The following is a 57,671-nucleotide window of genomic DNA, read 5'->3' as shown; positions in this document are numbered from 1 at the left end:
CAGCTATAGCACCAGCTGTGCTCATGCCAAATTTTGAATATTCTCTAATTGCTACTTTATAACACTCACTCTCTCTTCCTGTTGTACAGGCGTTATATACTTCATTTGTGGTATTCAACCCAGCAATCCCTATGGCTACCCAACCACCTTTTTTCATAAAACGGGCCATTTTAGCAGAACGTTCAATGAAAGTAGCATAGCCTCTAATTGGTCCAACACCAGCACTGCGCCAATCATGAACAATAGAGCGACTAGAAAGGTTCAGTGCATGTTTTAACTTCTGGTAAGGTAATAACTTTAATGTAAGACGAGAAAATTTATTAAGTAGCGATTCAAGTTGAGCAAAAAGCTGCCGTCGTTCGACTAAGAACTGCTCACCTATAAGGAGATTTCTGGTGACAAAATGATTACGATATGTTGTTTCAATTTGAATAAGTTTTCGGGTGATTTCATTATAGTAACGCTCACCAGCATCTCCAGCCACATTGAATGCTTTGTCCATGTAATTCGTCACCGCAGCAATAGTTGCGTAGTGTCGGTGAAAAAAACTGGCTTCATCCCCTGACATAGTCCCTAAACTATTATTAGCGATTCTTTTAGCATTCTGTAAGGTCGAAATTGCTTGGTGAGAATTATTCCCATTTGGATCAGCTATGATTAGCATCTGTCCTGGCTTTGCCCATGAAATTTCTGCGTTCATCCTTAGAAATAGCTGGGTTGCAGGAGCATTGTGATAGCCAAAAATTGAAACAGCTTGTTCTGTTAAACTTCCTGGACGTTGTACTACACAAAAACCGGGTTCAAGAGTAGATTGCATGTTCATTTGATACTCCTATATGCATTATTTTGATTGAAGGTAAGTATCTTCCCGATTTTCTTCTGAAAAATTCAGAGTTGCCTAATAGGGCCACTACTGCTTACAACTAAAAAACCTAAAAAAATCAATTGAGTATGCTTCAATATTCATCACATTCAATCACCAACGAGGGCAATAATCTCATCCATTCTTTTATTCATACTGTTCGCAAGACAGCCAGCATCATCCCCACAGAGGTTGCTCTGTTTAACCCACTGCATTTGCGTGGTTTTCAATTTTTGAATGATGTCAGGATCATTAATGTCCCTGGCTTCTGCACTTTCTATCTTCCAAAGTTGTGCAAGACTTTCATCGAACGATGCTAGCTTATAGTTTGAACAGATCGCTTTTTCACTTTGCTGTACAGCCCGACTACAGTTAAATGAGGGTTTAATCTCATTCTTGCTAACCGGAGCAAGCTCAAGAACAGTGAAGTCACCCCAATTTATATATATTTTCTTGTCGGTGACATACGCGAGCGTCGCATTTTCATTAGTACCACTACTCCCACCGTTGAAGCTTCCTGACTTGCAGACTAAAGTGATATTTTTTATCTCTGAGCTGCCATTTTCCAGCAGTCTATAGCTCTTACTTGTTACTGCACTTTCACTTCCTGTAGCAGAGCTAATCCAGTTATCCAACGATGATTTTTTTATCTGCACTGTGGGTTGAGTACAATTCGTAAGCCCGGGAAGGTCACTATCAATTTTTTCATTACTGAGCGAAAAGAAACGCCCTTTCAGCCTAGGATCGTTAGGCCCATAGTGAGCGGTTCTCTCTGAATCCTGGTTCACATGGACAGATGTTACTTGCCATAAAGCATGTAAATCCGGTTCTGACACAATCACTACGAGCACCTTTTCATACAACCCGAATTCTTATGGCCTCTATAAAGCAAAGCCAAACTTAACCTGCATCTTAACAACAGGAAAAGCCCCCAGTTGGGGGCTTTAAAATCAAGATGCTTCGGTGTTGGTCTTGATGTTCCAGCCAGCGCTGCTTTCTGCGCCTTTGGTACCAGAAGTGCTCTGCTCCCAGTACTGCTGTTTCACTTTTGCAGCCTGGAAGGCATAAGTGATACCAACGGTGTCATCTGCTGCTGCACCGCTGTAATGTACGTTGGAGATCAGTACATCGGTCAGGGTGATACGGGTGTACTCAACCTGAGTGCCACCTGCTTTACAGATAGAAACCTGGATCTCACTGATGTGGGCACCAGTAGCACACTTCTTCAGCATCGCTGTGGTTGCTTTGTCAATCTTGGCGTTAACGCTCAGATCGTCAAACTTCACTTTACCTGCACCGCCGCCGCCGCCGGTAGTGGTGTTATTCGGCTGAGTCGCGCCCCAGGAGAAAGAACTGATGTCGATCCAACCCGTGTGGTTCGAGTCAGTCGATTCACCGGTTACGCCGTCAACCTTCAGGTACATATCAATAGCCATAATTATCTACTCTTGTTTAATGAACATTATTGCTTGTGGCAAGCATCGATATGGCATACAGGAAAGCATGGGGCTCAATAAAACCATCCATATTTTACCTCTGCCTTGCTTCTGAAAAATCCGCTACATGGACCGTTCAGAGGTGATGATTGTTCCATCGAAATGCAACAATCAAATCTTGATTTTCTACTTTCTGCTGTGATTGAATTTACCCGCCCGATATATGCACCAGACATGGCTGTATTAATCACATCAACAAGGACTCTGTATATGGGAAATAATTATCTAAGACGCATCCTTAAATCTCTGCTCTACATCCTGTTAGTTATACTCATCCCTGCAGTCATTTTAATGCTGGTGCAGAAGGCGCTGTTTCTGGCGATGGTGGACTATGTCCTCTCTGTCATCCTGACATTAGTGGTAGGAAAATTCCTGTTCCTGTTTGCAGTGGCTGTCGTGCTGATGTTTATCGCAGGTTTGCTGTTTTAGCTTGGTTTCTGGCTTATTACCGCCAGTGAATTATTTTTATCTGTGCATCGACTTAACCGGGGCTCACTATACCAGAAAAAAACAAAAGCAAAAGTACAAATATCTTCTTTTGCAAAAGCCCTCGATGAAATATTAATTAACGATTCAGGTAAATATTTCCACTAATAGTGAACTTGTTTTGAGCCAGGTTATTTCCTGGCTCAATGCAGATTATGCTTCGTTGGATTTCAGTGACGGCAGTTTAGAAACCAGACGCAGTGAAACCGTCAGACCTTCCAGCTGATAGTGCGGGCGCAAGAAGAATTTCGCCGCATAATAGCCAGGATTATCTTCCAGCTCTTCCACTTTCACTTCAGCCGCCGCCAGCGGTTTACGTGACTTGGTTTCCTGCGAGGAGTTAACCGGGTCGCCATCGACGTAATTCATTACCCAGTCATTCAGCCAGCGTTCCATATCCGCACGTTCACGGAACGAACCAATTTTGTCACGCACGATGCATTTCAGATAATGTGCGAAACGGCAGCACGCGAACAAGTAAGGCAGACGAGCAGCAAGACGCGCATTGGCGGTCGCATCCGGGTCATGATATTCAGCCGGTTTCTGCAGTGACTGTGCACCAATAAAGGCAGCAAAGTCTGAGTTTTTACGGTGAATTAACGGCATGAAACCATTTTTCGCCAACTCAGCTTCACGACGATCGCTAATCGCAATCTCCGTCGGACACTTCATGTCTACGCCGCCGTCATCGCTCGGGAAGGTATGGCAAGGCAGATTCTCTACCGCACCACCCGATTCCACACCGCGAATCGACGTACACCAGCCAAACTCTTTAAACGAACGGTTAATGTTGGTCGCCATGGCATAGGCAGCATTCGCCCAGGTGTAATGGCTGTGCGTTGCACCGTCGGTCTCTTCTTCAAAATCGAAGCTGTCTACCGGATTAGTGCGTGCGCCGTAAGGCAGACGTGCGAGGAAACGCGGCATTACCAGGCCGAGATAACGTGCATCTTCCGATTCACGCAGGCTGCGCCACGCTGCATATTCCGCAGTCTGGAAGATTTTGGTCAGATCGCGTGGGTTCGCCAGCTCCTGCCAGCTCTCCATCTGCATCACCGAAGGGGCGGTGCCAGAAATGAACGGACAGTGTGATGCCGCACCAATGCGCGCCAGCTCAGTCAACATCTCAACGTCTTGCGGGCTGTGGTCGAAGAAGTAGTCGCCGACCAGGCAACCAAAGGGTTCGCCACCAAACTGGCCATACTCTTCTTCGTAGATTTTCTTAAACAGCGGGCTCTGGTCCCAGCCCACGCCCTTAAAGCGTTTCAGCGTGCGGCCCAGCTCCTGCTTGGAGATGCTCATAAAGCGAATTTTCAGCATCTCATCCGTTTCAGTGTTATTCACCAGATGTTGCAGGCCGCGCCATGCCCCTTCCAGTTTCTGAAACTCTTCATGGTGCAGGATTTGATTCACCTGCTTCGACAGCTTCTCGTCAATTTCGGCGATCAGAGACTGGATGGTGCGATAAGCATCATCCGAGACGGTAACCGTATTTTCCAGCGCCTGATGCGCCAGGGTTTTCACCGCGTGCTCTACCGCTGAACGCGCCTGATCGGTCGCCGGACGAAACTCTTTATTCAGTAATGCGCTGAACTCGTCCTGGCTAAACGCTGCTGCATTTTCATTTTGTAACTGGGATGACTGGCTCATGGCTTACTCCTCCCCTTTCTCTTCATGGTGAGTCGCATCCGCCTGCGGCAAGTGCGTCAATGACTTCAGCAGCGTAGGATCCTGCAAAATTTTGTTGATCAGCTCTTCTGCGCCGTTCTTACCGTCCATATAGGTCAGCAAGTTCGACAGCTGAGTGCGCGCTTCCAACAACTGGCGCAGCGGCTCCACTTTGCGGGCAATCGCATCTGGCGCAAAGTCATCCATGCTGTTAAAGGTCAAATCAACATTGAGGCGTCCTTCACCGGTCAGCGTGTTTTCTGTGTTAAACGCTACGCGCGGTTTCAGCGCTTTCATTCGCTCATCAAAGTTATCGATGTCGATTTCGAGGAACTTACGTTCATCAACCGCGGGCTGAGCATCAACGGGTTTGCCCACCAGATCCGCCATCACACCCATCACAAAGGGCAGTTGGATCTTGCGCTCGGCACCATAGATCTCTACGTCATATTCAATTTGCACACGAGGCGCGCGGTTACGGGAGATAAATTTCTGCCCGCTGCGAGAGGTATTACCTGCCATGTTGTTCTCCAGGAAGTAGCGCGGTAAGTCAAAGACGGAGGACAAAAACCCCTCCGCCCAATGCAGAATGGTCAGCCGTTACGGCGGCCAAATAAGGTTTCCAGCTGATGGACACCATCCGGGGCCAGATCACGAACCATTTCCATAAAGTCCAGCGTCATCATGCGCTGAACACGTTCCACCATCAGTGGAGCCGGATGACCCGGCTCATGTTGGATAAAATACTGTTTTACTTTTTCCAGCATCAGTTGCGCATCGTCACGGCTTGAGAGCGTTGCGCTACGCCAGTCTTGTACGGCAGCACGAGGAGCAGCCGCTGCGGGTGCCTGGGATACCGGCTCCGCTTCAGTGCCTTGTTCTGCCTGAGGGATCAAAGCAGAGAGATCAGTTGCCTGATTTTCCTGCTGAACGGTATTCAGGGTGCGAAACAGCTGCTTCATTTCCGGCATCGCGCCAGCACCCAGTTTTTCGGTTACCAGAGCATGAATACTCTCCAGCGCCGGAAGAATCTGCGCCAGGGCGGTAACGCCAGGCTGCTCGGCTCGGGTCAGCTCATCCAGCAAACGCGGTCGTCCACCGGGAAACTCATCCAGCTCGGTTTTACTGCCATCCAGTAACGCAGCCGCATCACGCAGGCTCAAAACATCCGCCGCACTACGCAGTAATGGCGCATTGCGAATCGCCAGGCTCAGTGCGGTGCTATCACCCAGTTGGGCAAAGGCATTAATGCGGAACCAGCTGTCATCCTCTCCATCCACCATCAGCAGTGGATGTACCTGATCCCAATACTGCTGCAACGTCTGGTTAATCAATTGCAGCCCCATGGCACAGCCCGGTAATCCTTTCAGCTGTGTCCATGCGCGGGTCAGTGCCAGCATCACACGCAGATCTTTACTTTGTGTCAGCAGCTTTTCCGCCAGCTTTGCCACGCGGTTCCAGTCCGCTGGCTCAGCCGGGATGATGGTGCTACCAAACTGCTGCTCGGCTTTGCCCTGCCCGGCTTGTTCCATCGCCTGGAAGTCATTGTCATATTCCAGATTAATGCCGCAGGGCATCTCTTCACTGACAGGAGCCAGTAAGGCTTCAATCGTCATAAGCGGGGTCTCTCAGATCATTCAAACATGGGTTTGTAGATGCCTTTACGCCCAGGTGCTGCGTCACTGGACGATTCAAACAGCAGCGAAAACAGCTGGCTGGTGAAATTACCGCTGTGCACATGGGTATGGAGTGGTGTGCCATCGGTCTGGCTGCTCCACCAGAAACTGCTGTAATGGCGCGGAGAAAAGTTCTGTGCCACCAGCGGCCAACTGAGTGGCATGGCATTTTCACTACTCAGAATGACCGATGACGGCTCCGGCAGGGGCGCTAATGCGAGCAGATCGCTATCGAGCTGTTCCGGACTGTGCCGGTGACGCACAGCCTCAACCAGCAACTGAGAAAGCTGACGATACCAGTGACCCGCAGAAAGTAACTGCTGCTGTGACCAGCTGTTCGGCGCAAAACTGCACAGCGCCGTTAAAGGCCAGAGGCGACCCACGCTATCCTGCGATGGCACCACGCAGCCCATCTGCACCAGTTGGCTGCCGATCATCGGTGGCACGATAAAATTCCAGGCCACCGCCTGCATAAACGGCAGCGAGGGTTGTTCAACCTGCCGCTGCTGCATACCAACCTGAAACCACTGGCTCCACTGATTCTTCAGCACTGAAGGAAAGCGGCGCTGCAAAAAGTCACCTGCCGAGGGCAATTTTCCATACCAGCTAATAAAAGGAGGCTGATTCATCGTCTTCTCCTCAAGGACAGCCAAAGGCCGGAAGCTGGAATGGATTACGGATGCTGTTTGGCGTGAACTCCAGCGTCAGATGATGTCCATCCACCGTGAAAGTCGCGAGCCGACTGAGGCTACTGCTGCCCGCAGCCAGCTGCGCCCGATCAAAGAAACGGTTCAACGCCCAGGCCCCGTTGGTGACCAACGTCGAGGTTGTGCCGTTAGCCAAGCCGAGGGACAAACGCACCTGACTGGTGCCGCCGCTGCCAGGCCAGCTCATCAGCTGCTGCGCCTGCGGGCCATGGCTATAACGCAACAGTTGACCATCCACATCCAATGTCATGGAAAGAATGTCATTGTCCATGCGCACGGTACGGACCGTGACACGAAATGCCGGCGTGGTTGCACCATTAGCAAAGAAAGCATCCCGGATATTTTGCGCCTGTTGGAAGGGACGCAATAACGCCTCACCGCCGGGTAACGTTTTGCCATCAATGCCCGGCGTAAAGCGCCAGCGGCTTTGTGTGGTATCGACTTTTCCAGCCAGATTATCGCGGAAGAAGCTGTCCATCAGGCCGCTGCCTGGCGCAAACATTCGCGCCAGATCGTCCGGAGTGACTTCATTACGCGCGCCTTTGACCAGCGGATAACGCCCGGCGATGGCCTGGCGACAAAAGCCACCCACTTCCACTTCAATCCGTTTACGCACGTTATCCATATCGCGCTGCTGCGTATCGGCGCTGGCACCCACGGCGAGACTAGAGAACATGCCTTGCAGTGAACCCGGCAAACGACCCGCTCCCGCTTGTAATCGGGTAATGGCATCCCCCCCCGGTGCAGGCAGGCCGCTGTTCGCCGCATCCTGAACGGCGGTCAAATAGCGGTAGAGATCGTCAATCTGTTTGAGAAAGTCATCAAAGGCGATGCTCTTCCCTTGTCCCACAGGATGCGCGAGATCCAGCAGCGCGGAGAAATGTTGATTCACCTGCTGTTCCGGAGAGGCTGCCGCAGTCGGCACTGCGGCGCTATTGTTGCTAAACAGTGAACGCAACGTCGAACTGGCGCTGCTATCCGGCTTACTGCCCGCGTCGGTTTTACTGGCGGGCTCTACCTTGGCTAACTGAAGATACGGGCTGAGATTCGTGACCAAAGTACGCAACGGGGAAGTATTTCCCGACAGCAAACGAGCGCTGTTCACCCGTTGGGCTAAATTGCCAATATTATTCAGTTGTAGATCGCTGAGCAGCGCATCCCACTGGCGAATATAGTCATCAATGTAGAGCTGACGTACCGCACTGCGCGTCTGGGTTTTATCGCCATCCTGAGTTGCGCTCCCTAGCACCCAGCGATCCTCACTGTGCAGACCGTCAGAGACGCTGTCGATCTGCGCTGTGAACTTTCCCCAGTAGCCCGCCGGAGTAAACAGGCCAGGTACGCCATCGTTAAGTGATTTACCGCTTTTACGGCTAAACACCAGGTCGCTTTGCGCGCCCCCTAACGCGGCCAGCGAGACAGGTTGCAGGCTGCTGTCATGCTCCATCAGCCGTTTCATGCGGCCATATACGCGCTCAGCGAGCGGCATCCGCGCGACCATCGCCTGCTCACGCCCGATCAAGGCATCATCTTTGGCATAAGGTGATGACTGAATCTGGGTTTCAAGCAGTTGCGTCAGGTGCCACTCAAGCTGACCCATCTGCTCACGGGTCACGTCCTGCGGTAAATTGCGTTGTAGGTTGAGCATCACCCAGGTTTGCAGGAACTTGCCGTCATAGTGTTTTGGCTGATACAGCATTTGATAGGCCTTCAGTGCCTCATAGCTGTAATCAGCGTCGCTGCCGTTGTCGTTACGCAACCAGTTAGTGATTTGTTGCGCCACCTGCGGCAGCAGTAATTGCTTCAACGCTTTCTGGTAAAGCTCACTGCTTGCATCAGCCACTTCGTTGCCGCGATACAGCCCCATACGGCGCGTCAATGGCGGATGATGAATATCAAACTCCGCGCTGTCTGGCAGATGCAGTAAACCGTTGAGATAAGGCAACAACGCAAACAGATCGCGCGCCTGGCCCATCTGCAATGCGCTACCTTGTTGGTTCACCTGTGGAACCCGGGCAGAGACTTCATTCAGATAGCTGCGATTAAGGCTGTAGCTGGTGTACCAGAGGACAGTGGCGATAATCAGCACCGCACTCATCACCAGATAACCGGACCAGTGTATTACCCGGTTACGCAGTTCCCACCAGCGATTACTCCCCGCCAGGCTGGACTCCTCAAACACCACTTTTTCCAGCAGATCACGCAGGAAGAAGCTTTGACCTTTAACCGGCGGTACCGCATCGCCCTCTTGAGTAACGCGTGATGGCAGATTCAATGCGCGATTCAGTTCACCCATGACTTTGTCAAACGGCAGCCCCTCCTGGGTACCGCTGGCAAAGTAGATGCCTCGGGTGGCCAGCGGGGTTTCGAAACCTGAATGGGCAAAGACCTGCAACAGGTAATCACGCAGCAACGGGCGCAGCGCCATGAACTCTTGCGGGAACAGATAACTCCCGGCGCGCGCTTTGTTATCACGCTCACCGATCATGACATCACTTAAGCCGGCATCCAGACGCTGTTGCAACAGCGCGTACTCCTGCTCAAAGGCCAGCGCCAAATCAAATTGGCCCTGCTTCACCTGCTCCCAGGGGAAGGTGAAGCCCCAGATCTGGTCTCGCAGTGACTTATCAAAACGGCTGAAGTAGTCGGTGAAGCCCTGTAGCAGGTCAGTTTTGGTCACCAGAACATACACCGGGAAGCGAATGCCCAGTTGCTCATACAGTTCGAGCAAGCGCTGACGCAGGGCTCTGGCCTGTTGCTGGCGCTGCTCAGGGCTCTGTGTCAGCAGATCTTGTACGCTGATGGTGATGATCGCCCCGTTAATCGGCTGGCGAGCACGGAATTTCTTCAGCAGTGAGATGAATTTCCCCCATTCACTGGCATCACGCTCTCGCTGGCTCTCCTGGGTGGTGTAGCGGCCCGCAGTATCCAGCAGCACCGCTTCATTGGTGAACCACCAGTCACAGTTTCGTGTACCGCCAATACCACGCAGCGCGTTCTTGCCAAAATGGCTGGCGAGGGGGAAATGCAGGCCCGAGTTCACCAGCGCAGTGGTTTTACCTGCACCCGGCGCACCGATGATCACATACCATGGCAACTGATAAAGGTACTGACGGCTGAAACGGCGCAGCCAGAACGGCTTCTTACGGCCAGAGGCGTTATCAAAGTGGGCTTGTTTCAGCAGTTGAGAGGCTTCGTTGAAACGCTCATTCAGCTGCTGCTCTTCATCCGTCAGGCGTTTGCTGCTGTCTATCGCCTCTTCTTTGTGCTGCGCCAGGGTGTCGACCATTTTGCGGTTGACCCACGCAGCATGCAGACGTGGGATTAACTGCCCCAATCCCCATACGACATACAGCAAAAGAATACTGACTTGGCGGTTGGTTTCCGGCTCCAGCGGTCTGGCATCGCTAATGGAGAACACCGGACCAATCACCCAGATAATAAAAGAAAGAGCGGTGATACCAATAAAACCCCACAGCACCCGGCTGGAGAGGATGGCAAATAGCACGTTAAGCATCCGTTAATTTCCTTGCGACAGTCCGTTGAGTTGCGCCTGCGTGTTCCCCGGAGCAACCAGCAGTGTAATTTCAACACGGCGGTTGCGAGCGCGGTTGGCCGCTGAGTTATTTGGCACCAGAGGATTCGCATCGCCGCGCCCTTCCGCTTTCACACGTTGTGGCTGCTGCAAATACTGCTGTAACAATTGCTGCACGGACTGCGCTCGCTCAAGAGAGAGCTCATAGTTTGAAGCAAAACGCGCACTGCGAATCGGCACATTGTCGCTGTACCCGGCCACCACGATCCGTCCGTTGACGCCGTTCATGGCGCTGGCGATTCTCTGGATAACGGGCTGATAGTTACCGCGTACCGTGGTGGCTCCAGAAGCGAACAGCCCATCCCCTTTCAAGGTGATAACACTGCGATCGGCTTCATCTTTAACGGCAACCAGCCCCTGCGCGATTTCAGGTTGCAGGAAGCGCTTCAAATCGAGGGCGGCAGGTGCCGGAGCGGCACGATTACTGATAGTGACCTGCGGCACACTGCTCTGATACACCGAAGCCAGCACCGGGGTGGTGGCATCACCGAGACGCCAGTTGAAGCCAATAAAGAGCAGGCAGCCAACCAATCCGCTCACCGCACCCCATGCCCAGAGCGGAATGCTGGGCCGCCAGAGTGTGCGTTGTGTTGCCTGATCGAAACAGTGTGGCGATAAAGGCGCAGCGTAAGAACCACGCACAGAAGCGATCATTTGCTGCAGGCGCTGGCGGATGGTTTCAAGCTGGGTGCGGCCATTGTCGACAACGCGATAACGTCCTTCAAAGCCCAACATCAGACAGAAGTAGATCAACTCCAGCAGGAACAGATGATCGCGCGGCTTTTGCGACAGTTTTGCCAACAGCTGGAAAAACTTCTCCCCTCCCCAGGTCTCATTATGGAAGGTCACCAGCAACCCGCTGGCAGGCCAGACATTATTGCCGCCCCACGGCGTTAATGCTGCCGCCTCATCCAGAGCCGTACACAAACAATAGCGCGCGCCGATAATGGTTTCATAGGCATGCCCGGCCTGTTGGCTGCGCACTTCAAAACGCTGGATCTCAGCGATCAGCTTCTGTCGCAGCGCATCCGGCGAAGCGTGCTCCACCGAGTGACGAATTTGCGGGATCGCATTCAGCAGCGGGTTAGCAGCAGCCAGCAGAGAGTTATCCTGCCATTGCGAAGAGGATACGGCGTCGCTGCCGTGATAAACGTGTTCCTGCATGATGAAAATGTCCGTTGAATCAGGCTGAAGTTGCGCGAATCGACCAGAGCTGAATTTCCAGATCGCCATTTTGCCCTGCGAGGTGCAGTGCAATTGCCCCGGTTTGTTCCAGGTCATCCCACAAGTCGCCGCCCTGTTCCAGCTGGAAATAGGTGTACCCGGCGTTCCATGGGATCTGCGGTGGTGAACTTGGCATTACATGCAGTGCGATCCCCGGCAGCTGTAACTGCACCAGATCGCGGATTTTGTGCACCGAAGCCACTTTGCTGCGCGCTGGAAACTGCGTTGCCAGGTTGGCATTGGGTTGGCTAGATTTAACCCCCAACACAAAATTGCCCTTGCGAATGGCTGGGCTGTCTGGAATGTAGCCGCTGTACAATCCATGCGAGCGATTATCCAGCTCAATCGCCAAGGCATCTTGCTCGATAACCTGAGAAAGCTGTTGTTGCAGTAACCACGCGACGCGGCCAAAACAACCTGCCAGATCGTCGTGATTGTACGGAGGCAGCAATCCGCTTTTTAACAGACGGCTTTCGCTCCAGGTCATCAATTCCCCGGCCAGCCCGCATAAATAGCCGTAAACCACCTCAGGATGCAGCTTTTTGCGCTCGGCCAGGTGCGTGAACTCCGCCCTGGCGCGATTCATAAAGGCCAGCAGCATGAAATCCAGCGTATCGTTGTTGGTCATACGGCCCGCTTCACGCAGCTTGAAGGCAATCGCTTCATTGCGCGCTGCCATCAGCTTCAGCAAGTTGTTGACGAAGTCATGGAGTTTTTCAACCGCACCTTGATGCAGGCAGGGCGGGATATATTCGCCGTGGAAGACAAGATGCTTCTCTTTTGTCAAATCGGTGACTTTGGCGAGCGGCAGGGAAACCCACTCCGCCGTCAACTCGCTTTCTAACATGATGCGCATACGCAACTGACCGAACTGGACTGTCGCATCGCCAAGGGACATCTCATTATGATCGGCCACTTCTTGCTCGAAGCTTACATAGCGTGCCAGCGACTCTTTTTGTTCGCTGAAGATCACCTCATCTCGCCCACCGCGCTGCGCGGGCAGTGCCAGAACCAGCTGTTGACCAAGATGCTGCGGTGCTATCACCACCGGTGCGGGTGCCGCCTGGCCTCGTTCTAGCGAGAACAACGTGCCGTCAGGAAAGACGCCGCAGACGGTGTCCAGTGCCAGGGTGCCGCGTTTTAACTGCTCTTCATCAAATTTCAGCGTGTAGAAACCATAGTTCCAGCTATGCTGCGCCTCGCCCCGGATACGCTGCTGGTTTAACTGGTAATTTTCGGCCTGTTGGAAATGGTGTGGACGAAGAAACATGCCTTCCGTCCATACAACCCTGGCTGTTTTCGACATTTCTGATATCCGTTTGTTGATTTAATTTTGCGGGCTGAGGGTACGTATGCCGCTGATGTCGGCGATGATCTCTGCGTTCAGCTCACCGCTGTTGCTCTGCCAGAATTTCCAGGCACTGCCCTGTGAAGGATCGGGCAACGGCAGCGACAGACGCCATTTTTTGCCATCAAGGGTTTGATATTCCGCCATGATGCCGATGTAGCGTGCGCCAGGCTGGGTCTGCCCGCGCAGGCGTTTATTGAGTTGACCGGGCATCAGGAAGAACTGATCGGCGTTAAGCAAGTCATTGCCCAGCACAGCGTCAGGTCTGTTTTGCAGCGAGTAAAAATCGGCCGACATGAAGTTCGCATCGGATTTCAGTAGCAAAACGCGCACCTTCAAAGGTGCGCTGTCGTTAATTTGGGGATGCGCCTGAAATTTCAGCTGATAGCGAGAAGCCGTCTCTGAGGAGGTAGCACCACACCCTGCCAGCAGGATGAGCGCGAGAGGAATGAGCATCCAGCTGATAAAGCGCGATAAAGGCGTTTTCGTCGTCATCGTTCATCCCTGCCGTACTTTAGTTAAGAATCCAGGTACCGTTGTTGCTGTTGCGGCACGCTTTGCTGTCACCGTCCACGGAAACACAGGTTTTCTTAGCAGGAGCACGACGTACACGACGTGAATCCGCTCGAACAGTCGCGTCATAACGATCTGCAGCAACCCCAGCTCGCAATGGCACATAGCCGACCAACTGATCGCTATCCCCTTCGGCAATCGCAAACCAGTTATTTTCAACGGTTCCTAACACGGTGTAGCTCTGGCCGTTTTCCAGGTGTTTAACCAGGTTGCCGTTAAAACCTGGCTTGCTCATTACTGAGGCGTCGTACAGCGCCCGATAGGGTTTGTTAACAGGTTCAAACTGGGCAGGCGGTGTGATGGCGTGGCGGTAGCTCAACGTGACGCCATCAACGGTGCTGCTCACAATGGAGTCATCGGTTAACGGCGGAGGGGGCGCTTTACATCCGGCAACCACCAGAACACAAAGCAGGGAAAACAACAGAGGGAGTTTTTGTTTAATCGTCATGATTTTTACTTTCCATTCAATGCTATGCAGATAACAGCATCATTCCCTGATCAGGAGTGAACTGTGTGGTTTTAATGACAACGGGTAGGAGATGGCAGCAGTTTTGGGTGGTTCGAAATACGCCAGATTTCTCTTAGTCTCAGCATCACTTTCGTGGCATTGCGGCCAGATATGCTGTTTTGGCGCACTGAATGTGCTGCAACGACCAGAGATGTATTCGTCACCCACCGTAAGCTATACATAAATTTACAGTCAGTAGAAAGTTAAGGCTAAGAAAAGCTTACATAACTTAAATCAAACTGATCAGTTAGCTGTTCGAGTAACATCTAAACTTAAATTTTGTATTCAGGTGATTTTAAAATCTACCGAATGATTGTTAAGTAAGCAGCCAATAGTTCTTTCGGAAGACTAAATAAGAGATGAGAAACAAACGATCTAAAACAACTATTTACGATCGTTTTGGCACGCTACCGCCCTTGGGAGATCGCTACAATCCCCAATAATCCCTTATCTGTAACCACCCTGCTCCATCAGCAGCATCATTCTACCCAATGCTGGTTCTTTTTCAATTTTGGCAAAATTAACAGACAAAACATTATCAAACATAAAGAATTATTTTTAAACACAATCACCCTGTTTTTTACATTCTTTTAAGATTACTCCGAAGGAAAAATAGAAAACACCAGCCATGGATTGATTTTAAGAGAATATAAAATCTACTTTTTATTCTTAAATGATCTTAAAAATCAGATTTTTACGTCATGGAGGCAGGGAAAGTGGGAATGTGTGTACATACCAGGATATGTCAGAGTGTGTCTTAGAAAGCGGGCTGTTTTGGAGTCAGGGAGTTTTCGCAACTCAGCTGTCTGCCTTTTCCTCCACCAGTACCAGTGGACACTTACGCACCTTGCAAGCCTCGTTATAGGCCAGGGAACATACCGTACAGTAGTCGGCATCGGGTGCGTGATACTCATACTCAAGGAAGTAGCGAAAAGTAGCGTCTCGCTCGCGGGTTTTACAAAAGCGATGCTCAGCCAGATGATCATCAAGCTGGCGCAGTGTTAACGCTGAGGGGTTGTGGAAACCAACGCGGATACGATATGTAGTCATAAGCTTATTATTTTCCTGGCAATCATAAACCGCCAGCGGGTTGTGCTTGTTGCTGAGATAGGTTGTACCTGTCGGCTGATGCTGCGGTGGTTTTTTAACCTGGTGTTATGGTGCCGAAGAGATTTCAGGTCACTGAGATGCCAGCGGTCTTTACCGGTCCCACCTTCCCCATGGCGAGATGCATGAATAGCAAGAACCTCGACGTATTGAAATGACAAAGTATGATGAATGGGAATCGGCTAATGAAGAAGAGGATAACCTTGAAATGGACACCGCATCACTCGTTTTATTTGTTGGCGCGGGATCAGCGTCAAAGTTAACTGGCCGATACCTTTGCGCTTCTTAATTAATAATAGAGGCTGTGATGAAAATTACGCTACAAGGAAAATATAACTGGGTAATACGGCCAAAAATATCTGGTTAATAAAACGATGGTGAGCACTTTGAGGCTAACGCTGCCGTTTATGTTCATAAATGACAGATTTAAAAAGCATGCGCCCCACCCGGCGCTTATCTCCGGCACTCGTAATGGCTTAGCTCTTGAAGGGGCGAGATAAATCATCTCAGATTTTTCCGAGTCAGTTTTAACATTAATTGCCATTGTTATCATTAGCAAGCTAACAGTTTAATATCTCTATGATTATTAAAGTGAAGTATTACGCACGTATGTGACCTGACAAATGATGGGTAGCTATGACAGCCCTTGTTAAAGTAAAGTTTTAGCCAATTGTGTCATTTGAGGCTGGTGACTATCAAAGATGCCTTGATATTGCTGTTGAATTAATTCAGCAGGTTTGGTGCATGATAATCGCAGCCAAACCATTTACCCTGAGCACTGATTTAAATGTCATATTCAGCAATAAGCGTTTCTATCTCTTTATTTCCTTGATACTTTGCTTTTAGCTGATTCTGTTGTTTTCTGGCTTCGCCACAATTTTTATCAACAGCACGTTCAATTTCCCGCAGGCGGTTTAGCGGCAATTCACTGTCCCACTCACCGGAAAAGTGCTGACAATCCTCAGCAGCTGCCTGAAAAGATTTTACATCAGAGGGCATTGTTTGCGCCTGAACAGCAAAAGTTGTAGTGCAAGGTTATAAATAGTGATAAAGCCTTTCCCATCCTACCTCCCATTTAAGGAATTGTTCGCTAATTGTGGGTCACGCAGGCTTCGATTTTTTCCATCGAAGCCCCCATACCATTCAGAACAGTAAAATTTTCTTGCCAGAGATAATAACCTTCAGGATTGCGAGATAACTCAAATATTATAATCCCTCCACAATCATCGATAAGATGACTGAGTTATGATTTTTTTACTGTCAGGTTCAGAACAAGTAACCGTGATAACACCATCATTCGCCCACATTTTTACAACATAGAGAGCGCTAGTATTTACCACTTCCTTTGCAGGATAGTAGTCCGCCACTTTATTTAATACGTTATTCGCATCACTTTTACATGTGGTGAAATCAACCTGCTCAACTCCTTTTGTCACTGGAGGCTCTTGTTCTGGAAGCTGATCGGCAGCATCCATATCGTTAAGTTGTTCTTTAGTGTAGGTAGTTGATGCACTAGCACCAAAAGAGATTAACGCTATCAGTAATATAATTATTTTCATTTCCTCACCCCCATTAAGATTTTAATTTAAAATCAATAAAAACACCTTTAAGAAGGGAGCAGAAAAACTCAGCCCCCTGATAAAAAATTATTGCGTATTGAAGTTCTTAGTTAACTTGAAAGTTATTGATTGGTTGTTCGCATCTGTGATTTCAAGAATCGCGCCCTTGTAGCGAATAGTTTTTGAATCAGATAGGTCATACTCAACCTCATTCGAGAATGCCGGTCTTGCTAAACCACCTGAATATTCTCTATATCCGATGTTAATTTTACTCCCAACCTTACCATTATAAAGCAATGTTTGCTGGAATGAGCTTTGCGCTGATGAGTTAAGCTTTACTTTACTGAAAATTTTTCCACTATCACACTTAGTTGCGTTAAAGATAGTAATAATGCAGATTTCACCACTATTTTTGACTTGGATATTTTTAACTGGATCGTTAATCATCGGCCTATTGGGAATGATTGTTCCAGTGCGACTATTTATTCCACTATAAAATTCAGAACCGTTTTCTTGCCCTACCTTAGCGTAATCTCCAGCAGGGATTATATAGTAGAAGGTATTGCCAATTTGGGTCGGTTGTTCAAAATGAATAGCATCACTACTAGAATCAATTCCCTGTTTAACCATCTCCTCACCGACATACGTCGTTGTCGATGTATTTAGTGGTGGGATGCTAAAGCTTTTAGCTTGTGGTGCATAATTATAAATTGGTGAGGTACATCCAGTAAGGGCAACCGCCCCAAGCACTGCAAACAAGACACTTCTCATTTTCATCTTCCTTATGATTGCAATCAGAAACATCTTAACATCAAAATTATGCATTTCCATGCATCACATTAATGTTTTCACACACCGTACGCCACGCCTTGCACGCATGATAGTCATCTGCCTCCGGAGCATACTCTTCGTGGCTGAGGACGATCTAATCCGGGAATTTCTGTGCCAGCATTAGTTCAAACTCGGTTATGGTGAACTGCTCAGCTTCAGCCGGGTTCATGCCCAGATGATTGCGCGCAGCGCTGATGTACTCAAACACATTGAACTCAGCCGCGCCCTGGCAGCTCTCATGTCGCTGTAGCTAGCGCACTTTCGCTTTCCAATGATGCCCTGCGTGATGAGTGACTGCGCCCGCGAGATAATTTCCGCCACTGGAATAGCGACCTCCCTATAAACAAAGACCCACTACCCGGAAAAATTTCGCCAGTTACCCGGCCACGTTATATTCTTCAGCAAATCGGCTGAATCTTCTACCATCTTAGCGACATCCATTCCAAACAGTGTAGTCTGCCATACCTTAAGACATCCGCTTACCGCCTTGATTCCAGCGTAATCTCTCAGGATGCCAAGAACATCCATCTGGTCAATCTAAACAAGACGACGCAACATATATGCAGCATCAATTTTTACTTGATCGTTGCGATCAGCCTCCAGTTCAGCGATTCTGTCTTGGATGTCAGGTTTTGTTAGGTTCTCATTTCCTGATGTCCGAGCGGTCTTTTCGCTGTACCGCGTTCGAATGGCCGCTTGTATGGCGATCAAATCGATGAGGTACTCACGACAGAACATTTTTGAATGTCGGTGAGTGCCATTTTAAAACTCATAAGGTAACTATATGTCGGATAAATATAAGCCAGGAGAAAAGGTCGTATTGAAATCAGGTGGCCCCGTTATGACGGTACACTCATTTGAGACCAATCAAGCTCCGATCGGTTATAGGAACAGTTATAGATGTCAATGGTTTGCTGGTAAAAAACTTGAAAGTGGTTTTTTTGCAGAAGAATCTTTAGAGATTCATATCCCAAAGCCATAAACCCAAACGCTTATAAGATGTTTGCAAAAGATGTTTCTAATTGGATGGTCGAGGCATTAGCTCAAAGTGGATGCCTTTATCAGCAAGAAGTGGTTGATTATTTGGTTAAGCTTGACAATGAGTCTTTTCTGAAAGAAAACTCTGATGGAAATATCGCTCTGTCAACTTCAGTCATCAACCAATTCCGTAAAGATAGTGGTAATGATATCGTTTGGGTCAAGCCAGATAAATACTGGCGTTACCGCGTTTCTGAAGACGAAGAAGGTCGAGAAGCGCGAGGTTAGTTACAATGGCGGCCAGTTGAAATTGTGGCCGCCATTATTACTCCACTAAAAAACGGCACGGGGATTTCCTGACTGCAGCAACTATTTTCTCCGCTCTAAGATCGTTGCCATCTAACCTACCCCCGTTGATTTATACACCGTGATGTTAGTAATGTCTTCTTAAGCCACATGAGGACATCCCCACGAAGAGGCGATTTACCGACGAACAGGTCATTAGTATTCTACGCGAGGCTGGAACCGGGGCTTCGGCCCGGGAAATCTGCCGCAAACATGCCATTTCAGACGCCACCTTTTAAACCTAGCGTAAGAAGTTCGGCGGCATGGAAGTATCCGAAGTGAAGCGGCTCAAGTCACTTGAAGAGGAAAGCGTTCGTCTCAAGAAACTTCTCGCTGAAGCCATGCTGTATAATCAGGCGATTCAGATGGCTCTGGGCCGACAGTTCTGACGACAGATCAGAAGTGGGAAGCCGCGGAAGTCATGTGTGAGACAACGTGTCTGTCGCAACGCCGAGACTTCAGTCTGGCCGGTTTGTCCCTTTCAACCTACGGTTATCGGGCTCAGTGTCCGGCTGCAGGCGCACAACTGTCTCTACGCATCACAGATGCTGGCACTTGAATGCCGTCTATTTCGTTACCGCCACATCTGGCAGTTATTACGGCAAGAGGACCTTCACGTCAACTACAAACGGGTTTACCGCATCTATCACATCACGGTCTGGGTGCAAAACGCAGGCGGTGCCGTAAGAGTCTGACGACTGAACAGCTTCTGCTTCTGCTTCTGCGCCCGGATGCGCCGAAGCTGACATGGTCGATAGATTTTATCATGGATGCACTTGCCAGTGGCCGCCCGATTCATTGCCTAACCTGTTTGGATGATTTCACGAAGTAGTGTCTGACGATCACCGCCGCTTTCGGGATGAATGCCTGAATGAGCGCTGGTTCAGCGATATTCTTCATGCCCGGAAAATTATTAATGACTGGCAGCAGAACTACAGCGAGTCCAGACCTCAACTTATCGCTGAAATACCAGACGCTGTCTGAATTTGCAGCAGGTTGGCGAAACGGGAAACATGAAGTAAAACCAACTGACATTACTAACTGAAGGTTGTATCTAATACTGGGGGCAGATCAGTACCTGCATGAAAAGTAATGCATAAAGCGGGTAAGCGTGGCGGGGATAACATTGAGTTCAGAAGTGTGGTGGCATTCCGTGAATTCAATTTTTTTTAGAGAAGCACTAGTAATGAGAGATATAGATGCATTATCCTTTAGATTCCTTAATTTCTCTGGACATTCAAATGATAAGCTTTCTAAGGATAACTTTTAAGTACGGTGCAGGATTGGCAGGGCTTGCTGCATTGCTGTTTTTATCGGTTACAAAACAGTGGATAACTTCTGCCGCATTTAATAATTTAGATGCCAACCAAGTTTTTTACTCCTTTATTATCTCGACTATTATTTCTGCATTCTTAACTTTGTGCTTTATCGCTTGTCATATTATTGAGAAGCAAAGCAAGTTACATTCAAAATCAATAGTAAAGGCTAGTAATAATTCTAATGCTATAAATAACTCTGGAAATGGTTCTGTAACTATCAAGAGAGACCGTTCATAGTGGCTAGCGTAAGAGCAGACAACGATTCAGTCGCTGTAAACAATTCTGGCAATGGCACAGTCACCATCAATATGGCTGCGCAGTTGGCACAATTGCCCTCTGTCTTGACTCCTTTACTTTTACAAATTGTCCAGCATCATAAACCAAAGTTTGACCCCAATATCTTGCTTGAAAAATCCCCTGAAATTGAAGAAAAGTTATTATTCAATTGTTTGAATTATATTTCTGATGACATTAGAAGAAATAGTGAGTTCATGGCATTAGTTGAAGAATCATTATCAATTGTCGATGATGCAGAACCTGGTGCTAAGGGAGCTATACAATGGACAATAAATAAAGCTTATAAGTCCGTTAAGTTGAGATTGTTAATGCAAAATAAAGTTTCAATTTCAAATAAGGATGAAGTGCAGAGAATTATAAGTAAACACGCAGACGAAATATATCTCGAAGTTAGCGAAGCACTATTTTCTATAGCTGACATCGGGATTTTATGCACTAAGGAAAGTTTAATGGCAGCTAAGGAATTACTAGCCTGTTATGGCTTTATTGGGTGTATGATCCTTGAGGAGCCTACAAAATGATAAATAACTTACAATACCCGGAGAAAAGCCTTTATGTCATAGGTGCAAAAATAATCGATGTTTTTAAAAGTAATATTTATGCTTCAAAAAACATAATAAGTTTACATGATGACTATGAAAGCCTTCATGGAAATATTTCATATCCATATTTTATATATGCTCTTGACTGGCTATTCATTATTGGCCTTGTGAATTTAAATAAGAAGGGGGAGCTAACACTATGCAGTTAGTTTCATTGAAAGTATTTCACAACAATATAGTAGTAAGGGAAGTGAAATTCAAATCTGGATTAAACATTATAACTAACTCAGGCATTAACGGTAACCAGATTGGAAAAAGCACGGTTTTGCGTGCAATAAGTTTTTGTTTGGGCTCAGATGCTGCTTACTTATGGAAAGACCCTGACAATAAGAGTGAGAACCTTGATGTTAAGAGATTCATTCTTAAGGAGGATGTTTTATTTGAGCTTAAAATAAAAGACTCAATAACTCACACTTTAAAGAGGTTTATTTACGAACAACAACAAAAAAACAGAATTGTAGTTAAAACCGAAGGCTGGATTAATGATACTCATGTCACATCTGTTAGTGGTTATAAGAAAGAAGTTGCCAAGTCTATTTTTAATTACACTCAAGAACAACCTTCATTTAATACAATAAGAAGCAAGTTCACTCGCACAAATAGATTAACATCAAATAACTCTTTAAATTACCTTGATGTTCATACATCAATTACCGACTACACAATAATTTACTCAACATTGTTCGGATTTGCAGGACTTAAGCATCTCAGAGAAGAAATAAATATCAAAAATGAGATGGATAGAAACACTCGGCGTTCAGATGCAATCTTAAATGGAAGAGATTTGATTGAAATTAGTGATTCTATAAAAAATATTGATTCTCAAATTGAATATTATAATAATGAAGAGAGTGAAATAGATTTAACTGCAATACAAGGAAAAGTGCTTGAGCAGCTTCGCGAGTTAAGGAAGCAAACATCTTCAATATCGAACGAAGTAGCGTCGCTCGAAACAAGATTGGTTTATAACAATCGCACTATTGAAAAGTATCGCGAAAATCAAGTAAATATTGACATTGACTTAGTCAATGATATTTATACAGAGGCAATTGGTTATATTCCATCAGTAACAAAAAGCTTAGAGGAAACCATTTTATTTCATAATGCCATCTTTAGAGAAAAAGCAATTCAATCCGAAAAACGCAATGAAATTCTTTCTAGGGAATTAAAGCTAAAAAGAGAAATATTAATCGAAAACATCGAAAAAGAAAAAAAAGAAATAAAAAACTTTCTAGTGAAGGGCAATTGACAGGCTTAATTTTAGTAGAAAAAGAAATTCAGTCGCTTAGCGAAGAACGCGGGAGACTCGCATATGTTTTTGACGAGGCGAAATTCTTGAATAGAGAAAACCGTCGTTTGGATATACTTTTGCAAAAAACAAAAGATAGAGTAGAGTTACTGACATGTGGATTAAAGAACAACATTGATGATTTTAACTTTTATTTTTCAAAATTGACGCGCAAACTGTTTAAAACACACTCAAACTTTTTAAATGTGGATATTGACGCAAAGAATGACTTGCGGTTTTCAGTTGTAAATTCTGATAAAAATACAGGTGATGGAACTCCTAGAGCTGAGGCTATGGCTTTCGATATATCTTTTGTTGAATATTTAAGAACCCTTAACGTGAAGCTACCAGAGTTTACTTTACAGGATTACTTAGAATCTATTGACGAGGATAAGCTGAGCACATTATTTAATCACTCTTCAAAAAAAGATATTCAGGTAATAATATCTATACTTAATGACAAATTGAAACTTTTACCCGAAAAGTTTGTTTTAGAAAATACAATCCTTGAACTCTCCCCAACGAATAAATTTTTCAAACTATAAAACACTCGCCCATTGCTTGGGCGAGAACTAACTTCAAACAGATAATACTATATTCTGAGAATTTAATGCCCCCCCTTATCGGTCCATAACCCTCCTTAATTCTCTCCTAAAGCGGTGTTATTTCATTACGTACAAACACTTGCGCCCCTTCTACAGAGTTACTAAACCCACCGATGCTATCCGAGATAATGCCTATCATCTGCGGTGGTGCTCGGTGAGCACTCAGTAAATCATCTCGGCTAGCTTTCTTAATATCAAAAAGCATTCTGAGTAGTCACTTCGCTAAGCTGAAGAATATTGATGCCATCTGTCTTGCCGTTGGGCCCGTGCAAAACAGGTTTCGGAAATTTCCGATCTATTTGGCATACCGTATTGCCTACCGTGTGCGCGCCGTTCTGGTAATATTTACGGCGCAACAACATCGTCGCCTAATTCAGCAAAGCTTTATTAGGTGCGCTAACGAGTTAACCAAACTGCGCACGAAAAAATATTTTAATACGCGGGCAACCACAAATGAGGCGGTTATCGAGGTTGCCGGGAAGTACAATTCATGATGCGGGTGCATCATTATGAGTTTCGGGATCGTCAGTCACGAAGTAGAAGAAAGGTTCAGTATTATGCACGGCTTCTGCTACGGATAAATGAAAATGTTCCTCAGGGGATTGAGGGGATTATTTACCCCCCCAAATACTGGACGCAACTAGAAACTACTATGCGAATTAAACATGTCGATGATTAATAGGGTTAGCAAGTCTTTTAACCACTCGGTATTTTTTTGTTGTAAATTATCTATCAACAATCGAAATCCTGAGTCAAAATGCTCGCCATGCATAGACTTATTCCTTGTAAAATACATATACTTTATGCATAGCAAGGTTACGATTTCAGGATCATTAATAGTGCCCGCTAAAATATTACTTTCAATATGCTGCTCAACTTCATCATAAAAACCTTTGTTTTTTAAAAAAACCTCTCTCACGGATAGTGTCTTTTTCATTATATTCATAATTCTGTAGTCAGAATATCGTTTAACGAAACATTTGAAATTCTTAGCCTGACCCTCATCTTTATAATCATTTTGGATCATAGCGACCCATCGAATTCTGTCTCTAATCTGATCCTCAGAGAGAGTATTGCAATAATTAACTGATAGAGGGAATAAATCTGGCCTCTCTAAAATCTTCGCCCTTAAATCGACGTGACAGTCATGATCTTTATGTTTACCTGTGATAGTCTTATAAAGTGTGTTGAAAGCTTTCCACGTTTTTTCAAAAGAATCATTAATATTACTTTCACACGCTGCACCTATTAGGTGTGTTAATGCTCTATAATACGACCGACCTCTTTCAGAGTTTTCAAAAACCACATGAACACAATTTAAAGATAGTGATGAAAGGTTGCTTATTGAAATATTATTTTCGGATGCTTGATTTATTTGTCTGGAGTTAAATTTTTTCCTTTTCCCTTTAAAATCAACCACCTCAACAGAATTGATTTTAACCACTTTTTTATTTAGCAAGAAGTAATAACACAAGGATTTTATTATCTGATTATGCACTTCACTGTTATGAGAATTAAACACCTCATCCACATTCAAATTTTTCTTCCGGCTGCCTGATATTGATATCTCCCTGCCAGTAATACATAGATTATCTTCATGAATTGTAGATAACTTGTAAGGTAGTTTACAGCTGTAACTATTAGAGCCCTTCCCATCATTCATGACTATTGAAATAGTAAAGTCATATCTAGTATATTTCCCCATTTTCTTTGCCTCCATGAGTTTATCATCATCCTGTGCGGAGATTAAAATTACCAGACACACTAAAGAACCATCAAGAAGTTTTGAATAAATACTCTTTATAATTAGGTGTTATTCGCTAGTGAATGAGTAAGCGATTACTGATTGCAGGAGTTATGATGAAATCATCATTATAATTACATGAACGAACAACTCTCCGAAATTCTGCGCCCGTTGCACAACCTGATTCATATCGGAACCGTGTCCGTCGTAAAACTGGACGGCGAGTTATGCCGTGTGGGTTCAGGAAAAAACACAACCGGCTGGCTTAATTGGCTCACCGCTCTTGCTGGATAAACCCGTTCGTGGAATGCGCTGCCTGTGGGTTATAAGGTGCTCGTGTTGTACCTCGGTGGCGAACTTGATACCGGCTTTGTGCTTAGCATTTTCCCTTATGATAATCCCCCCTCTACTACATCAGCCGATGCGCTACACAGCTTATCCCCTGACGGTGAGGTAATGGAGCATGAAGCAGCGACCGACGCGCTGATGGTACTGCTCAGTTCCACGCTGATTGAGTGCACGCAACTGCTGAAAACCATACAGCTCGAAATGAGCCACGTGCTGCGCCATAGTTTCGTATGCCGCATTATGATGGCCGGTGGTAACATAGTGGTACTGCGGTGCATCCTTGGGCACTCGGACATGAGCGTAACCATGCGTTATGCCCACTTCTCGCCTGGTCATCTCAAAGATTCGATTCACTGTAATCCTCTGCCCACTACGGACGCCAAAAATGGCGACAAAGTGGCGGCGGAAATGACACCAAGGTAGAACTCAGTGTAACAGGATGGTAAATAACTCATTGATAATTTGATAAGTTATTGATGTTGAGCGGTGAGAAAAAAAAGACCGAATACGATTCCTGTATTCGGTCCAGGGAAATGGCTCTTGGAGAGCCGTGCGCTAAAAGTTGGCATTAATGCAGGCGGTTACGCCTGGTTATTTAAGGGTAGAACAGCTGCGGGGTTTTGCCAGCAATGGGCGTGGTGTGAGGGGGAAAGCTGAACGATTTGTGATCGCAATGGCAGAAATCTGAGGTTGAAACGGTGTGGCTGGCGTGCCACACCGGGATAGAGGAAACTTAGTTAGCGCACAGCTTCTGAGTGCGTTCGATCAGCGGTTGCAGGCTCATTTTCTGGCAGGGATGATTGGGATCATCGCGCTGGATAATGCTGATCGGCTTGCCGTTGGACTGGTGCGACTTAACCTGGGCTTCGGCTAGGTCATTTAGTGGGTATTGCACCAGGGTGCCATCATTAATGGCGAACATCGCACCGCTTTTCTCGCAGCTCAGCATGATCTCTTCGCGCGTCAACGGCCATTTGTCTTTGCCAATCTCAAAACGACTCACGGTGATGATCTCAGCGGCCATGGCCTGACCACACAGCGAAAGTAACAGGATTGCAGGGAGGGCTTTCTTCAGCAAAACAGCTTTCCTTCTTAAAACGTACCAGTGAAATCTCAGGTCGGCGTCAGAGTGGCAAACACACTCACCAGACCTACCACGCCTAACGACAACAGCAATTCATATTGCGTCAGGCGTAAAAAAAGTTGCGGGCTACGGCTGCCAGCCTCGTGGAATTGCGGCACCAGGTAATAACGGTTATACACCGCAATCGACACCATCAGGCTGACCAGTAAAATCTTCAACAGCAGCAGCGCGATGTAGCTATTAAACGTCCAGAGGAACGGCGGACCGACGATCAACATGGTATCGATGGTACCGGTACAAAGCGCCATTGCCACGGCCAGATGACCATAACGCGAGAAGCGCATCATGGCACGAATGGCATCGATGCGCTTTTCCATGTGTCGCGCATCACGCATCAACAGCAGCAGCGGCAACAGGCCACCGGCCCAGAAAGAGACGCTCACCAAATGCAGCGTCTGGTTCATCTGGTGGAAAATCCCTAACAAACCATCGTGCATGGCCGCATGACCAATCCACGCCAACGGCATCAGCTGGAGCAGTCCCGCCACCAGCAAACCTTGCTGACGCGGTAATCCACGCAGTCGCCACACCAGCAGCCCAAGCAAACTGAAACCGATTTCCCACTGCCAGGCGAGACCAAAACGCGTTGACCGCACCGCCTGCCACACCGATATATCACCGATACTGCGCCAGTCCCCGCTCATCAGTGCGGTTTGTACCAGCGCCATCGCAACGGCACTCGCTACGCTTATCGCACTACAGCTAAGCAGCAGCGGGCGCAAACGCTGCGCCAGCCAGGGACGCAAACGCACCGGGGCAAGCAAGGCAGTGTAGAATGCACTGCCCACCAGCAAAATCAGCGCTAAAAAGTGCAGCGCTCGCAGCACAATCCATAAGGTGGTCAACCGGCTTCCTCTTCGGCTTATAAAAATGGCCTCATTATCAATGGCGGCCAGCATACGCTCCCCGTTAAGCGGTGTCGAGGGCACACAATGCGGTGCACAGCGCTTGATCCCGGCTCGGGAAACCATTACTTTTGCCGTTCAATATCAGGAGAACAGCATGAACCTCAATCTCGCCCTTTTGTCCCAGGAAGAGAAAGATAAAGTGAATGTCGATCTGGCTGCGGCCGGGGTGGCATTCAAAGAACGATACAATATGCCGGTAATTGCCGAACAGGTCGAAAACGATCAGCCTGCGGCACTACGGGAATGGTTTCGTCAGCGTCTGATGCACTACCGCCAGGCCTCCCTCTCCTTATCGCGTCTTCCTTACGAACCGAAGCAGAAGTAAGCCATGTTCCGCATTATTGATACCGAAACCTGCGGTTTACAGGGTGGCGTGGTTGAAGTTGCCTCTGTGGATGTGATTGATGGGCGCATCATTAACCCAATGAGCGATCTGGTGCTACCCGACCGCCCTATCAGCCGGGAAGCGATGGCGGTACACAGAATCACTGAAGCGATGGTGGCAGGCAAACCGCCGATTGAAGTGGTAATCCCCCGCTATCATGGCAGCGCCTTTTATGTCGCGCATAACGCCAGTTTTGACCGTCGCATGTTGCCTGAAATGCCCGGTGAATGGATTTGTACCATGATGCTGGCGCGTCAGCTCTGGCCGGGGATTAAATACGGTAACCAGGCGCTGCGCCACAGCCTGAAACTCGACGTCACTCCCCCGGCGGATCTCCATGCTCACCGCGCGCTGTATGACTGCTATGTCACCGCCGCCCTGCTGATCCGCATTCTGGAAACCTCGGGTTGGGATGCACAACAGCTGGTCACGCGCAGCCAACCTGCGGCCGCTCAGGGTGACGTGCTGCCGTTTGGCAAGTATCGCGGTCAAAGCATTGCCGTGGTGGCCCGCAAAGATCCGGGCTACCTGCGTTGGATGCTGGATAACGTCAGTGATTTGCGCCCGCCGTTGCGTCAGGCGCTACGCAAACACCTCAGTAAAACGGAAGAGTAACCGCCCCTTCGGGCGGTTTTTGCTGTCAGGCGCTGGTGCCGCTCAGCACACCCTGCGCCAGCGCAATCAGGAAGGTGAACTCCATCGCGACGCCTTCATACGCTTTGAAACGCCCCGATTTTCCGCCGTGACCGGAATCCATATCGGTGCACAGCAGCAACAGATTGTCATCGGTTTTCAATTCACGCAGCTTCGCCACCCACTTGGCAGGCTCCCAGTATTGCACCTGAGAATCATGTAACCCGGTGGTCACCAGCAGATGCGGATAGGCTTTTGCCTCGATGTTGTCATACGGGCTGTACTGGCGGATGTAGCGATAGAAGGACTCCTGCTCGGGGTTGCCCCACTCATCATATTCCCCGGTGGTGAGCGGAATACTCTCATCCAGCATGGTGGTGAGCACGTCAACAAACGGCACCTGCGCCACCACGCCGTTAAACAGCTCCGGGGCCTGGTTGATCACCGCGCCCATCAGCAAACCGCCCGCGCTGCCGCCCATCGCATAGAGCTGATCCGGCGCACCGTAACCCTGCGCCACCAGCGCCTGCGTCACATCAATAAAGTCGTTAAAACTGTTTTGCTTGTTGTACAGACGGCCATCGTCGTACCACTGCTGCCCGAGTTCCCCACCACCACGGACATTCACCAGCACATAAATAAAACCACGATCGAGCAGGCTGAGACGGCTGGTGCTGAAATCCGCATCCATGCTGCTGCCGTAGGCACCGTAGCCGTACACCAGCATCGGGTTTTTGCCCTGTTGGAAATGCTGGCGATGATAAACCAGCGAAACCGGCACTTCGGTACCATCACGCACCGTAATCCAGTGGTGTTCACTTTTGTAATCATCACTGTTGAAGTTGCCGACCCGCGTCTGTTTGAGGATGACTCGCTCACCGGTTGCCATATCCAGTTCAAACAGCGTTGAGGGCATGGTCATGGAGGAGTAGCCATAACGCAGCTTATCGCTCTCCGGCGTGGGATTGTAGGCCAGCCAGGTGACGTAAGTCGGGTCGTCAAAGGCGAGACCCACCTCTTCCCCGGTTTGCCAGTTAATACGGCGCAGGCTGGTCAACCCGCGCTGACGCTCTTCCACCACGTACCAGTGGCGGAACAGCTGGAAGTCTTCCAGTACCACGTTATCGCGCGGGGCAATCAGCGCTTCCCAGCGGTTTTCCGCCAGCCAGCGGGTGCGATACAGACCGAAGTTCTTACCTTCACGGTTGGATCGAATATAGAAGTGATGATCGTAGTGATCGAGGCTGTATTCGTGATCGCGGCGGCGTGGGCAGAACACCTGTGGCTGCGCATCCGGGTACTCCGCATCAATCAGCTGAATTTCGCTGGAGGTGGTGCTGTAGAGCGCAATCAGAATAAAGTGTTCTGAGGTGGTTTTATGCAGGCTGACGTAAAAGGTGTCGTCCTCTTCTTCATACACCAGCTGATCGCTACTTTGCGGCGAGCCGAGTTCATGTCGCCACACCTGATAGGGCAACAGCGTCTGCTCATGTTTGCGCACGTAGTAGAGGGTGCGCGAGTCATTCGCCCAGGCAAAGCTGGAGGAGGCATCGCTTAACACTTCGGGATACCAGCTCCCACTCTCCAGGTTGCGAAAACGAATGCCAAACTGGCGGCGGGACAGAAAATCTTCCGCCAACGCAATGACCTGGTTATCCGGGCTAACGTGCAGGCTACCCAGAGTGTAAAACTCACTGTGCGAGGCACGCTGGTTGGAGTCCAGCAGCAGTGTCCACTCGTCGGACTCAGCGCTGGCGGCGGGCTGGCGATAGAACGCCGCATACTCATCGCCCTGCTCATAACGGCTCTGATAGCGGTAACCATTCTTCACATAGGGCACCGAGTGATCCTGCGGCGGCAGGCGATCGATAATCTCCTTCAGCACCCGATTTTGCAGCGGCTGCTGCGTTGCCAGAACCTGTTTGCCGTAGCTGTTCTCAGCGCGCAGGTGATCGAGAATTTCCGGGTCTTCACGTTTGTCGTCCCGCAGCCAGTAATAATCGTCAATGCGGGTTTCACCGTGCAGGTGGAGTTCGTACGGGACTTTTTTTGCCACTGGAGGTGCCATGATGCTCTTCTCCCTGAAGAAATTTTCTTAAGCGTGGCATTTACTGCGTCAGAAGCCAAGCCGCAACACTAACTCCGTGGGCAAAGCGCACATTTCGCGTGAGCTACGTCGCTAAGGATGAGAACGCAAACGTTTTCGTATATACTGCGCGCGCAATTTGACTGACAGGTGAACTTATGACGATTCTTGGAACTGCGCTGCGTCCGGCGGCGACGCGTGTGATGTTATTAGGCTCGGGTGAGCTGGGTAAAGAAGTGGCGCTGGAGTGCCAACGTTTAGGTGTGGAAGTGATTGCAGTGGATCGCTACGCCGATGCCCCGGCAATGCATGTTGCCCACCGTAGCCACGTCATCAATATGTTGGATGGCGAAGCGCTGGCGGCGGTCATCGCTGCCGAAAAACCGGATTTCGTCGTACCCGAAATTGAAGCCATTGCCACCGAAAAGCTGCTGGAACTGGAGCAACAGGGCCAACGTGTTGTGCCAACCGCACGCGCTGCACGCCTGACCATGAACCGCGAAGGCATCCGTCGTCTGGCCGCCGAAGAGTTGGCGCTGCCAACCTCTACCTATCAGTTTGCTGACAGCAAAGAGAATTTCATTGCCGCCGCTGAGGCGATGGGTTTCCCGTGCATCGTGAAGCCGGTAATGAGCTCGTCTGGCAAGGGGCAGAGTTTTATCCGTGAAGCCAGCCAGCTGGAAAGCGCCTGGGAATATGCTCAACAAGGCGGACGTGCCGGAGCGGGACGCGTGATTGTTGAAGGCGTGGTGAAGTTTGATTTCGAGATTACCTTGCTGACCATCAATGCCGTCGACGGCATTCACTTCTGTGCGCCAATCGGCCACCGTCAGGAAGATGGCGACTACCGCGAATCCTGGCAGCCACAGCAGATGAGCGCCCTGGCGTTGCAGCGTGCAGAAGCCATCGCAGAAAAAGTGGTTAAAGCCCTTGGCGGCTTTGGCCTGTTTGGCGTTGAGCTGTTTGTCTGCGGCGACGAGGTGATTTTCAGTGAAGTCTCTCCACGCCCACACGATACCGGCATGGTTACGCTGATTTCACAAGATCTGTCAGAGTTTGCTCTGCATGTGCGCGCCTTCCTCGGCCTGCCGGTCGGCGGGATTCGTCAGTATGGCCCTGCCGCTTCAGCGGTGATCCTGCCCCAGTTGCACAGCGAAAACGTGCAGTTCTCTGGCCTGGAACAGGCACTGACCGGAGCCGGTCTGCAACTGCGTCTGTTTGGCAAGCCTGCCATTGAAGGCCAGCGTCGTCTGGGTGTCGCGCTGGCAACCGGCGCAGATACCGATGAAGCTATCCAGCGCGCCGTTGCCAGCGCGGCTGCGGTACAGGTTCAGGGTTAATCCTGTGCGGTGGGCTGCGGCCCGCCGCCTTACAACTCGCTCCAGCTGCGCAGCAGGTTGTGATACATATTCAGCAGTGACAAGATCTCTTCGCTTTCGCCAAATTTCCCCTTCAATCCCTGAATATTACGATCCAACTCAAACAACATCGCACGCTGCTTGTCATCGCGGATCATCGACTGGATCCAGAGAAATGAAGCCACACGCGCGCCCTGAGTCACGGGGGTGACGCAGTGCAGGCTGCTCGAAGGGTAAAGCACCAGATCGCCCGCCGGTAACTTCACTTTATGCTGCCCATAGGTGTCTTCAATCACCAACTCGCCGCCTTCGTAGCTGTCTGGCTCGCTCAGAAACAGCGTGGCGGAGAGATCGGTGCGCATCCAGCCCGCTGCGCCATTATTACGCACCGCGCCATCAACGTGAAAACCGTAGGTTTCACCCTGTTCATAGCGATTAAACAACGGGGTGGAGATGGTGCGTGGCAGCGCAGCGGCAAAGAACAGTGGGCTGTTATTTAACGCCTGCAATACGGATTTTTGCAGCGCGTCGTATAACGGTGTACGGGTATCGATTTGCTGGTTGTTTTTGACCTGTGCGCCCTGGTTACCCACCGTCGCACGACCATCAATCCAACTGGCTTGTTGCATATGCTGGCGGAAGTTAGCCACTTCTTCGGCGGAGAGCACAGCAGGAATGTGATACATCATAACGAAAGTCTCGCAAATAAAAGGTGGGGCTATAATGCCCCACCGGTGTGCTATCAGAAGTGTACGTTAGCCGTTAACAGGAACGTACGTGGCTCACCCGGATGATAACGGTAGCCGCTCTTGTTAATTGAGGCAACGTAGTTGGTATCAAACACGTTGTAGACGTTGAGCTGCAGGTCCAGGTTGTTGTTCACCTTGTAGCCCAGTTTGGCATCCGCCACCCAGTAGCCTTCGGTGTACGCTGGTGTACCCACTGCGCCATCCGTACCACGATGCATGCTGCCCACATAGCGCGCGCCTGCACCGGCAGAAAGGGCGTCCGTGACCTGATACTGCGTCCACAGTGAGAAGGCGTGTTTTGGCGTGTATGGCAGGCCATCGGTGCCGTCCTGAGCCGTGTTAGCCCCCTCTTGCACTGTCGCATGCTGTAAAGTGTACCCGGCGATAATCTGCCAGTCTGGCGTGATGTTACCCTGCGCCGAGAGTTCATAACCTTCAACACGCTTACGGCCGTACTGGGAGTAGGTGCCATCGTCGTTGGTAGTGACTTCGTTGGTGATGTCAGTACGGAACAGCGTGGCGTTCAGCAGCAGGCGCTTATCCAGTACCTGCCATTTGGTGCCCACTTCGCTGGTTTTAGCACGCTGTGGCTGGAAGTCAGTACGGTTGGCGCTGTTGCCAGAGCCGCTGGCGGCCAAGGCAAAGGTGCTGCCACCCGGTGGTTGCTGAGAAACCGCGTAGTTAACATAGACGTTGCCGTTACGCGTCAGGTGATACAACGCACCCGCTTTCCAGTTCACAAGGTTACCGGACTTCGCCGTATCAACGGTAGTGACCGGTGTGTTGATTGCCACGCCAGCCGGACACGCCAGCGCACCGCGACCCGTACCACCACAAGCGGTGGCGCTGTCATATTCGGTGTGGTAACTGTCGAGACGAATGCCGCCATTCAGCTCAAAGTCCTGCGTCAGTTGCAGCGTATCAAACGCATAGATCCCCGCCGTATCGGTCTGGCCGTTGGCGTTAGCACCGTTACGCGTCAAACCACCCACGGTAAAGTCCGTGACCGGGTGATAAATATTCACCGCCGGTGCGGTAATCGCATTGACGCCGTAGTTGGTCTGGTTCTCACGCGTAAACTCAACCCCTGCACTCACATCATGACCAATACCCGCGGTCGTGAATTTTGACGTGATGTTGGTCTGGTTGGTCAGGATACGGTTGCTGACATCCTTCAGGTTCATGTTGCGCGAGAAGGTCCAGCTATCCACGTTGTTGGGATCAGGCTGGGTGATATTGGTCGCACCGCCCATAAATGCGCTCAGCATGTATTGCTGTTTAATGCGCGACCAACGGGTGATGTTACGAATGGTGGTGTCTGGCGTCAGGTCGTGCTCGAAGCGAATCGTGGCGGTATCCGTATCTGAATTATCAAAATCAGAGTCGGTGCCGTAGAAGTTGTGCGAGTTAACTTTGCCTGAGCTGCCCAGCGCTGCGGTGCCAGCAGAAGGCGCGGTGTAGCCCGGCAGTCCCACGGTTGGAACACCGCCATCTGGCGTATTGTGCTGATGCACATGCAGGTAATCCACATACAGGCGCGTCGCGGTATCCAGACCAAAGGCGATGGACGGTGCGACACCGTAGCGTTCGTTAGAGACATCACCACGGCCGGCATCATGGGACTTCTGCCCCATCAGATTAAGACGGAATGCGGTGTTGTCGTTGATGGCCTGGTTGTAATCCAGCAGGCCGCGACGGAACCAGGCGCTGCCCGCGCTAATGGAAGCATCCAGGCTGTTATCCAGCGTTGGCTGCTTGCTGATCATGTTGATGGAGCCGCTCGGCGCACTACGACCATAGTCGGTGCCAGCCGGGCCTTTGATCACTTCAATACTTTCGGTGTTAAAGGTATCGCGCGTTACGCTGCCGATATCGCGCACGCCATCAACGTAAATGCTGTTGGAGGTATCAATACCGCGCATATAAACCGCATCACCGGTAGTAGAACTGCCGTTCTCCCCGGCATAGAACGCCCCAACGCCTGGCACGTTTTTCAACGCGTCGGTCAGGTTATTGACGCCCTGATCTTTAATGACCTGCTCTGGCACCACGGTGATGGTACGGGTGGTATCCACTAATGGGCGGGTAAACTTCGGGTCCGAAGAGTGGGTCGGTGCATACAGTGAAGGCGTTGCCGCCTCTACCACCAGGGTACTGTCCTGGTTTTTAGCGCTAGCGTCAGCAGCGAGCGCGGCGGCGGCTGGCGTCATACCAATCGCCAGGCCAGTAAACAAGGTTAAAGAGTTAAAGCTACTGAAAGGTAAATTCCGATTTTTTTCCATTTTCGATGCGCATCAAATTTATTGTTTTTTTTTCAGTTCCACACAGCCTTGTTGGCACCGATGCAACGCATCAGCTCAAAACCACAGACCGGTGACTTAAAATGATAAGAATAATGATTATCATTTATATTCCTGTTTTATCACGCACCGCTGCCGAAATAAATACATTTCTTTACGAGAAAAACACACTTCGCATACATTGAGAAATGAACGTAATGAAACGGTGAGATTCGGTAGGTTTTTCGCTAAGCGACTGGCGGGAAAAAACAGGAATAAAAAAAGGCCCGCATCTCAGAGAGCGGGCCTTTCAGCGGTCAGGTATGCTTAAACAGTCATCATCTTTCATGATAGCGATGAACCGCCGGATAATACTCAAATCCATAAAGTTGGCTAATCGGAATTAACAACTCAATATCTAACACAGCTTCAGCATCGTGCCCGTCATCGCGCACATGCGTGACCAGCAGACTGTCAAACCAGTTTTTGAGTAGTGTTTTCATGTTCGTCTCCTCGAAAAGTTGATAACCGCAGTAAACCCTGTTGTCGGGCAAAACAGAACCCACTATTTCTGCGCTCCAATGCAGAAATCCTGCTAAGGGCGCTGGCTGCGACTGTCTAACGCATCGCGGAGCCCATCGCCGATGAAGTTAAAACTGGCTACCGCCAGCGTGATCGCCACACCTGGCACCAGCGCCAGCCACGGCGCACTAAGCAGATATTGCTGCGCCCCGTTCAGCATATTGCCCCAGCTCGGCAGCGGCGGCTGAATACCGTAACCCAGAAAACTGATATAGGCCTCCAGCAGAATGGCGCGCGCAACGGTCAAGGTCGCCGCTACAATGATCGGCCCCACCACATTGGGCAGCAGCTCACGAAACATGATCCAACGGCCAGACAGCCCAAGCATTTTTGCCGCCAGAATATATTCGCGCTCACGCAGGGATCGCACTTCAGTCTCCACAATGCGCGCCACTTCCATCCAACTGGTTACGGCGATAATCACCGTGATCATCATCGGGCTGGGCTTAATAAATGCGGCCAGCGCCAGCAGCAGAAACACGCTGGGGAAGGCCAAAAACGCATCGACCACGCGCATCAATAACGCGCCGATTTTGCCGCCGTAATAGCCTGCGGTAATGCCGACAACCGTGCCCACCAGCATACTGAGCAGCATCGCGCAGAAGCCAATCAGCAGCGAGATGCGGCCTGCCATCAGCAACCGCGCCAGTAAATCTCGTCCCAGGGGATCGGTGCCAAGCAGATGCCAGCCGCTCAGCGGCGGCGCAAAGCGAGCGCGTAAATCGATATGCAAGTCATCGAACGGCAGCAGCCACGGGCCGCACGCGCAGGCCAGCGCCATCACCAGGATCACCACGAGACTGCAACATGCCAGACGCTGATGCAGGAAGCGTTGCAGGGTACGGTTGTGCCACCAGCGGGCGTGGGCACGTGGCGGGGTCAGTACGGAAGAGGTCATGTTGTCTCCTCAGACAGGGCGAATGCGCGGGTCAACCAGCGCCGTCACCACATCAGCCAGTAAATTACCCAACAGCACCAGAATGGCTGAACACATCAGCAGGCCCATCACCACCGGGTAGTCGCTGTAGCCAAGGCTATCGAGAAATAACCGCCCCATCCCCGGCCAGGTAAACACCGTTTCGGCCACCAGGGCACCGCCTAAAATGGTCGGCAGCTGCATCCCCGCCAGCGCAATCATCGGCAGCAGTGCGTTACCCACCACATGTTTTAGCAGCACGCGACGCGGCGTGAGCCCTTTGGCACGGGCGGTTTTGATGAACTCTTGCTGCATCACCTCCAGCGTGGCCGAACGCATATAACGGCTCCAGATGGCAACGTCGACAAATGTCAGCACCAACACCGGTAAAATCAGATGGCGCAGGATATCCAGTGCCGATCCATCCCCCACGGTGTACATGTTGCCTGCGGGCAGCCATTGCAGTTTTAGCGAGAAAAAGTAGATTGCGACCAGACCAAACCAGAACGTGGGAATCGACAGTGCCACCATGGAGCTCAGCGTCGAAACGCGATCAAACAGGCTGTCGCGCTTCACGGCACTGCGGATCCCACTCCATACCCCAATCGCGATCGACAACACCATGGCACTCACCATCAGCAATAATGTGGCTGGCAGATGAGAAAAGATAATGCTCAGCACGGGCTGGCCGTCACGGTAGGAGCGGCCCCAGTCGCCACGCAGCAGATGCATCAGCCAGTCAAAATACTGCACCGGTAAGGGGCGATCTAAGCCCATTTGATGGCTTAGCCGCTGTAACGCCTCCTGCGTCATCCCCGGCGTCAGCGCGTATTGTGAAAGCGGCCCGCCTGGGGCGAGATTCAACGCGGAAAAACCAATCAGAGAGACCAGCAGCAGTAGGATCAGGCTCTGACCACCGCGCCGTATCAGAAAAGTCACCATCAGAATCCTCCCTGGCGAGCCGCCTGGCCCGCCGGTTTATGGGTCAGGCTTTCTGCCAGCCCCAACGGTTGACGTTCCAGCTATCGATACGCACATTGATGTTAGGCGTGATGTTTTCAGCGCCCTGCTTATGACCACGAACGTTGGCAAAGGTAAACAGATTCAGAAATGGCATATCCCGCCGTACCTGCTGCTGAATCTTGAAGTAGACCGCTTTACGCGCTTCAGGAGAGAACTCCGCAGCCCCCTGCGCCAGCCATTGATCGACCTGCGGGCTTTTATACTGGAAGACATTCTGACCTGCGCCCCCCTGCACCGGGATGGCATCAGAGCGCAGATAGTCGGCCGTATCCGGGTCCGATCCGGTGAGGAAATTGAGGCCGACAATCGCCGTGTCATATTCGGACTTCATCCAGTAGTCCCCCCACATCACGGCAGGGGGCAAATTCGCGATTTTCATCTCAATGCCGATCTGCTGGAAGCTCTGCTGCAAATATTGCTGCATCTGCTCGCGCAGGTGGTTGCCTGCCGTGGTGGAGTTAGCGAACGAGAGCCGCACGCCATTTTTCTCGCGAATGCCCCCTGCGCCGGGTTTCCATCCGGCTTGATCAAGCAAGGCCGCCGCTTTCTCCAGGCTAAATTCATGTTTCGGCAGGTCAGGATTAAAATAAAACGACTGCATCGGCATGTAGGTTTCTGTCGGCTTCGGGAGGCTGTAATAGAGCGCATCGATAATCGTCTGTTTGTCGATGGCATAATAAATTGCCTGCCGCACCGCCAACTCCTGAAACTGCGGTTTGCCTAAATTGAAGGCGAAGTTTTCGATGGTGGCACTCTGGAAGACATCCACCACTTTGCCCGGCAATTTTTTCGCTTCGGCATAGTGATCGGCGGAGATCCACTGCAGTCCAACCACGTCCAGATCCCCGGCCACAAACTGGGTATACATGACATTCAGGTCCGGCACGTACTTATACACCAGACGTTCGATGCGCGGTCCCTCCAGGAAATAGTCTTTATTCGCCACCAGTTCAATATGATCACCGGGTACACGTTGCTGCCAGCGGAACGGTCCAGTGCCAATCGGCGCATTATTGAACGGCGCCGTATTTTTATCGGCAACGCCCGTGAAAGCATGTTGCGGAATAATAAAGGTGGCCGCGAGAATCGAAGTGTACGGCGCAAAGGCTTTTTCCATGCGCCAACGGATTTCCGTGGGAGAAATGACCGTGACATCGCGCACTAACTCGTGCCCCGTACGACTGGTGCTGCGGAAATGACTGTCCACCAGCAGTGCCAGTGTGAATTTGACATCCTCTGCGCTGAAGGGGTGACCATCATGCCATTTGACGTTATCCCGCAGTTTCAGGTGAAACTGCAGGCCATCCTGAGAGATACCGCCATTCTCGACCGTAGGCACCTCAAGCGCCAGTTTCGGGAAGAAATGGCCCTGTTCATCAACGCCAAACAGCTGATCAAACAGGCTAAAGTGCAGTCCGTCATCCACCTCAATGTGTGGCATCAGGGGATTAAATACCGTGGGTTCTTGCGAAAAACCCACGACCATCTGCCCACCACTGCTGCTCATTGCGGCGGCAGCAACCCGGCTACCAAACAGGCCTGGTAACGCCACGGCGGCGGTGCCTGCGGCCAGCAATTTCAGGGTTTGCCGCCGGGAAAGCGGGGGTAAGTTATCGGTATAGCTCTCGTCCATTCTCTTTCCTCAGGTGAATACACCGATCAAAACCGATCGTAATTTCGTCATGTGAACGCGCTGAAAACGGGAAAAACACGTAGAAAGAGGTTAAGACTCAGTGGCAGTCCTTCAGCCGCCTGCGTGGCCGGGGATCGCGGCCACCAGTTTTGCCGTGTAGCTGTGCTGCGGCTGACGGAAGACCTGTTGCGGCGTTCCCTGTTCAACAATTTGCCCCTGATAAAGCACCGCAACCTGATGGCAAATCTGACTGGCAACCCGCAGATCATGGGTAATAAAGATCATCGCGACCTGCGTTTTGACCTGGATCTCCTGCAACAGCGTCAGAACCTGCGCCTGTACCGAAACATCCAACGCAGAGACCGACTCATCAGCAACCAGCAGCAACGGGTCAAACATCAGGGCACGGGCGATACCAATACGCTGCCGCTGTCCGCCGGAAAATTCATGGGGATAGCGATCCAGCACGCCTGGCTCCAGCCCCACCAGGCGCAGTAATTGCCTGGCTTTGCGTTGGATCTCTTCAGCACTCATTCCCCCGAGCGCACGCGGCCCGGCGGTGAGGATCGTTTCGATGGTGTGGCGCGGATTGAGCGAGGCAAACGGGTCCTGGAAAACCATCTGGATCCAGCGGCGCAGCGGCCGAAAAGCCTGTTCGCTCAGTTGCAGAATATCGCGCCCGTCGAACAGCACTTCTCCGCTGTCAGCAGGTAAGAGGCGCAACAGCACGCGCCCAAGTGAAGATTTGCCGGAACCGGACTCGCCGACAATGCCCAGCGTTTCCCCTTTTTTCAGGCTAAAACTAACCTGATTTAACGCCTGCACTTTACGTGCCGCGCGCCAGCCACCTTTGCTGCGATAGGTTTTACACAGATTGGTGACGCGCAGCACCTCAGGCGCACTCTCCGGCAGGCACTGCGTTTCCTGGCGCAGGCGCGGTACGGCCGCCACCAGCTTGCGCGCATAGGGATGACGCGGCTGATGCAAGACCTGCTCAGCCACACCGGACTCCACCATGTGGCCCCTTTCCATCACGATCACCCGGTCGGCAATCTCTTCAACCACGCCAAAATCATGGGTGATAAACAGCACGCTCATGTTTTTCCGCTGCTGCAAACGGCGAATCAGCTGCAATATTTGCGCCTGAGTGGTGACATCCAACGCGGTGGTAGGTTCATCGGCAATCAGGACATCGGGGTCGAGGGCCAGCGCCATCGCAATCATCACGCGTTGGCGCTGGCCGCCAGAAAGGCGAAAAGGATACTGGTGCTGCATTTGGCGCGGTTCAGGCAAGCCAACTTCCTCCAGTAACGACAACACTTTGTCACTCTGGCTGGCGCGGTCACCCACATTGTGCGCCTGGAGAACTTCACGGATTTGAGCACCCACGGTCATTAGCGGGTTCAGTGCAGAGAGCGGGTCCTGGAAGATAATCGCCAGCGATTTTCCCTGGCGCTGCCGCAGTTGCTGCGGTGTCATTTGCAGTAAATCGTTGCCATGCAGGGTAATGGTGCCGCTCTGGATGCGTAACGCCGCTGGTAGCAGCCCCATGGCAGCATGGGCCGTGACCGATTTACCCGAACCGGACTCGCCAATAATGCACAGGATTTCCCCGGCATACAGCGAGAAGCTAAGATTCTCCACCGCATTCAGGCGATCCATCCCCTTCGGCAGAGCAACAGTAAGATCGTTTACGGCAAATACCGGCGTGCAGTTTTCCATACCAATCGACCTCTTAGTGAAGTGACGGACAGTTCAAAACAGCTTGAGTTATAAGGTAATTTGATCAGCGACTGCGGGGTAAACCATGACATAAGTCAGAAGGGAGGAACTAATAGCTTTTACTTATTCAACAAAAGCATAAGGGCGCAGCCTGCTGCTACGCCCCTGCATTTTACGCCTTTTTTGCCACCATCTTTCGGTAGTTATTGAGCCATTTACCGCTGGTTAACCGCCACCAGAAACAGACGCCGCGCACCGCCCAGTCAAAGAACATCCCGAGCCAGACGCCATACACCCCCATGCCGAACTGAATCCCCAGCAGGTAGCCCGCTACCACGCGCATGCCCCACATGCTGAACATCGAGACGTACATGGTGTAGCGGGCATCACGCGCGCCTTTTAGCCCTGCGGGCAGCACCCAGGATGCCGCCCAGAACGGCATAAAGGCGGCGTTAAGCCAGATAAGATGCTGTGTCACCGTAATCACTTCGGGATCGCGGCTGTAGAACCGCGCCAGCAGGCCGGAGAGCGGCACCGTGGTAAACGCCAACACACACAGGAACAGGTTTGCCAGCCAGAAGACGTGCATGATTTGGCGACGAGCCTGGAACACCTGACCTTTGCCAAGGCGCTTGCCGGTGATAATGGTAGAGGCGGACCCCAGCGCATTACCGGGTAAGTTGATCAGTGAAGCCACTGAGAAGGCAATGAAGTTACCGGCAATTTCACTGGTGCCCATGCCTGCGACAAACACCTGCGTCAGGAGTTTACCACCGTTAAACAGCACCGACTCGATGCTGGCAGGCACGCCGATGCCCAGCACTTCACGCAGAATATTGATGTCCCAACGGCGAAAATAGCTGCGCAGCGTAATACGCAGCGAGGAGTTCACCCCGGCCATCAACACGGCGATCACCGCAATCGCCCCGATATAGCGCGAAATGGTGAGCCCCAGCCCCGCGCCGACAAATCCCAGCCCGTGCCACCCCAGGCAGCCGTAAATCAACACGCTACTGATGGCAATATTGAGGATGTTCATGCCGCCGTTGATCAGCATAGGGATTTTGGTGTTGCCTGCGCCACGCAGTGCCCCGCTGCCAATCAACGCGATTGCCGCAGCAGGATAGCTCAGCGCCGAGGTTTGCAGATAACTCAGCGCCAACGCTTTTACCTGGGGATCGGCGCTGCCCGCAATGCCATCGATGATGAGATGGCCCCAGACTTCAATGCCGACCACCAGCAGCACAGACAGCACCGTCATCAACCCCAGCGACTGGCGTGCGGCTGCCCTGGCGCGCTTCCCGTTACGTTTTGCCAGACTAAAGGCCACCACCACGGTGGTTCCCAGGTCTATCGCGGCAAAGAACGAGATAATCACCATGTTGAAGCTGTCGGCCAACCCCACCCCGGCCATCGCTTCCTTGCCAAGCCAGCTCACGAGGAAGGTACTGAGCACCCCCATGAGCATGACGCACAAGTTTTCCATAAAAATAGGCACTGCCAGCGGCGTGATTTCGCGCCACATCAACGTACGAAAGCTACGGCGTTTCGGATACCAGGCCGTGCGCTTGATCGCGCGTACCACTGCTACACCAGGATTTTGCAAGGGAATAACCAAATCATCAGAAAGATGGGAAGTGAGTTCTAATCATGATAGTCCGCAGGCAAACTGGCAAATAATTTCCAGCACTATTAAATCCTGATTACAAACTTTTTTTCGTCTTACAGGGAAACCAGATAAGCTGTTAAAAAGCCACTGAACTGCAAGGAGTCACCTATGCCTGGAACCCGGCAACATCTCAACAGCCAGCAGGCGCTGGATGAACTGGAACGCTTGTATGATAACGCGGTGGCTGCACTGCGCGGTGCCATCAAGACCTTTACTGAACAGGGAACCTTACCCGATGAGGCGCAACGTGCTGCGGGGCTGTTTGTTTACCCGGAGCTGCGTATCACCTGGCTAGGTGAAGGCCCGCAGCAGAACCGTACCCGCGCCTGGGGGCGTTTCACGCATACGGGCAGTTACAGCACCACACTGACGCGCCCTAAACTGTTACGTCCTTATCTCAGCGAGCAGTTAGCGATGCTGGAAAAAGAGTACCAGATCGAAATTAGCGTTGGCCCTTCTAAGCAGGAGATCCCCTACCCGTACGTGATTGACGGCTCCGACCTGACGTTGGACCGCACCATGAGCGCGGGTATCGCCCGCCACTTCCCCACCACGGAACTGTCGTTGATTGGGGACGAGACGGCGGATGGTCTGTTCCATCCTGATACTGAATTCCCGCTGTGTCATTTTGATGCTTTACGCACCGATTTCTCTCTGGCTCGCCTGCGTCACTACACCGGCACTGAAGTGCAATATTTCCAGCCGTTTGTGCTGTTTACCAACTACACCCGCTACGTTGACGAGTTTGTCAGTTGGGCGATTGAGCAGGTACGCGATCCCGCAACCCCCTATGACAGCCTGGTGTGCGCCGGTCAGGTGGTGATTGATCCTGCTACCCCAGACAGTGATGCGATGCTTTCTGACCTGGCGTGGAAAAAACACCAGATGCCCGCCTGGCACCTCACCGCCCCTGGCCGTCGCGGGATTACGCTGATCAATATTGGCGTTGGCCCGTCGAATGCGAAAACCATCTGCGACCATCTGGCGGTACTGCGCCCGAATGCCTGGCTGATGATTGGTCACTGTGGTGGCCTGCGCGAAAGCCAGACCATCGGCGATTATGTGCTGGCCCATGCCTATCTGCGTGACGATCACGTTCTGGATAGCGTGTTGCCACCGGATATCCCCGTGCCGAGTATCGCAGAAGTCCAGCGCGCCCTGTATGACGCAACTAAAGCCGTTAGCGGTATGCCCGGCGAAGAGGTTAAACAGCGGCTGCGCACCGGTACGGTCGTCACCACCGATGACCGCAACTGGGAGCTGCGCTACTCCGCCTCTGCCCTGCGCTTTAATTTGAGCCGTGCGGTCGCCGTGGATATGGAGAGCGCCACCATTGCCGCTCAGGGCTATCGCTTCCGCGTCCCTTACGGCACCTTGCTGTGCGTATCGGACAAACCGCTGCACGGCGAGATCAAGCTGCCCGGCCAGGCGAACCGGTTCTATGAAGGCGCGATTTCCGAGCATTTGCAAATCGGTATTCGTGCGGTAGAACTGCTGCGCGCCGAGGGGGACAAACTGCACTCACGCAAACTGCGTACCTTTAACGAACCCCCGTTCCGTTGAGTTAATTAGCCGGGCTGGCAGCAAATGTGCCAGCCCGGCAGCGTTAGCTTATATTCAACACTCTTTTTAAAATCGTCACCCGGTCCGCGTTTCGCCGTTGCGAAATCTGCGCGTGTGGAATCAGATAAGCCAGATGGTAAGCGCCAGCATAAACATGCAACTCGGTAGGAACATCAGCGGCAAACAATTTCTCTGCATAATTGACAGCTTCACTACGCAGCGGGTCGTACTCAAATACACCAATGTAGGCGGGCGGTAATCCCTGTAAATTCTGTGCGCGAGATGGAGCAGCATATTCAGGTATTTCCTGTGAACCATACAGTTCACCCAGATAATGCCGCCAGCTCAATGCCGCATTCGGTGTATTCCAGCCTGGAACGTCGTGGAATTTTTGCATACTCACACTGTTGAGACGATCGTCCAGCTCTGGCAAATCCAAATATTGATAGTAGATTCCTGGCCCACCGCGATCGCGACTCAACAGCGTGAGTGCAGCGGCTAATCCTCCACCTGCACTCACTCCATGTACGATAATTCTGCGATTATCAATTTTTAGCGTTTGATGTTGCTCGCTGACCCACACCAGCGCTGAATAACAATCTTCAAGTGGGGCTGGATAAGGATGTTCTGGTGCCAGGCGATATTCAACGGAAATCAGATTTACCGGGAGTTTTCGGGCAAGGTCGATACAGGTAGCATCATCCACCTCAATACGACCGATAACAAAACCACCACCGTGAATATTTAAGATCACAGGAAGCGTTGCATCGCGATGTTGTTCTGCTCGATAACTGCGGACTTTTATCTGCTGGCCTGATTCGCTACCGGGAATATAAAAATCCTCGACAATAACACCGCTTGCATCTGGCGCAGGTCGCGTTTTACCAATTTCAATCAGTTTGCGGCGTGTTTCTGCCGGATTGTGCAAGTCAAATACACCAAATGACGGAATAGCATCTAACAAATCAGCATCATATAAATAACTCATTATTTCGCCCTTATTAGTTCGCTTGAGTCGCTCTGGCTTTAAACGCACCAGCCGAGTTGTAAATAAAGAAAGATAAGAGGTAGCAAATCACGGTGAACGTTGCCACACCACTAAACCCTGCAAACCGCTGGAGCAACTGACCGCCCACAATACCGCCAAGGGTAGCACCAATATACATACAAGCATTTGCCAGTGAAGAAACGGTGCCCCGAGCGCCATCCGCTTGCGACTGCAACGTCCCCATGAACAGTGCAAAAGCGAAACCAGCCACCATCATAATAATGGTCAAAATGGCTACTGCACTGGTTTGCGTTGAAGCAAATGGTGTTAACGCGTAAAGCACCACTAACAGCAGGAATGAGATCAATAAAGAACGGGGCAGTCCAATATATTTTACCAGCCGCGTTCCCCATAGCGACCCAATCGCATTCCCTACCCCAATTGCAATCATCGAACGACCAATCGCCGTTACGTCTAATCCAAAGTCTTTAAATAGCCATGAACCGAAGAAAGATATGGCTTCAAAATTTCCGGTTTGAAAAATCAAATAACCTAACAGATAGGCTTTTAGCGTCGAGTTTTGCAAAATATGGCGATAGGAAGACGTAAAAGAAAATGCCTGCTGACCACGGTTTCCAGGCAGTGAAGGAAATAGCCCCGCCAGCAGGAACAACAAAAGCAAGGAAGCACCACCTAATGCCCAGAAAGCATATTTCCATGACAGAATCGCCAGGTAACTCCCCACCGGTATACCAACAATTTGGGCAATAGCCAGGCCCGCAGTCGCCGCTCCCATCGTTTTGATTATGCTCTCACGTGGCACCAGCAGCGGAATAGAGGCCCAAATTTGCGGGGAAACAAATGCCGCACTGACGCCAGCGAGAAAACGGAATATGATCATCGACCAAAAACCAGTAGCAAAACCACAGAGTGCGGTGGTCAGACTAAAGGCAATCAAACCGAGCAGTAATACCGTACGCCGATTGGCGAAATCAGACACAGGCCCTGAAATTAACGCAAAGCATGCATAGCCTAAAGCATAGGCGCTCACCATCCAGCCCGAAATAGCGGGATCAATTTGAAATAATCCGCTGAGTGTGGGTAATAAAGGCGCAACAATAAACGTATCTGTGCCGATAACAAACATAGTGGCAAATGACAACCAAGCCACCGTTGATGAACCAATTGATGCTTTCATAACAATCCTTTTGAATAATGCCAGACAGGGCTATTTCGTCTTTCAGCTAAATCAGGTAATTAATGTTGCCCACCATGGATTGAGTTTCCCCTCCAACATGTGCAGTGCCTGAATAGCAATAAATCCTTCATCTGTGGTTTCGGATGGAAGCTGCGGTTTTCTGGCAAAGCCGCCATCCGCACTTTGCCGCGCACTTATCCAGCGTATGCATTGCTCTCTGGATACGGGAAAATCGTGCAAAATATATAGCGCTGCAATTGCGTGATAACTGCCGACAAAACTCTCAGCGCCCTGTTCGCGATAACGAAATCCTCCATCTTCCGTTTGCAACGCTTTAATCCATGAACGGGTAACATCGGCCTGTGGCGGCACGAGCCCTAATGCCAGTAGCGTACTTACAGCCCGAAAAGTCGCAAATACGTCTGACGTCAGACCGGGCTGATTGCCATACCCACCATCACGGTTACGGCAATTCAGGAGATAGTTGACGAGGGAGGAGCGTCGGGCAATTTGGTGTCCCAGCCCCACCAGAGTTAGTACGGCAAGGTTGGTATGCCACACATCACTCACGTAGCCCGGCGTATTGCCGAAGCCACCATCCGCATGTTGGCTGCGATTGACGAAATCAATGCAGGCAGGAATATTGAATTCGGGTCGTTGCAAAATAACGCCCGTCAGTGCCGCACAGTAAGTTGTGAATACTTCGGAAGGTAAACCGGGTTGTTCAGAAAAACCACCGTCCCTGTTTTGCGCACTTTGAATGCCAGCAATCAAGGCATCTTCATGCTCAACATCGATGCCCAGAACGCTAAAATCTGAAACTACATGCAGTGCAGAGAAGATTTGTGGAGTGATATCCGAACGCAGGCCTAAGGGGGATCGATAAGGTGTCAGTCCAAAACCATAGCCCGACGCGGTCTGACGTGACCAGTTTAGGTAGGCAGGTAAATCAATCACACCTGGCGTTAGTGTACCTTGCGTGGCGGGAAACAAATTTTGCCGCACTGCGCTGGTTTCCAGTACGTCAGCGCTTTGATCTGTATATGGATTCTGTTGCCCGGAGGCTTCCGCTAAAAATGCCAGAAGCTGAGTATCAGCATGCTTCTCACTGAAGGGAATATAGGACGTGTTACCCACGCTAAAACTGCCTTTACGCGGCTGACGTACCATAACGTGACGCGCCAGTGGCACTGTTGCATCCGATGGCGTGGAAAACCAGCTTCCCTGTCCCTGAAATATCCCGCCCTGCTCCGCATCACTGTAGCGAGAAAGCTCTGTTTCAAGTTGATCTGCCAGTTTAGCAATCTCATCATCATGCTGCTGCTTCAACCAGCCTTTGCTGGCAAACAAAGCCAGTGCGTGATCACGCATATTTTTGACTGGAAAAGGTGATAGCAACGTCCCCACGGCGAACCCGATAGCATCAACCTCTACTCGACCATCGCCGTTAATGCGATCCCAGAATCCATGATTACCTACGTGTTGATGATGGCGAGCAATATGCTGGAGAATTCCATGGCTCTGCTGCTGTGCTTCAGCAACACCGCTTTGTGCCAATGCGTTCCAGGCACTGGCAGCCAAGGCACTGCTTGCCAGCAGATAACCATGATTTAAATCAGGTGCTCCATGCGTATCAAGTCGGGCGGCAAAGCCTGGTTGGGTTCGAAATGCGAGAAGCTGTCTAACCAAACGATCTCGATTAACCTGGGTTTCTTTTGTTCCGTTTTGCTGGGCTATAAAGCTCCAGACAATGGCCAATACCGCAATGGTAGAAAGCTTACGGGTACTGTCAATCACACGCTGGCTATCACGACTGAGCGTCTCCGGCCATCCGTGCTGCTCAAGACAATCCAAAAGATGATTAAGTCGCTGTTCATAAATCTCCGCAGGTGTAGTGCGTACAATCAGCGTGTTATTGATAAACTCAGCTAATAGTGCCAGTGCCTGATTTTTACTGTTTCGTACCTGCCCGATAATATTTACCACGCCTGTGCTATCTAAGAGCTCGTGATAGCCGCTGTGTTCGTCATCGTGGTAGCGATTAAAGCGGGTGGTAAATAACGTTGCAGCCTGCACAGGCTGTCCACGTTCGTAAAGCGTGATAACACCCAGCGCAACATCGCGTAGCAGGTAGCCATCAGTCAACTGTTCATGCTTGGTTCTTCCCAGTACGGCAGGAATACCGTAAGGCGAGTCAAGCAGATTGTGATCAATAAAATGCTGTAATGTGGTCATCTTCCAACTCCTTGTAGAAAATCAAGCCACTGCGGCCTGCGGTAGCAAAGCAATAAATTCCGGATTAAATTCTTCGCGTACGTAGATATTTTTTTCCCCCTCGCAATTAATGATGTATTCCTTAAAAGCACAGGCACGTTGCCCTTGCGCAGACAGCCAGACTGTTGTGCCAGTCGAGATAATATGGCGATGCTGTCTGATGCTATTACTCATCAGCATTTTTCCAAGGGGCGTAATATCCTGTTGTGTCGGGATGTTGACTGCTGTTTCAGACTGGTAAAATACGGTAGCCTGACACAAGAGATCCCCTTGTTGACTGAACAAGCGGGACTCACGTCGCGTTAGCTCGCCATGCTGTAAATCAAAAAACGGCTGTAACGTTTGTTGCTCAATTTTGGATAATTGAAACTGTTTGTGCTGAACCAGAACCTCAACACTAATTTTCGTATCAAAAAGTGATTCAAGCAGTACGGTGGTAGAACCGGTATTGGATAACAACATCCGCGTAACCTTTGCATCAGCGGGTGCCGGTAAGGAATTATTATTAACAGGCAGAGCCGATCGCAGCAAATATTGGGCCGCAGCATTAGCACCATTAGAAAATGGTGCTAATGCATCATAAGGTTGGAATTTTATTTTGCGCTTCTGCCGTAGTTTTTGCCTTACACGTTGTACTAATAGCGGCAAAGGCGGGTTAACCAGACTTTCAAAACCTATAATCTTCAGTCTCTTACTTGCTTCGAACTCATGGTACTCACTTTTATCAGCCAAAATATAAATCACCGGTACGCGAACTAAAGCCACTTCAGTTACGGTGATCCAACCAGGAGCCGAGAGCAGTAAATCGGCGCGCTTGAGTAAGGGTAGCCAATCTGGAATATAGTCAAATACGGTGATGCCCGCTGGGCAGGTTATTTTTTCACGGGAGATTAGCACCATTTTGAGTGAATCTATTTCTTTACTGAGTTGCTCATAGAGGGAAATGTAGCGATCAATTAATTTCTGCTTATTATCGATAAACATGGTTGTACCTCCAACTGAAGCTACAATCAGCTTATCTTTTATGGAGATATTCAATCCGAGGCGAGTGAAATATTCGGGATCAATTGATTCATCTGCCGTATTTATTTCTCTGGTCATTGGGCCAACGAATCTGACTTTTCCCTCTTTTGACGCACTTTCCAGTGCGGTATCTTTATCAAGGCTTGCGATATAAGGTTTATCAGTAAGGATGATGCGTGCCGAGTTTATGATGCCGCTAAAAATACGATGCAATGACGCACGTGCATCTGAAATTTCAGTTTTGTTTAGCGTAAACCCGGCACTGTTAAGTTCACGGTTACTGATTTGAAACAACGTGAAGTCGTAGCGCTCCGTCACCAGTGCGTGCGGGAAGTTGGCAATATGTGCTGCTGCGGATGCCGATAAATTGTAATCGCTAACGATAAGATCTGGCTGATATTTAATGTAAAGGGCAGTATATTTTAAGATTAATCCGCCATTGAGAAAAGCAGAGGAAATATAACCATCGATGTAGCTTTCCCAATTCATTTTCTTACTCAAATGGCTAACTTTTGAGTGATCACTGATCTCATTACTCAAAATAACAACTTTACAGCCTTCCTGTTTATATAACTTATAAAATATATTTTTTAAAGATAATAGCACTACAGTGATTTTCGCCTGCGGATCCACCACTCTGACTTGTTTTATAATTGCCAGGGTACGCATGTTATGCCCTGAGCCCGTTGAATTTGGAGCAAAGAGAAGGTGCATATATTCTTATCCCTTATATTTAATTAAATAAGCCAAAAATATAACGCTCACGATAGTTTTTACCGACAATCAACGAACCAGGCATAACTACGCTGTTATCAGGTATGGTTGCCGGACCTACCAGAGTACTTCCTTTTCCAATGATCACATTGTTGCCAATAATGACTTTTGCTGCTTTCCAGGGTAGAGACTGAAAGGTAAAATCGTGAGTGTTGGAAATCAGCAGGCTATCTTCTCCAATTAATGTGTTGTGACCAATTTCGATCCCTCCAGCGCCTTCTAATACTGATTTTCGCTGAATCCTCGTGTATCGTCCAACGCTGATGCCTCCCTGGTCAGAAGGCCCCTTCTGACGCCCCATCATTATCACTTCGGACTCGATTTCACACCCACCTAATAGAGTAAGATCAACATCGAGATAACAGGTTTCAGTCTCATGGAAATATTTTAAAGCTTCGGCAGAAACAGGATTTGATGGCCTTGATAGTTTCATCCTCAAAATATCTGAAAACGAAGGTGAGCTATCCGTGATATATTCTCTATTCTTTTTTTTAATTTGATTCCTGCCTGTTACAATAGTGTTTTCCTCAATGTTATTTGTGATCCACGCTCCGGCACCGATGACTGCACCACGTCCGATTCTCACACCGGGGGCAATCCAGGCTCTGGCGCCAATCCACACATTATCCTCAATGATTGTTGGCAGTGATGAGAAGCTGCCAATGTGAACTCCCGTAGCAATCTGACAATGGTTTCCAATCCAGGTGTTTTCAATATGACAGTTAAAGCCGATAAAAGTCATATCACCAACATCTGCATTTATTAATTTTGAACCGTAACGTATCCAGACGTTATTTCCTAAGCGAGAGTGATGTTCTACTCTTACTTTATCTTCTATCAGCCTCACGACTTCCTGTAGAATATCCAACGATTTTTCTTTTAAACATTGCGAATGAGATTTCATCTGGAATTCCCTTTCAGGATTGAAAACCTACCATCTGACAATTTTATGATGGCGCTATTAAAACCCGAAAAAACCAATGTTTACGACAAATTATTTATATTTACAGAGGTGATTAAGACGCTTTTACAGTGCGGCAACAGGTTATTCTTGGTCAAATAACTTTATCGAATATGTATATTTTATTTTTTCAGGAAAATAATTATTGACCCTGACAGTGCTGTCAGGGTTATTACTAGGCTCATTCATTTGGCCAGGGACAGGAATCTATGCGGGATTACTCAATTGTGTTCAGGAAATCTTCGACAATTCTCTTACTTTCTGTGAACTCTTGTAGTTTGGCTTCTAGCTTCTGCACTTCCTGTTGCAGAATGTCTATGGCGATTTTGCAGGGTGAGAAGCCATTTCCGTCGTCAAGCATGCAGGGCAACAGCAGCCGTATGCTCTCAATTTTAACCCCACTGCTATTTAATAAGCGAATACGCTCAACTCTCTCTTTATCTGCCAGAGAATATTCACGATAACCGGCGGCACTGCGTTTCGGGCTGAGTAACTTTTCCTGTTCATAGTAGCGCAGCATCCTTTCGCTGATACCCGTGCTGGCTGAAAGCTCACCAATTCTCATCGTCGCTCCTGTGAGAAGATCCATGCGAAAATCTATTGCATCACATTAAGATAGCTTAAGTCCAGCAGCCTCAGGCAGTGACGGTGTTCGGGGAGTGGTAGCCAGTTCAACGCAAAAAAAAAACCGAATACCCAGGGGCATTCGGTTTCTTGAAACGCGGGAGGGGCTGCGAATCAGGCGCTCAACCAACCCAATTTAATCACAAACAGCAGCGATAAAATCACCAGTGCGATGTTGATCTCTTTCAGGCGACCGGTCAGCAATTTAACCACGGTCCAGGTGATGAAACCGAAAGCGATACCGTTGGCAATTGAGTAGGTCAACGGCATGGTCAATGCGGTAACGGTCACTGGCGCGGCGGTGGTGATATCTTTCCAGTCGATTTCCGCCAGACCGGAAGTCATCAGTACTGCCACAAACAGCAGTGCAGGCGCGGTCGCATAAGCGGGTACGCTAGAGGCCAGCGGCGAGAAGAACAGGCTCAGCAGGAACAGAATCGCCACGACTACCGCTGTCAGGCCGGTACGTCCACCGGCACTCACACCGGCGGCAGATTCTACGTAGCTGGTGGTGGTTGAGGTGCCTAACAGTGAACCGAACAGCGCAGCCGCACTGTCTGCTACCAGAGCACGGCCCATTTTTGGCAGGTTGCCCTGCTCATCCGCCAGTCCTGCACGCTTGGTCACGCCCAGCAGGGTGCCGGTATTATCGAACACATCCACAAACAGGAAGGCAAATACCACGCTCACCAGGCCAACGTTCAGTGCGCCTTTAATATCCAGCTGCAGGAAAGTCGGTGCCAGTGAAGGCGGTGCAGAGAACACGCCCGCAAACGGGGTCAGACCCAGCAGCATCGACAGAATAGTAATCACCAGAATACCGATCAACACCGCGCCGGTCACACGACGTGCTTCCAGTACCACAATGATCAGGAAACCGAGGATCGCCATCAGTGGACCCGGCTTGGTGAGATCGCCCATTCCGACCAGGGTCGCTGGGTTATCTACCACCACGCCCGCTCCTTCCAGGGCAATCAGCGCCAGGAACAGACCGATGCCTGCGGCAATACCGGCACGCAGCGGCAGTGGAATACTGGCAATGATCCATTCGCGAATTTTGAAAATCGACAGGGCAAAGAACAGCACAGCGGAGAGGAATACCGCACCCAGCGCGATCTGCCAGCTGTAGCCCATGTGCAGCACCACCGTGTAGGTAAAGAAGGCATTAAGGCCCATACCCGGTGCCAGCGCGATAGGATAGTTGGCAATTAAGCCCATCAGCAGCGAGCCAATCGCCGCCGCGAGACAGGTGGCGACAAACACTGAACCTTTATCCATCCCGGTTGCGCTCAGGATCGACGGGTTAACAAACAGGATATACGCCATCGCCAGGAAGGTGGTCAGCCCGGCAATCACTTCAGTACGCACCGTGGTGTTGTGCGCTTTAAGCTGGAATAGTTTATCTAACATCATCATCTCTCATTCGAGGAGACGGCACACAGGTGCTTTCTCTCTTGCCAATAGGGAATATGCATACGCATTATTGTTTTGCGCTAAAAAACGACGCCGGGACGGTATGCTCGCCTCGGCTATCGCGCGGGGAGAACCCACATCATGGGGTAAGCGCTGCTGTCCGTTGCGACTCTCCCGGTATAACTCCCTGATAGCATAGCAAGCGCTATGCCATTACAGCGCTTGCAACGAAAACGGTTGCGTATCCTGATTCAGAATCCTCTGAACCAAATGAAAGCGCGATTATGGTGCATCGCCCGGTAAATGTGCAACGGATTTAATCGTTTGCGTCGGGCTGAGGGGGGCATCACGCAGGCCGTTTTGACCTGCGTGCGACGCAATGGGAAGGTTTTTTAATCGACGCTGTGCGGTTGCCATAACGGCACCGGCTTACCGGTAATGTAACGCTTGCGCAGACGACTGGAGATCACGTCCATCGTCATGACCACCACCACCAGCACCAGGGTAATAAAGGTGACGACATCCCAGTTCCATAACCGCATATTTTCGGCATAGACCAGCCCGACACCGCCCGCACCAACAAACCCCAGCACCGCCGCTGAACGGGTGTTGGACTCAATCTGATACAGACTCAGGGCGAGAAAGCTGGGGAATGACTGGGTAAAAATGCCAAAACGGTGCTTTTGCAGGCTGTTTGCGCCCACCGCCCCAAGTCCACGACTGGGAGAACGCTCTACCGCTTCATGGCCTTCAGCATACAGTTTCCCCAGCAGGCCAACATCCTGCATGATGATCGCCAACGCGCCGGCCAGTGGCCCCATCCCCACCGCACGCACGAAAATCAGCCCCCAAATCGCCATATCGATGCCGCGTAAAATATCCAGCAGACGCCGCACCACTAAGGCCACCGGGCGCAAGGCAGGCTCATGCATCACGTTGCGTGCCGCAAAAAACGAGAGAGGCAACGCCAGCAGTGAGGCGGTAAGGGTTCCGGAGAAGACGATCGCCAGGGTAATACCGATCTGCGAGAAGTAATAAGCAAACGGCCAGTTAGCGACATCCTGCCAGATAAACATGCGGACAAAATAGTGCCCGAGCTGCTCCATACCTTGCGCAGCACGCGCCCACGGAATGCCGAAATAGAGAAAGAACAGCAGATAGTAAACAGTAATCGCTAATGCCACTATGGCCAGGCGGCGCAGATAGCGCGACTGGGCGCTGAACAGCGCGGCATGCTCCTGTTTAATTTTGTCGAGATCGGGGACCAGCGTCATCATTGTTTAACCCTCAACTACGCGACGGCGTAACCAGCCAGACAGCGTATCCAGCAGTGAAACCACAATAATGATCAGCAGCATGGTGATGCTCACCTGATCAAAACGGTCGAGTTTGATATTGGTCATCAGCTCCTGACCGATGCCCCCTGCCCCCACCAGCCCGAGAATGGTCGATGAGCGGAAGTTGATTTCAAGGCGCATAAAGCTGTAGGAGAGAAACAGCGGTTTTACCTGCGGCCAAAAAGCAAAGCGCATCCGTTGCAGACGTGAGGCGCCACAGGCAGCCAGCCCACGCACCGGCTTGTCAGACGCGCTTTCGATTGCCTCATAGAACAATTTGGTCAGGCTGCCCACGGTGTGCAGCGCTAAAGCCAGAAATCCTGGAATCGCACCAATGCCAAACGCCATGACGAACATCACCGCCCATGCCAGTTCCGGCATGGTACGCAGAAAAGCCACCAGTGAGCGAATGGCGAACCGAAGGCCCGGGGGAGATTGGGTATTATCGGCCGCGAAAAATGCAAGTATCCCCGCGATAAAGACGGAAATGATGGTGGAAGCCAGCGCCAGTTGAATGGTTTCCCAAATCAGCGGCAGTTGGAAATGCAGGCGATAGCCCCAGTAGGCCAGTGAGCCTTCCGTTTTGCCATCGGCAAACAGCAGCGGCAGGTGCAAGACCGGCATGATTTCATACAGGTAATCAAAAAAGTGCGGCAATGATTGCCAAATGGTGAGGAGGTTGAACTCCGCCACCTTCCCCGCCGCCAGGTACAGGGCCACCAGCAGTAACGACCACAGCAGAGAATCACGTTTCTGCTGGCTACGGATACGTTGATAATAGCGTTCGAAATCAGTCAAGAGTGTCTTCTCTGGTTTTAAGGTCCCCCTCACCCTAGCCCTCTCCCACAAGTGGGAGAGGGGACAGATGCATGCACCACTCAGCTCCCTCTCCCGTTTATGGGGGAGGGTTGGGGTGAGGGAAAGGGATGAAGGAAATTAGCTGCGGCTGTCTTTCATCAGGTCACGCTTCATATCAATAATGTTCTGATAATCCGCCACGGTCGCTGGACCGATATGCTGTGCGCCGCCCACGGCTTTCATGAAGCACGCGTGATCGTTCTTATCCAGGTCTTTAATGGCCTGAACCAGCTTCGCTTTAAATGCCGGTGGCAGGTTGTTACTCACCAGAATCGGACCGTTAGGAATCAGCGGTGAAGACCAGATAATGCGGATTTTTTTCATCAGGTCAGGCTGGTCCATACGCATCATGCGGGTGAAAGCCCCTGAGGTGTAACCCTTGTTGTAATCACCCACCAGTGAAGTCCAGGTCACCGCGCCTTCAAACTGACCATTTAAGACGCCGAGAATGTCCTGCTCGTGGCCGCCTGAGAAGGTCACGCTGGAGAACGTGCCGTTATATTTATCGTCTACGCTGCCACCAAACTCTTTCTTAAACGCCTGGTTAGGCATCAGGAAGCCCGAGGTTGAATCTGGATCCGCCATACCAAACGATTTACCTTTCAGATCTTCCAGCTTTTTATACGGGCTGTCGGCTTTAACAATCACCACCGAGTGATAGCCGCGCGACTGATCTTTGTCATCAACCACCAGACCCACAACGTCCACCGCCTTTGGATCCTGGAGGTAAACCGAAGCATAAGAAGCAGGAGACATGCTCAGTACCATGTCGATTTTTTTACCTAACAGACCCTGAATCACGCCAGAGTAGTCAGAAGAGTTGTTGAGTTTGGTATCGACATTCAGCTCTTTATCAAAGAAATCTTTCACACACTGATTATCACCAATCTGCTGGGTGGCATTTTGACCGCCCAGAATCCCCAGATTCAACGTCTTTGGAGCATCTGCTGCGTGCGCGCCAAAAGTCACCAGAGCGCCAGTCAATAAAGCTAATGTTGTCAGTTTCATTCGAGGTTGTTCTCTTGTCGTAGGCGTTAATGGAGCTGGTTGATTTCATCACCGTACAGCGCATGTAACAGGCTGTCGGTAAGGTCTGAAGGGTGTCCGTCGAACAGGACTTTGCCGCGCTGGATACCAATCACGCGGGTACAATACTGCCTGACCAGTTCAATTGAGTGCAGGTTGACCATCACGCTGATGCCCTGCTCGCTGACCTGACGCAGCACATCCATGATGCGCCTGGTATTTTTCGGGTCGAGGGAAGCAACCGGCTCATCCGCCAGCAAAATTTTTGGGTTCTGCATCAGTGCGCGGCAGATGGCAACGCGCTGCATCTGACCACCCGAGAGGTTTTCCGCCCTTTGCAGCGCCTGGGGTAACATGTTCATCCACTGCAACAGTTCGATGGCACGGGCGCGGTCAGTATCGGGAAACACTTTGAAGAAGGACTTAAAGGTCGAGGTCTGACTCAGTCGTCCCAGCAGCACGTTGGTTATCACATCCAACCGGGGGACCAGACAGAAATCCTGAAAGATCATGCCGCACTCACTGCGCCATGCCCGCATCTGGCTGCGGTTTAACTGGGCCACATCCTGCGGCTGATCGCGATTGCTGAGGTTGTAAATGGCACCCTGCGAGGTACTGATGGTGCCATTCAACATGTGCAGCAGCGTCGATTTTCCTGCGCCGGAACGGCCAATCACTGCCACCAACTCACCCGCATGAAGATCGAAACTGACGTCATCCAGCACGCGGTTTTCACCATACGCCTTGCACAATCCCTGGACCGACAGCATCTTATGCCCTCTGGGGCTAAACGGCTGAGGGTTATCAAAAGCCGTTTTTAATATTGCCTGCGCCATACTCATTCATCCGTTTACGGTAGTCTGAAATTGAGGCCTATTACGGGCAAGCGGGATGAAAGCTGAATGACACTCCAGTGATCAAACTGTGACAGGGTGCACCACCCCCAATGACAGCGTCATACCATCCCGCGCGGGCAGTACGTTGTCAGGTAGGGAGTTATCCTGTAGCCAGTTGTCCATTTCGTGACTAAGGTGGGTCAGCCAGGCAAACCGTGGCTGGAGCCGCTCAATGATCGCCAGTGCCCGCGTCATATCGTTATGATTGCCTGCCGCTTCGCGTGGCGGGTCATTACAGTCAATCACCAGGTGTTCAATGCGCTGCCCGCGCAGGAAGTCAGCGGTGTCAGGCGGCAATCCACAGGTATCACACAGCCACGCGAGCCGCGCGCCTTGCCAGTTAAACAGGTAGCCGTGCGTGAGCTTCGAGTGTTGCAGCGGCAGCGGCGTCACCTGCAATTCACCAAAGGCGTGCGGCACGAAAGGGGTTAATGAGGGGCGGAAATCCAGCAGGCCCGGATGCTTATACAGATCATCACAGCC

The 57,671-nt window shown here is 50.4% G+C and carries 54 protein-coding genes and 3 pseudogenes (2 of these 57 cut by a window edge); 14 read left to right on the top strand and 43 right to left on the bottom strand.

Features of this window, described 5'->3' with window-relative positions; genetic code table 11:
* From B880_RS0109510 to B880_RS0109500, 3 genes are all read right to left on the bottom strand, one after another.
* A protein-coding gene (locus tag B880_RS0109510; protein WP_026042528.1) for a hypothetical protein crosses the window boundary here: on the bottom strand, positions 1–823 show its 5' portion. It extends 170 nt beyond the left edge of the window; the window shows 823 of its 993 coding nt (coding positions 1–823); its start codon is at positions 821–823; its stop codon lies beyond the left edge, outside the window.
* Positions 824–972: 149 nt separating this feature from the next.
* Complete coding sequence (locus tag B880_RS24905; protein WP_017347167.1) at positions 973–1,704, bottom strand: lysozyme inhibitor LprI family protein; 732 nt, start codon at positions 1,702–1,704, stop codon at positions 973–975.
* Positions 1,705–1,812: 108 nt separating this feature from the next.
* The gene (locus B880_RS0109500) at positions 1,813–2,298 is read right to left on the bottom strand and encodes an Hcp family type VI secretion system effector (protein ID WP_017347166.1); all 486 of its coding nucleotides are present in this window, start codon (positions 2,296–2,298) and stop codon (positions 1,813–1,815) included.
* Positions 2,299–2,568: 270 nt separating this feature from the next.
* Between B880_RS0109500 and B880_RS26690 the strand changes: the two genes are divergently transcribed.
* Positions 2,569–2,787, top strand: a complete 219-nt coding sequence (locus B880_RS26690) for a hypothetical protein (RefSeq protein WP_157060539.1) — start codon at positions 2,569–2,571, stop codon at positions 2,785–2,787.
* 210 nt (positions 2,788–2,997) lie between these two features.
* On the opposite strand, the gene tssC is transcribed toward B880_RS26690, so the two are convergent.
* From tssC to B880_RS26685, 15 genes and pseudogenes are all read right to left on the bottom strand, one after another.
* Complete coding sequence (gene tssC / locus B880_RS0109490) at positions 2,998–4,494, bottom strand: type VI secretion system contractile sheath large subunit (RefSeq protein WP_017347164.1); 1,497 nt, start codon at positions 4,492–4,494, stop codon at positions 2,998–3,000.
* Positions 4,495–4,497: 3 nt separating this feature from the next.
* Positions 4,498–5,034 carry a type VI secretion system contractile sheath small subunit gene (gene tssB, locus B880_RS0109485; RefSeq protein WP_017347163.1) on the bottom strand — a complete coding sequence of 179 codons (537 nt, stop codon included), beginning with the start codon at positions 5,032–5,034 and terminating at the stop codon, positions 4,498–4,500.
* 71 nt (positions 5,035–5,105) lie between these two features.
* Positions 5,106–6,128 (bottom strand): type VI secretion system protein TssA, encoded by a 1,023-nt coding sequence (gene tssA, locus B880_RS0109480; RefSeq protein WP_017347162.1) that lies wholly within the window; start codon positions 6,126–6,128, stop codon positions 5,106–5,108.
* 17 nt (positions 6,129–6,145) lie between these two features.
* Entirely contained in the window at positions 6,146–6,817 is a 672-nt protein-coding gene (gene tagF, locus B880_RS0109475; protein ID WP_017347161.1) for a type VI secretion system-associated protein TagF, read from the bottom strand.
* 10 nt (positions 6,818–6,827) lie between these two features.
* The gene (gene tssM / locus B880_RS0109470; protein WP_017347160.1) at positions 6,828–10,412 is read right to left on the bottom strand and encodes a type VI secretion system membrane subunit TssM; all 3,585 of its coding nucleotides are present in this window, start codon (positions 10,410–10,412) and stop codon (positions 6,828–6,830) included.
* Between the two features lie 3 nt (positions 10,413–10,415).
* Positions 10,416–11,654 (bottom strand): DotU family type VI secretion system protein, encoded by a 1,239-nt coding sequence (locus B880_RS0109465; RefSeq protein WP_026042527.1) that lies wholly within the window; start codon positions 11,652–11,654, stop codon positions 10,416–10,418.
* Between the two features lie 19 nt (positions 11,655–11,673).
* On the bottom strand, positions 11,674–12,984 hold the full coding sequence (gene tssK / locus B880_RS0109460; protein WP_017347158.1) for a type VI secretion system baseplate subunit TssK: 1,311 nt from the start codon (positions 12,982–12,984) through the stop codon (positions 11,674–11,676).
* A 57-nt stretch (positions 12,985–13,041) separates the two neighbouring features.
* A complete protein-coding gene (gene tssJ, locus B880_RS0109455) occupies positions 13,042–13,557 on the bottom strand; it encodes a type VI secretion system lipoprotein TssJ (protein WP_017347157.1) in 516 nt (171 codons plus the stop codon).
* A gap of 19 nt (positions 13,558–13,576) precedes the next feature.
* On the bottom strand, positions 13,577–14,083 hold the full coding sequence (locus B880_RS0109450; protein ID WP_017347156.1) for a hypothetical protein: 507 nt from the start codon (positions 14,081–14,083) through the stop codon (positions 13,577–13,579).
* An 858-nt stretch (positions 14,084–14,941) separates the two neighbouring features.
* Positions 14,942–15,193, bottom strand: a complete 252-nt coding sequence (locus B880_RS26035) for a hypothetical protein (RefSeq protein WP_071524393.1) — start codon at positions 15,191–15,193, stop codon at positions 14,942–14,944.
* Positions 15,194–16,033: 840 nt separating this feature from the next.
* Positions 16,034–16,249 carry a hypothetical protein gene (locus tag B880_RS24900; RefSeq protein ID WP_017347153.1) on the bottom strand — a complete coding sequence of 72 codons (216 nt, stop codon included), beginning with the start codon at positions 16,247–16,249 and terminating at the stop codon, positions 16,034–16,036.
* Between the two features lie 224 nt (positions 16,250–16,473).
* Positions 16,474–16,809: a hypothetical protein gene (locus B880_RS0109430; RefSeq protein ID WP_017347152.1), complete on the bottom strand. Its 336-nt coding sequence runs from the start codon at positions 16,807–16,809 to the stop codon at positions 16,474–16,476.
* An 87-nt stretch (positions 16,810–16,896) separates the two neighbouring features.
* Positions 16,897–17,580: a hypothetical protein gene (locus B880_RS0109425; RefSeq protein ID WP_026042525.1), complete on the bottom strand. Its 684-nt coding sequence runs from the start codon at positions 17,578–17,580 to the stop codon at positions 16,897–16,899.
* 154 nt (positions 17,581–17,734) lie between these two features.
* Complete coding sequence (locus tag B880_RS27085; protein WP_017347150.1) at positions 17,735–17,848, bottom strand: DUF6246 family protein; 114 nt, start codon at positions 17,846–17,848, stop codon at positions 17,735–17,737.
* A 158-nt stretch (positions 17,849–18,006) separates the two neighbouring features.
* Positions 18,007–18,401, bottom strand: a pseudogene (locus B880_RS26685) (terminase small subunit); the annotation flags it as partial.
* Between the two features lie 23 nt (positions 18,402–18,424).
* Here B880_RS26685 and B880_RS26030 point away from each other — a divergent pair.
* The 8 genes and pseudogenes from B880_RS26030 (at position 18,425) to B880_RS0109375 (ending at position 23,014) form a co-directional block, all read left to right on the top strand.
* The gene (locus B880_RS26030) at positions 18,425–18,622 is read left to right on the top strand and encodes a YodC family protein (protein ID WP_071524392.1); all 198 of its coding nucleotides are present in this window, start codon (positions 18,425–18,427) and stop codon (positions 18,620–18,622) included.
* 17 nt (positions 18,623–18,639) lie between these two features.
* Positions 18,640–18,906, top strand: coding sequence for a DUF6953 family protein (locus tag B880_RS0109410; RefSeq protein WP_017347148.1), 267 nt, complete (start codon positions 18,640–18,642; stop codon positions 18,904–18,906).
* A 176-nt stretch (positions 18,907–19,082) separates the two neighbouring features.
* Positions 19,083–20,008, top strand: a pseudogene (locus B880_RS26395) (transposase).
* 154 nt (positions 20,009–20,162) lie between these two features.
* Positions 20,163–20,519, top strand: coding sequence for a hypothetical protein (locus B880_RS0109395; protein ID WP_157060538.1), 357 nt, complete (start codon positions 20,163–20,165; stop codon positions 20,517–20,519).
* Positions 20,519–21,100, top strand: a complete 582-nt coding sequence (locus B880_RS0109390; RefSeq protein WP_017347144.1) for a hypothetical protein — start codon at positions 20,519–20,521, stop codon at positions 21,098–21,100. Before B880_RS0109395 ends, B880_RS0109390 begins: the two co-directional genes overlap by 1 nt.
* Positions 21,097–21,330, top strand: a complete 234-nt coding sequence (locus B880_RS27355) for an ABC-three component system middle component 6 (RefSeq protein ID WP_017347143.1) — start codon at positions 21,097–21,099, stop codon at positions 21,328–21,330. Before B880_RS0109390 ends, B880_RS27355 begins: the two co-directional genes overlap by 4 nt.
* Complete coding sequence (locus tag B880_RS0109380) at positions 21,321–22,430, top strand: hypothetical protein (protein WP_017347142.1); 1,110 nt, start codon at positions 21,321–21,323, stop codon at positions 22,428–22,430. Before B880_RS27355 ends, B880_RS0109380 begins: the two co-directional genes overlap by 10 nt.
* Entirely contained in the window at positions 22,427–23,014 is a 588-nt protein-coding gene (locus tag B880_RS0109375; protein ID WP_017347141.1) for a DUF2326 domain-containing protein, read from the top strand. Before B880_RS0109380 ends, B880_RS0109375 begins: the two co-directional genes overlap by 4 nt.
* Before the next feature lie 109 nt (positions 23,015–23,123).
* Here the strand turns inward: B880_RS0109375 and B880_RS27350 are convergent.
* Together B880_RS27350 and B880_RS0109370 are read right to left on the bottom strand one after the other, a co-directional pair.
* Positions 23,124–23,340: pseudogene (locus B880_RS27350) on the bottom strand (phage portal protein); the annotation flags it as partial.
* Between the two features lie 374 nt (positions 23,341–23,714).
* Positions 23,715–24,794 carry a hypothetical protein gene (locus tag B880_RS0109370; RefSeq protein ID WP_017347140.1) on the bottom strand — a complete coding sequence of 360 codons (1,080 nt, stop codon included), beginning with the start codon at positions 24,792–24,794 and terminating at the stop codon, positions 23,715–23,717.
* 354 nt (positions 24,795–25,148) lie between these two features.
* Here B880_RS0109370 and B880_RS27345 point away from each other — a divergent pair, with 354 nt between their 5' ends.
* On the top strand, positions 25,149–25,589 hold the full coding sequence (locus B880_RS27345; RefSeq protein WP_192841079.1) for a tyrosine-type recombinase/integrase: 441 nt from the start codon (positions 25,149–25,151) through the stop codon (positions 25,587–25,589).
* A 310-nt stretch (positions 25,590–25,899) separates the two neighbouring features.
* On the opposite strand, the gene B880_RS0109355 is transcribed toward B880_RS27345, so the two are convergent.
* Together B880_RS0109355 and copD are read right to left on the bottom strand one after the other, a co-directional pair.
* Entirely contained in the window at positions 25,900–26,190 is a 291-nt protein-coding gene (locus tag B880_RS0109355; RefSeq protein ID WP_051005692.1) for a YebY family protein, read from the bottom strand.
* An 89-nt stretch (positions 26,191–26,279) separates the two neighbouring features.
* Positions 26,280–27,155, bottom strand: a complete 876-nt coding sequence (gene copD, locus B880_RS0109350) for a copper homeostasis membrane protein CopD (RefSeq protein ID WP_017347136.1) — start codon at positions 27,153–27,155, stop codon at positions 26,280–26,282.
* A 157-nt stretch (positions 27,156–27,312) separates the two neighbouring features.
* On the opposite strand from copD, the gene B880_RS0109345 reads away from it, so the two are divergent.
* Positions 27,313–27,543 carry a DNA polymerase III subunit theta gene (locus B880_RS0109345; protein WP_017347135.1) on the top strand — a complete coding sequence of 77 codons (231 nt, stop codon included), beginning with the start codon at positions 27,313–27,315 and terminating at the stop codon, positions 27,541–27,543.
* Positions 27,544–27,546: 3 nt separating this feature from the next.
* Complete coding sequence (gene exoX, locus B880_RS0109340; protein WP_017347134.1) at positions 27,547–28,218, top strand: exodeoxyribonuclease X; 672 nt, start codon at positions 27,547–27,549, stop codon at positions 28,216–28,218.
* A gap of 25 nt (positions 28,219–28,243) precedes the next feature.
* Here exoX and B880_RS0109335 read toward each other — a convergent pair whose 3' ends face one another.
* Positions 28,244–30,304 (bottom strand): prolyl oligopeptidase family serine peptidase, encoded by a 2,061-nt coding sequence (locus tag B880_RS0109335; protein ID WP_017347133.1) that lies wholly within the window; start codon positions 30,302–30,304, stop codon positions 28,244–28,246.
* A 176-nt stretch (positions 30,305–30,480) separates the two neighbouring features.
* Here B880_RS0109335 and purT point away from each other — a divergent pair, with 176 nt between their 5' ends.
* Positions 30,481–31,662, top strand: coding sequence for a formate-dependent phosphoribosylglycinamide formyltransferase (gene purT, locus B880_RS0109330; RefSeq protein WP_017347132.1), 1,182 nt, complete (start codon positions 30,481–30,483; stop codon positions 31,660–31,662).
* Positions 31,663–31,691: 29 nt separating this feature from the next.
* On the opposite strand, the gene ybiX is transcribed toward purT, so the two are convergent.
* From ybiX to B880_RS0109290, 8 genes are all read right to left on the bottom strand, one after another.
* Positions 31,692–32,369, bottom strand: coding sequence for a PKHD-type hydroxylase YbiX (gene ybiX / locus B880_RS0109325; protein WP_017347131.1), 678 nt, complete (start codon positions 32,367–32,369; stop codon positions 31,692–31,694).
* Positions 32,370–32,422: 53 nt separating this feature from the next.
* Positions 32,423–34,711 carry a catecholate siderophore receptor Fiu gene (locus B880_RS0109320; RefSeq protein WP_017347130.1) on the bottom strand — a complete coding sequence of 763 codons (2,289 nt, stop codon included), beginning with the start codon at positions 34,709–34,711 and terminating at the stop codon, positions 32,423–32,425.
* 335 nt (positions 34,712–35,046) lie between these two features.
* A complete protein-coding gene (locus tag B880_RS26895; RefSeq protein ID WP_017347129.1) occupies positions 35,047–35,211 on the bottom strand; it encodes a hypothetical protein in 165 nt (54 codons plus the stop codon).
* Between the two features lie 92 nt (positions 35,212–35,303).
* Positions 35,304–36,188 carry an ABC transporter permease gene (locus tag B880_RS0109310; RefSeq protein WP_017347128.1) on the bottom strand — a complete coding sequence of 295 codons (885 nt, stop codon included), beginning with the start codon at positions 36,186–36,188 and terminating at the stop codon, positions 35,304–35,306.
* 9 nt (positions 36,189–36,197) lie between these two features.
* A complete protein-coding gene (locus B880_RS0109305; protein ID WP_017347127.1) occupies positions 36,198–37,148 on the bottom strand; it encodes an ABC transporter permease in 951 nt (316 codons plus the stop codon).
* A 43-nt stretch (positions 37,149–37,191) separates the two neighbouring features.
* Complete coding sequence (locus tag B880_RS0109300; protein ID WP_017347126.1) at positions 37,192–38,862, bottom strand: peptide ABC transporter substrate-binding protein; 1,671 nt, start codon at positions 38,860–38,862, stop codon at positions 37,192–37,194.
* 111 nt (positions 38,863–38,973) lie between these two features.
* Entirely contained in the window at positions 38,974–40,584 is a 1,611-nt protein-coding gene (locus B880_RS0109295; RefSeq protein WP_017347125.1) for an ABC transporter ATP-binding protein, read from the bottom strand.
* A 172-nt stretch (positions 40,585–40,756) separates the two neighbouring features.
* On the bottom strand, positions 40,757–42,169 hold the full coding sequence (locus B880_RS0109290; RefSeq protein ID WP_017347124.1) for an EmmdR/YeeO family multidrug/toxin efflux MATE transporter: 1,413 nt from the start codon (positions 42,167–42,169) through the stop codon (positions 40,757–40,759).
* 192 nt (positions 42,170–42,361) lie between these two features.
* Between B880_RS0109290 and B880_RS0109285 the strand changes: the two genes are divergently transcribed.
* A complete protein-coding gene (locus B880_RS0109285) occupies positions 42,362–43,816 on the top strand; it encodes an AMP nucleosidase (protein ID WP_017347123.1) in 1,455 nt (484 codons plus the stop codon).
* Between the two features lie 43 nt (positions 43,817–43,859).
* On the opposite strand, the gene B880_RS0109280 is transcribed toward B880_RS0109285, so the two are convergent.
* The 12 genes from B880_RS0109280 to phnP all read right to left on the bottom strand — a co-directional run.
* Positions 43,860–44,804: an alpha/beta hydrolase gene (locus B880_RS0109280; protein WP_017347122.1), complete on the bottom strand. Its 945-nt coding sequence runs from the start codon at positions 44,802–44,804 to the stop codon at positions 43,860–43,862.
* A 13-nt stretch (positions 44,805–44,817) separates the two neighbouring features.
* Entirely contained in the window at positions 44,818–46,002 is a 1,185-nt protein-coding gene (locus tag B880_RS0109275) for an MFS transporter (RefSeq protein ID WP_017347121.1), read from the bottom strand.
* 51 nt (positions 46,003–46,053) lie between these two features.
* Positions 46,054–48,237: a prenyltransferase/squalene oxidase repeat-containing protein gene (locus B880_RS25620; protein WP_017347120.1), complete on the bottom strand. Its 2,184-nt coding sequence runs from the start codon at positions 48,235–48,237 to the stop codon at positions 46,054–46,056.
* Between the two features lie 21 nt (positions 48,238–48,258).
* Complete coding sequence (locus tag B880_RS24870) at positions 48,259–49,968, bottom strand: chorismate pyruvate-lyase family protein (protein WP_017347119.1); 1,710 nt, start codon at positions 49,966–49,968, stop codon at positions 48,259–48,261.
* Between the two features lie 64 nt (positions 49,969–50,032).
* Complete coding sequence (locus B880_RS25615; protein ID WP_017347118.1) at positions 50,033–50,977, bottom strand: DapH/DapD/GlmU-related protein; 945 nt, start codon at positions 50,975–50,977, stop codon at positions 50,033–50,035.
* A gap of 274 nt (positions 50,978–51,251) precedes the next feature.
* Entirely contained in the window at positions 51,252–51,599 is a 348-nt protein-coding gene (locus B880_RS0109250; protein WP_017347116.1) for a MerR family transcriptional regulator, read from the bottom strand.
* Between the two features lie 173 nt (positions 51,600–51,772).
* Entirely contained in the window at positions 51,773–53,071 is a 1,299-nt protein-coding gene (locus B880_RS0109245) for an NCS2 family permease (protein ID WP_237761004.1), read from the bottom strand.
* A gap of 392 nt (positions 53,072–53,463) precedes the next feature.
* Complete coding sequence (gene phnE, locus B880_RS0109240; RefSeq protein ID WP_017347114.1) at positions 53,464–54,348, bottom strand: phosphonate ABC transporter, permease protein PhnE; 885 nt, start codon at positions 54,346–54,348, stop codon at positions 53,464–53,466.
* 3 nt (positions 54,349–54,351) lie between these two features.
* Positions 54,352–55,206: a phosphonate ABC transporter, permease protein PhnE gene (gene phnE, locus B880_RS0109235; protein WP_017347113.1), complete on the bottom strand. Its 855-nt coding sequence runs from the start codon at positions 55,204–55,206 to the stop codon at positions 54,352–54,354.
* Positions 55,207–55,344: 138 nt separating this feature from the next.
* Positions 55,345–56,274: a phosphonate ABC transporter substrate-binding protein gene (phnD, locus tag B880_RS0109230; RefSeq protein ID WP_017347112.1), complete on the bottom strand. Its 930-nt coding sequence runs from the start codon at positions 56,272–56,274 to the stop codon at positions 55,345–55,347.
* A gap of 26 nt (positions 56,275–56,300) precedes the next feature.
* The gene (phnC, locus tag B880_RS0109225; protein ID WP_017347111.1) at positions 56,301–57,128 is read right to left on the bottom strand and encodes a phosphonate ABC transporter ATP-binding protein; all 828 of its coding nucleotides are present in this window, start codon (positions 57,126–57,128) and stop codon (positions 56,301–56,303) included.
* Positions 57,129–57,209: 81 nt separating this feature from the next.
* A protein-coding gene (phnP, locus tag B880_RS0109220) for a phosphonate metabolism protein PhnP (RefSeq protein ID WP_017347110.1) crosses the window boundary here: on the bottom strand, positions 57,210–57,671 show its 3' portion. The gene runs 309 nt beyond the window's last position; the window shows 462 of its 771 coding nt (coding positions 310–771); its start codon lies beyond the right edge, outside the window — the gene reads right to left on this strand; the stop codon is at positions 57,210–57,212.

It is taken from the genome of Pantoea sp. A4, from assembly GCF_000295955.2.
GTDB classification, from domain to species: Bacteria; Pseudomonadota; Gammaproteobacteria; order Enterobacterales; family Enterobacteriaceae; genus Pantoea; species Pantoea multigeneris.
Note: the sequence above shows the minus strand (reverse complement) of the source record. Positions and strands in the feature narration are given on the sequence as shown.

What these genes read in the sequence shown, in the direction of transcription:
- B880_RS0109500 (WP_017347166.1), bottom strand. Translation starts at nt 2,298, where the DNA reads ATGGCTATTGATATGTACCTGAAGGTTGACGGCGTAACCGGTGAATCG.
- B880_RS26690 (WP_157060539.1), top strand. Translation starts at nt 2,569, where the DNA reads ATGGGAAATAATTATCTAAGACGCATCCTTAAATCTCTGCTCTACATC.
- tssC (WP_017347164.1), bottom strand. Translation starts at nt 4,494, where the DNA reads ATGAGCCAGTCATCCCAGTTACAAAATGAAAATGCAGCAGCGTTTAGC.
- tssB (WP_017347163.1), bottom strand. Translation starts at nt 5,034, where the DNA reads ATGGCAGGTAATACCTCTCGCAGCGGGCAGAAATTTATCTCCCGTAAC.
- tssA (WP_017347162.1), bottom strand. Translation starts at nt 6,128, where the DNA reads ATGACGATTGAAGCCTTACTGGCTCCTGTCAGTGAAGAGATGCCCTGC.
- tagF (WP_017347161.1), bottom strand. Translation starts at nt 6,817, where the DNA reads ATGAATCAGCCTCCTTTTATTAGCTGGTATGGAAAATTGCCCTCGGCA.
- tssM (WP_017347160.1), bottom strand. Translation starts at nt 10,412, where the DNA reads ATGCTTAACGTGCTATTTGCCATCCTCTCCAGCCGGGTGCTGTGGGGT.
- B880_RS0109465 (WP_026042527.1), bottom strand. Translation starts at nt 11,654, where the DNA reads ATGCAGGAACACGTTTATCACGGCAGCGACGCCGTATCCTCTTCGCAA.
- tssK (WP_017347158.1), bottom strand. Translation starts at nt 12,984, where the DNA reads ATGTTTCTTCGTCCACACCATTTCCAACAGGCCGAAAATTACCAGTTA.
- tssJ (WP_017347157.1), bottom strand. Translation starts at nt 13,557, where the DNA reads ATGACGACGAAAACGCCTTTATCGCGCTTTATCAGCTGGATGCTCATT.
- B880_RS0109450 (WP_017347156.1), bottom strand. Translation starts at nt 14,083, where the DNA reads ATGACGATTAAACAAAAACTCCCTCTGTTGTTTTCCCTGCTTTGTGTT.
- B880_RS26035 (WP_071524393.1), bottom strand. Translation starts at nt 15,193, where the DNA reads ATGACTACATATCGTATCCGCGTTGGTTTCCACAACCCCTCAGCGTTA.
- B880_RS24900 (WP_017347153.1), bottom strand. Translation starts at nt 16,249, where the DNA reads ATGCCCTCTGATGTAAAATCTTTTCAGGCAGCTGCTGAGGATTGTCAG.
- B880_RS0109430 (WP_017347152.1), bottom strand. Translation starts at nt 16,809, where the DNA reads ATGAAAATAATTATATTACTGATAGCGTTAATCTCTTTTGGTGCTAGT.
- B880_RS0109425 (WP_026042525.1), bottom strand. Translation starts at nt 17,580, where the DNA reads ATGAGAAGTGTCTTGTTTGCAGTGCTTGGGGCGGTTGCCCTTACTGGA.
- B880_RS26030 (WP_071524392.1), top strand. Translation starts at nt 18,425, where the DNA reads ATGTCGGATAAATATAAGCCAGGAGAAAAGGTCGTATTGAAATCAGGT.
- B880_RS0109410 (WP_017347148.1), top strand. Translation starts at nt 18,640, where the DNA reads ATGTTTGCAAAAGATGTTTCTAATTGGATGGTCGAGGCATTAGCTCAA.
- B880_RS0109395 (WP_157060538.1), top strand. Translation starts at nt 20,163, where the DNA reads ATGCATTATCCTTTAGATTCCTTAATTTCTCTGGACATTCAAATGATA.
- B880_RS27355 (WP_017347143.1), top strand. Translation starts at nt 21,097, where the DNA reads ATGATAAATAACTTACAATACCCGGAGAAAAGCCTTTATGTCATAGGT.
- B880_RS0109380 (WP_017347142.1), top strand. Translation starts at nt 21,321, where the DNA reads ATGCAGTTAGTTTCATTGAAAGTATTTCACAACAATATAGTAGTAAGG.
- B880_RS0109370 (WP_017347140.1), bottom strand. Translation starts at nt 24,794, where the DNA reads ATGGAGGCAAAGAAAATGGGGAAATATACTAGATATGACTTTACTATT.
- B880_RS0109355 (WP_051005692.1), bottom strand. Translation starts at nt 26,190, where the DNA reads ATGGCCGCTGAGATCATCACCGTGAGTCGTTTTGAGATTGGCAAAGAC.
- B880_RS0109345 (WP_017347135.1), top strand. Translation starts at nt 27,313, where the DNA reads ATGAACCTCAATCTCGCCCTTTTGTCCCAGGAAGAGAAAGATAAAGTG.
- exoX (WP_017347134.1), top strand. Translation starts at nt 27,547, where the DNA reads ATGTTCCGCATTATTGATACCGAAACCTGCGGTTTACAGGGTGGCGTG.
- B880_RS0109335 (WP_017347133.1), bottom strand. Translation starts at nt 30,304, where the DNA reads ATGGCACCTCCAGTGGCAAAAAAAGTCCCGTACGAACTCCACCTGCAC.
- purT (WP_017347132.1), top strand. Translation starts at nt 30,481, where the DNA reads ATGACGATTCTTGGAACTGCGCTGCGTCCGGCGGCGACGCGTGTGATG.
- ybiX (WP_017347131.1), bottom strand. Translation starts at nt 32,369, where the DNA reads ATGATGTATCACATTCCTGCTGTGCTCTCCGCCGAAGAAGTGGCTAAC.
- B880_RS0109320 (WP_017347130.1), bottom strand. Translation starts at nt 34,711, where the DNA reads ATGGAAAAAAATCGGAATTTACCTTTCAGTAGCTTTAACTCTTTAACC.
- B880_RS26895 (WP_017347129.1), bottom strand. Translation starts at nt 35,211, where the DNA reads ATGAAAACACTACTCAAAAACTGGTTTGACAGTCTGCTGGTCACGCAT.
- B880_RS0109310 (WP_017347128.1), bottom strand. Translation starts at nt 36,188, where the DNA reads ATGACCTCTTCCGTACTGACCCCGCCACGTGCCCACGCCCGCTGGTGG.
- B880_RS0109305 (WP_017347127.1), bottom strand. Translation starts at nt 37,148, where the DNA reads ATGGTGACTTTTCTGATACGGCGCGGTGGTCAGAGCCTGATCCTACTG.
- B880_RS0109300 (WP_017347126.1), bottom strand. Translation starts at nt 38,862, where the DNA reads ATGGACGAGAGCTATACCGATAACTTACCCCCGCTTTCCCGGCGGCAA.
- B880_RS0109295 (WP_017347125.1), bottom strand. Translation starts at nt 40,584, where the DNA reads ATGGAAAACTGCACGCCGGTATTTGCCGTAAACGATCTTACTGTTGCT.
- B880_RS0109285 (WP_017347123.1), top strand. Translation starts at nt 42,362, where the DNA reads ATGCCTGGAACCCGGCAACATCTCAACAGCCAGCAGGCGCTGGATGAA.
- B880_RS0109280 (WP_017347122.1), bottom strand. Translation starts at nt 44,804, where the DNA reads ATGAGTTATTTATATGATGCTGATTTGTTAGATGCTATTCCGTCATTT.
- B880_RS0109275 (WP_017347121.1), bottom strand. Translation starts at nt 46,002, where the DNA reads ATGAAAGCATCAATTGGTTCATCAACGGTGGCTTGGTTGTCATTTGCC.
- B880_RS25620 (WP_017347120.1), bottom strand. Translation starts at nt 48,237, where the DNA reads ATGACCACATTACAGCATTTTATTGATCACAATCTGCTTGACTCGCCT.
- B880_RS24870 (WP_017347119.1), bottom strand. Translation starts at nt 49,968, where the DNA reads ATGCGTACCCTGGCAATTATAAAACAAGTCAGAGTGGTGGATCCGCAG.
- B880_RS25615 (WP_017347118.1), bottom strand. Translation starts at nt 50,977, where the DNA reads ATGAAATCTCATTCGCAATGTTTAAAAGAAAAATCGTTGGATATTCTA.
- B880_RS0109250 (WP_017347116.1), bottom strand. Translation starts at nt 51,599, where the DNA reads ATGAGAATTGGTGAGCTTTCAGCCAGCACGGGTATCAGCGAAAGGATG.
- B880_RS0109245 (WP_237761004.1), bottom strand. Translation starts at nt 53,071, where the DNA reads ATGATGTTAGATAAACTATTCCAGCTTAAAGCGCACAACACCACGGTG.
- phnE (WP_017347114.1), bottom strand. Translation starts at nt 54,348, where the DNA reads ATGATGACGCTGGTCCCCGATCTCGACAAAATTAAACAGGAGCATGCC.
- phnD (WP_017347112.1), bottom strand. Translation starts at nt 56,274, where the DNA reads ATGAAACTGACAACATTAGCTTTATTGACTGGCGCTCTGGTGACTTTT.
- phnC (WP_017347111.1), bottom strand. Translation starts at nt 57,128, where the DNA reads ATGGCGCAGGCAATATTAAAAACGGCTTTTGATAACCCTCAGCCGTTT.